This is a genomic window from Pseudomonas sp. AC172 (assembly GCF_979258595.1).
On sequence record NZ_OZ409868.1, the window covers coordinates 3,252,894 to 3,310,564 of the forward strand.

Below are 57,671 nucleotides of genomic sequence, written 5' to 3' on the forward strand. Positions count from 1 at the left end.
GTTCGTCCACTCCGGTCCTCTCGTACTAGGAGCAGCCCCTCTCAAATCTCAAACGTCCACGGCAGATAGGGACCGAACTGTCTCACGACGTTCTAAACCCAGCTCGCGTACCACTTTAAATGGCGAACAGCCATACCCTTGGGACCGGCTTCAGCCCCAGGATGTGATGAGCCGACATCGAGGTGCCAAACACCGCCGTCGATATGAACTCTTGGGCGGTATCAGCCTGTTATCCCCGGAGTACCTTTTATCCGTTGAGCGATGGCCCTTCCATACAGAACCACCGGATCACTAAGACCTACTTTCGTACCTGCTCGACGTGTCTGTCTCGCAGTCAAGCGCGCTTTTGCCTTTATACTCTACGACCGATTTCCGACCGGTCTGAGCGCACCTTCGTACTCCTCCGTTACTCTTTAGGAGGAGACCGCCCCAGTCAAACTACCCACCATACACTGTCCTCGATCCGGATAACGGACCTGAGTTAGAACCTCAAAGTTGCCAGGGTGGTATTTCAAGGATGGCTCCACGCGAACTGGCGTCCACGCTTCAAAGCCTCCCACCTATCCTACACAAGCAAATTCAAAGTCCAGTGCAAAGCTATAGTAAAGGTTCACGGGGTCTTTCCGTCTAGCCGCGGATACACTGCATCTTCACAGCGATTTCAATTTCACTGAGTCTCGGGTGGAGACAGCGCCGCCATCGTTACGCCATTCGTGCAGGTCGGAACTTACCCGACAAGGAATTTCGCTACCTTAGGACCGTTATAGTTACGGCCGCCGTTTACCGGGGCTTCGATCAAGAGCTTCGCGTTAGCTAACCCCATCAATTAACCTTCCGGCACCGGGCAGGCGTCACACCCTATACGTCCACTTTCGTGTTTGCAGAGTGCTGTGTTTTTAATAAACAGTCGCAGCGGCCTGGTATCTTCGACCGGCATGAGCTTACGGAGCAAGTCCTTCACCCTCACCGGCGCACCTTCTCCCGAAGTTACGGTGCCATTTTGCCTAGTTCCTTCACCCGAGTTCTCTCAAGCGCCTTGGTATTCTCTACCCAACCACCTGTGTCGGTTTGGGGTACGGTTCCTGGTTACCTGAAGCTTAGAAGCTTTTCTTGGAAGCATGGCATCAACCACTTCGTGTTCTAAAAGAACACTCGTCATCAGCTCTCGGCCTTAAGATCCCGGATTTACCTAAGATCTCAGCCTACCACCTTAAACTTGGACAACCAACGCCAAGCTGGCCTAGCCTTCTCCGTCCCTCCATCGCAATAACCAGAAGTACAGGAATATTAACCTGTTTTCCATCGACTACGCTTTTCAGCCTCGCCTTAGGGACCGACTAACCCTGCGTCGATTAACGTTGCGCAGGAAACCTTGGTCTTTCGGCGTGGGTGTTTTTCACACCCATTGTCGTTACTCATGTCAGCATTCGCACTTCTGATACCTCCAGCAAGCTTCTCAACTCACCTTCACAGGCTTACAGAACGCTCCTCTACCGCATCATCCGAAGATGATACCCGTAGCTTCGGTGTATGGTTTGAGCCCCGTTACATCTTCCGCGCAGGCCGACTCGACTAGTGAGCTATTACGCTTTCTTTAAAGGGTGGCTGCTTCTAAGCCAACCTCCTAGCTGTCTAAGCCTTCCCACATCGTTTCCCACTTAACCATAACTTTGGGACCTTAGCTGACGGTCTGGGTTGTTTCCCTTTTCACGACGGACGTTAGCACCCGCCGTGTGTCTCCCATGCTCGGCACTTGTAGGTATTCGGAGTTTGCATCGGTTTGGTAAGTCGGGATGACCCCCTAGCCGAAACAGTGCTCTACCCCCTACAGTGATACATGAGGCGCTACCTAAATAGCTTTCGAGGAGAACCAGCTATCTCCGAGCTTGATTAGCCTTTCACTCCGATCCACAGGTCATCCGCTAACTTTTCAACGGTAGTCGGTTCGGTCCTCCAGTTAGTGTTACCCAACCTTCAACCTGCCCATGGATAGATCGCCCGGTTTCGGGTCTATTCCCAGCGACTAGACGCCCTATTAAGACTCGCTTTCGCTACGCCTCCCCTATTCGGTTAAGCTCGCCACTGAAAATAAGTCGCTGACCCATTATACAAAAGGTACGCAGTCACAGAACAAAGTCTGCTCCCACTGCTTGTACGCATACGGTTTCAGGATCTATTTCACTCCCCTCTCCGGGGTTCTTTTCGCCTTTCCCTCACGGTACTAGTTCACTATCGGTCAGTCAGTAGTATTTAGCCTTGGAGGATGGTCCCCCCATATTCAGACAAAGTTTCTCGTGCTCCGTCCTACTCGATTTCATGACTAAGAGATTTTCGCGTACAGGGCTATCACCCACTATGGCCGCACTTTCCAGAGCGTTCCGCTAATCTCAAAGCCACTTAAGGGCTAGTCCCCGTTCGCTCGCCACTACTAAGGGAATCTCGGTTGATTTCTTTTCCTCAGGGTACTTAGATGTTTCAGTTCCCCTGGTTCGCCTCTTGCACCTATGTATTCAGTACAAGATAACCATCTTATGATGGCTGGGTTCCCCCATTCAGACATCTCCGGATCAAAGTCTGTTTGCCGACTCCCCGAAGCTTTTCGCAGGCTACCACGTCTTTCATCGCCTCTGACTGCCAAGGCATCCACCGTATGCGCTTCTTCACTTGACCATATAACCCCAAGCAATCTGGTTATACTGTGAAGACGACATTCGCCGAAAATTCGAATTTCTCAACTAAGAGAACTCACAAATTTTACCTTAGCCTGATCCGTTACCAGTGAAAGTAACGTTCAGTCTATCTTTCTATCACATACCCAAATTTTTAAAGAACGAACTAGTCAAAGACTAGAAATCAACATTCACCATCACCACGATGGAATGCTCATTTCTAAGCTTTATACAAGAGAAGCAGTAGTGGTGGAGCCAAACGGGATCGAACCGTTGACCTCCTGCGTGCAAGGCAGGCGCTCTCCCAGCTGAGCTATGGCCCCGTATTTCTACAGGCGTTTCCCACACAAAATTGGTGGGTCTGGGCAGATTCGAACTGCCGACCTCACCCTTATCAGGGGTGCGCTCTAACCAACTGAGCTACAGACCCAATTTCGGGCTGCTTCTTTCGTCTTCTTCAATGAATCAAGCAATTCGTGTGGGAACTTATGGAGCAGCTGATGTCGTCGATTAAGGAGGTGATCCAGCCGCAGGTTCCCCTACGGCTACCTTGTTACGACTTCACCCCAGTCATGAATCACACCGTGGTAACCGTCCTCCCGAAGGTTAGACTAGCTACTTCTGGTGCAACCCACTCCCATGGTGTGACGGGCGGTGTGTACAAGGCCCGGGAACGTATTCACCGTGACATTCTGATTCACGATTACTAGCGATTCCGACTTCACGCAGTCGAGTTGCAGACTGCGATCCGGACTACGATCGGTTTTATGGGATTAGCTCCACCTCGCGGCTTGGCAACCCTTTGTACCGACCATTGTAGCACGTGTGTAGCCCAGGCCGTAAGGGCCATGATGACTTGACGTCATCCCCACCTTCCTCCGGTTTGTCACCGGCAGTCTCCTTAGAGTGCCCACCATAACGTGCTGGTAACTAAGGACAAGGGTTGCGCTCGTTACGGGACTTAACCCAACATCTCACGACACGAGCTGACGACAGCCATGCAGCACCTGTCTCAATGTTCCCGAAGGCACCAATCCATCTCTGGAAAGTTCATTGGATGTCAAGGCCTGGTAAGGTTCTTCGCGTTGCTTCGAATTAAACCACATGCTCCACCGCTTGTGCGGGCCCCCGTCAATTCATTTGAGTTTTAACCTTGCGGCCGTACTCCCCAGGCGGTCAACTTAATGCGTTAGCTGCGCCACTAAGAGCTCAAGGCTCCCAACGGCTAGTTGACATCGTTTACGGCGTGGACTACCAGGGTATCTAATCCTGTTTGCTCCCCACGCTTTCGCACCTCAGTGTCAGTATCAGTCCAGGTGGTCGCCTTCGCCACTGGTGTTCCTTCCTATATCTACGCATTTCACCGCTACACAGGAAATTCCACCACCCTCTACCATACTCTAGCTCGACAGTTTTGAATGCAGTTCCCAGGTTGAGCCCGGGGATTTCACATCCAACTTAACGAACCACCTACGCGCGCTTTACGCCCAGTAATTCCGATTAACGCTTGCACCCTCTGTATTACCGCGGCTGCTGGCACAGAGTTAGCCGGTGCTTATTCTGTCGGTAACGTCAAAACAGCAACGTATTAAGTTACTGCCCTTCCTCCCAACTTAAAGTGCTTTACAATCCGAAGACCTTCTTCACACACGCGGCATGGCTGGATCAGGCTTTCGCCCATTGTCCAATATTCCCCACTGCTGCCTCCCGTAGGAGTCTGGACCGTGTCTCAGTTCCAGTGTGACTGATCATCCTCTCAGACCAGTTACGGATCGTCGCCTTGGTGAGCCATTACCTCACCAACTAGCTAATCCGACCTAGGCTCATCTGATAGCGCAAGGCCCGAAGGTCCCCTGCTTTCTCCCGTAGGACGTATGCGGTATTAGCGTTCCTTTCGAAACGTTGCCCCCCACTACCAGGCAGATTCCTAGGCATTACTCACCCGTCCGCCGCTGAATCCAGGAGCAAGCTCCTCTCATCCGCTCGACTTGCATGTGTTAGGCCTGCCGCCAGCGTTCAATCTGAGCCATGATCAAACTCTTCAGTTCAAACATCTTTGGGTTTTTAAGAAACCCTAAACTTGGCTCAGCAATCGTTGGTTACATCTTTGATTTCTCGCGGAGTAACTTGTGATGCTGATAATCTTGTTGACTATCAGTCTGACTCCACAAGCACCCACACGAATTGCTTGATTCAGTTGTTAAAGAGCGGTTGGTTAAGATCTTTCGTCTCAACCGAGGCGCGCATTCTACAGCAGCCTCATTTGCTGTCAAGTGATTATTTTCAGAAGTTTTCGAAGAATTCTTCAACAACTTCAACCACTTGCGCTTCCGATCTCTCGTCAGCGGGAGGCGAATTCTACAGCGTTACACGCTGCTGTCAACACCTCTTTTTCAACTTCCTTTTGGCCTCGATGAACTGAAGCAACCTGCTGCCGAAACCTACATAACTCTTTGAATCTCAAGGAGTTTTCCGTTTCGACTGCGCCGGAAGTGGGGCGAATTATAGACACCTGAAATCTGCCGTCAACCGTTAATTTAGCTTTTCTATCGATCAGTTGAAAAAGACCTCTTCTATATAGACGTAACCCGATCGAGTGCGCAGTATATTGCCCAACACCAACAATAAAGCCTTGCTCTCACCTTGGACGATGCCACGTGATGAATGACCAGCCACGCTCGCTTGCCTCAATGCTGTTCCCGGTTGGCCTGCTATTAATAGCCATGGCGTCGATCCAGTCCGGCGCCTCTCTGGCCAAAAGCATGTTCCCTATCGTTGGCGCTCAGGGAACCACCACGCTGCGCCTGATCTTCGCCAGCGTTATCATGCTGTTGATACTGCGTCCATGGCGCGCCAGGTTAACCGCCAAGTCACTGCGCACGGTTATCGTCTATGGGATGGCACTGGGCGGTATGAATTTCCTCTTCTATATGTCGTTGCGCACCGTACCGCTGGGGATTGCCGTTGCCCTCGAATTCACCGGGCCACTGGCCGTGGCCATCTATGCCTCACGCCGTGCCATCGATTTTCTCTGGATCGCATTGGCCGCCGCAGGCTTGATGTTGCTGATTCCAACAGGCGCAACCAGTGCTGGAATCGATCTGGCAGGCGCCGGGTATGCACTGGGAGCGGGTGTCTGCTGGGCGCTGTACATTCTGTTCGGCCAGAAGGCTGGTGCCGATAATGGTGTAACGACCGCAGCATTAGGGGTAATGATCGCAGCACTGTTCGTCGCCCCTATCGGCATCGTGCATGCAGGTGCAGCCCTTTTGACTCCTTCGCTGATCCCGATTGCCATTGGCGTCGCCATCCTGTCCACCGCCCTGCCCTACACACTGGAGATGGTCGCCCTCACCCGTCTGCCGGCACGCACATTCGGCACATTGATGAGCATCGAACCAGCCTTCGGAGCGTTATCGGGCCTTCTGTTTCTGCATGAATTCCTCACGCTGTCACAATGGATGGCGATCCTGTGCATTATTCTGGCGTCTGTCGGCGCCACCATGACCATGGGTAGTGCTGCGAAACCCGCCATCGCGGCTGATTGAAAGAGGTTTTTACGAAGGTCTGGCAATTGGCGCGCATTTAGGCCATGTTTAGACCCGTAACCCAATGCCAGACATGGATTTTTTCGGACAGGGATTTCAAAACGCTTAAAGCGCAAGCGAACACAGGCAAACCCGAGCGTCAGACTCGTGGCCGCTATAAGGACGGTAATGAAACGAATTTTGATACTGATCGCCATACTGGCTGTTGCGGGTTGTGCGGCGACTTCGGAAACTCAGGTAAAACGCGGGAAAAAAGGGCTGCACATCAACTGCTCCGGGCTATCGTCCTCCTGGGACAAGTGCTACGCCAGTGCCGCCAGTGCCTGCTTGCCGAAAGGCTATAAGGTCATCGCCAAATCCGGTGACGCCGTGGAAGAACCCGGCGATTACCCGTTCGGTCTCAACCCTGCGGGCTACACCAGTCGCAGCATGATCGTTATCTGTAAATAGATCAGCGCTGCCCGGCAATCTGCCGGTCGATCTCTTCATGGCTGGACTTCAGCACCGCTTGCTGAACGTCCGGCGTAGCCAACATGCGCGCCACCACCAATGCGCCGACGCATTGCGACAACACTGACCACGCTAGGCTGTCGCTCTCAAGTATCTGTGCCCAACGCTCCTGAAGCCGGCAGATCCACACCTCGGCCTGCTCGCGCACCTGAATATCTGATCGGGCGATCTCTGCGCCCAGTGCGGGTATTGCACAACCGGCCTCAGGTTGTTCTACATGAGCCATGCTCAGATAGTGTTTGAGACAGCGCTCCAGTCGCTCACGATCCTGAGCACCCTCGCCCCCCAATCGCTCAAGGCTTTGACCCAACTCTCGTTCGACGATGGCGGTGAACAACGCATCCTTTGACGAAAAGTGACTGTAGAACGCCGCACCACTCAATCCGATAGCCTTCATCAAACCATCGACGCCCACCGTGGAAAACCCGGAGCGCTTCGCTGACAGCGCGCTGCTCTGCAGTAACTTTTCCCGTGTTTCCAGCTTGTGACTGGCGGAGTAACGCATGTGTTTGCCCTCGAATCGACTGCCTTGACGTTGACTGGATCCTAGCATAACGTTCGTTCACTTAACGATCGTTTAATAAAGGGATTCACCCATGAATAACAAGAAGGTCGTATTGGTTGTCGGCGCCGGCGATGCCACGGGCGGAGCGATTGCCAAGCGTTTTGCCAGAGAAGGATTCGTCGCCTGCGTTACCCGACGCAGCGCCGACAAACTGCAACCGCTGGTGGACGCGATCATGGCTGAAGGCGGCGAAGCCCATGGCTTTGCTTGCGATGCGCGCAAGGAGGAAGACGTCATCGCCCTGATTGAAGACATCGAGACCCGCCTCGGGACGATCGAAGCCTTTGTGTTCAATATCGGCGCCAACGTGCCGTGCAGCATTCTTGAAGAAACTGCGCGCAAGTATTTCAAGATCTGGGAAATGGCCTGCTTCTCAGGCTTCCTCAATGCTCGTGAAGTGGCCAAACGCATGGTCACACGTCAACGCGGCACGATTCTCTTCACTGGTGCCACCGCCGGACTTCGTGGTGCTTCCGGATTCGCCGCTTTCGCCGGTGCCAAACACGGCATCCGCGCACTGGCGCAAAGCATGGCGCGGGAACTGGGGCCGATGAACATCCACGTCGCCCATGTGGTGGTCGATGGTGCGATCGATACCGATTTCATTCGCAACAGTTTCCCCGAGAAGTACGCCACCAAAGATCAGGATGGCATCCTCAATCCCGAGCACATCGCCGAGAACTACTGGTATCTGCACAGTCAGCCACGGGATGCCTGGACATTCGAGCTGGATCTGCGCCCCTGGAACGAACGCTGGTAAGCCCCCCCCGCCATAACAATAACGACAGAGACGTGAAAATGACGAAAACCGTGGAGTTCTATTTCGACCTCGGCAGCCCTGCCACCTATCTGGCCTACACCCAACTGCCGAAGATTTGCGCCGAGACGCACAGCGAGCTGATCTACATCCCGATGCTGCTGGGTGGCGTCTTCAAGGCAACCGGTAACGCATCACCGGCAATGATCCCGGCGAAGGGTCGGTATATGTTTCAGGATCTGGACCGCTACGCGAAACGCTATGGGGTGCCGCTGAAATTCAATCCGCATTTCCCGATCAACACCCTGATGTTGATGCGTGCGGTTACCGGCATCCAGTTGCGTCAGCCAGAACGCTTTCAGGCGTTTATCGATTGCCTGTTCACAGCGCTATGGATTGACGGACGCAGCCTCGACGAACCCGCCACGGTCGCCGCCGTGCTGAGCGAACACGGCTTCGATCCGCAGGAAGTGTTAGCGCTGACCAATGACGAATCCGTCAAAGCAAAGCTCAAGGACAACACCGAAACCGCAGTTAAACGCGGCGTGTTCGGGGCCCCCAGCATGTTCATCGGCAATCAACTGTTCTTCGGCCAGGATCGGCTCGAATTCGTTGAGGAAACCTTGCGCCAAGGCTAAGCGATTATTCAGGCGCTGATAACAGCGCCTGAATTACAACGGATCAGATGGCGGCAGTGCGGGTGTTCAGCCAGTCCAGTGCAGCACCTTCAAGCAACGGACTCAAGCGCTCACGCACTTGCGCGTGGTAGTCGTTGAACCATTGTTTCTCTTCCTCCGAGAGCAGCGCCGGCAGCAGGCAACGCGTGTCAATCGGGCACAGCGTCAAGGTTTCAAACTTGAGGAAGTCACCGAACTCGCTGCTGCCCGCCTCGCGGTTCATCGCCAGGTTTTCGATCCGCACGCCCCAATGACCCGGACGGTAGGTGCCTGGCTCGATCGAAGTAATCATCCCCGGCTGCATGGCCGTCTGCGGTGCAGGCGCGGCCTGATAGGCAATCACTTGCGGGCCTTCATGGACGTTGAGGAAATAGCCAACGCCATGACCAGTGCCGTGACCGTAATCCACGCTGTCGGCCCAGATCGGCGCGCGGGCAATGGCGTCGAGCAGCGGCGAGAGAATGCCTTTCGGGAACTGTGCACGTGACAGCGCAATCACGCCTTTCAACACGCGCGTGCAATCGCGCTTCTGCTCTTCGATCGGTGTGCCCACCGGCACCATCCGCGTAATGTCCGTGGTGCCGCCCAGGTATTGGCCACCCGAGTCGATCAGCAGCAAGCCGTCACCCTCGATCACCGCGTGTTCTTCTTCGGTCGCGTGGTAATGCGGCATCGCGCCATTGGCGTTGAACGCGGCAATGGTGTTGAAACTCAGTGAGACATAATCCGGACGACGCTCACGGGCAGCGGTGAGCTTTTCGTCGATGGTCAATTCGGTAATGCGTTCGCGCCCCCAAGCCGATTCCAGCCAAGCAAAGAATTCGCACAGCGCCGCACCGTCCTGCTCCATGGCTTGGCGAATGTGCCGAGCATCGGCTTCACTTTTCTGCGACTTGGCCAACGTGGTCGGGTTCAAGCCTTCGACCAGCTTCACGCCGCTGTCGAGGTTATCCAGCAAACCGCTGGTCACTCGCGCCGGGTCCACCAGCAGACTCGCACCACTCGGCACCGCGCGCAGGGCATCGGCGACTTCGCTGTAATCACGCAGCGTCACGCCATCCTGCTCCAGTACCGCGCGTAAATCCGCGTCGAGCTTGCTCAGCGCCACGAACAATGTGGCGTGCTGTTGATCGATCAACGCAAACGAAACAAACACCGGGTTGAACGACACATCGCCACCGCGCAGGTTGAACAGCCAGGCAATGTCGTCGAGGGTGGCAATGAAATGCCAGTCAGCCCCACGCTCTTGCAAGGTTTCGCGCAGTTTGGCGAGTTTCTCGTCACGGCTGACGGTCGCTTGCGGCGGCAGATGCTGATAAATCGGTGCGTTCGGCAGGCTCGGGCGATCGCTCCAGACTTCTTGCAGCAGATCGATGTCGGTACGCAGTCGTGCACCACGTGCTTCCAGTTTGCTGCTCAGCGTACGCGCCGATGCCACGGCCATCACCGCACCGTCAACCGCGACCACACCACCTTCCGGTGTCTGCTCGGCGAGCCAGTCCAGCGGGCTCGGCTGACCCGGTTGCAGTTTCACCAGTTCAATGCCGCTGCCCTTGAGCTCCTTCGTCGCTTGCTCCCAATAACGGCTGTCGGCCCAGACGCCGGCGAAATCTGCAGTGACAATCAATGTCCCGACGGAACCATGGAAGCCCGAAAGCCACTGCCGGCCCTGCCAGTAACCCGGAAGATACTCCGACAAATGCGGGTCGGCGGACGGCACCAGCAATGCGTGAATGCCTTCGCGGCGCATCAATTCACGGGTTTGCGCCAGGCGCTGGGGCACCGATCCTTCGGTCGAGGTCTGGGTACTCATCATGTCTCCTGCTAATCACTTCATCGTTATTGTTCGTAGCCGTGAGGTCGGCTCGTTTAAAGCCCTGTCGCCCAGAATGCCGGAGCACTGGCGCAGGCAGTCTTGATCAGTTGAACGGCCTTGTCGATATCTTCGGCGGTAGTGAAACGGCCGAGGCTCAAGCGAATGGTGCGACCGGCCAGGTACGCGTCATGCCCCAGCGCTAATAGCACGTGGGACGGCGCATTGCTCGCCGAATTGCAGGCCGAGGTCGCGGAAAAGGCGATCGAATGGCTCAACGCCGCGCTGTTGAATTCGCCTTCGCTGAAGGTCAGGCTCAAGGTGTGCGGTATGCGCTGAGTCGCGCAGCCATTGAGGCGCACGCCCGGCAGGCCGAGCAGTTGTTCGAGCAGTTGTTCACGCAATGCGACGATGGTTTTTTTCTCGGCATCGAACGCTTCGGCGGCCAAGGCAAACGCGGCGCCCATTCCGGCAATCTGGTGCGTCGCCAACGTTCCGGAGCGCAAACCGCCCTCGTGACCACCGCCATGAATCTGCGCGTGTAAACGCTGCTGCGCTCGTGGGCCGACGTACAACGCGCCGATGCCTTTGGGGCCGTAAAGTTTGTGCGCGGAAAACGACATCAGATCCACCGGCCATTGCCCCAGATCGATGGCCACTTTGCCGGCACCCTGCGCCGCATCAACATGGAACAACGCCTCACGACTGCGCACCACTTCGCCAATCGCTTGAACATCGTTGACCGTGCCCAACTCGTTGTTGACCAGCATCAGCGACACCAGAAAGGTGTCTTCACGCATGGCTTCACTGACCGCTTGCGGCGTGATCAGGCCTTCGGCGTCCGGCACCAGATAGGTCACGGCGATGCCGTCGTCCTGCAATTGGCGGGCGGTATCGAGGATGGCTTTGTGTTCGATCTGGCTGGTGATGATGTGGCCGCCGGACACGCCGCGCGCCTGGGCCACACCTTTAAGGGCAAGGTTGTTGGACTCGGTGGCACCGGAGGTCCAGACGATCTGTTCGGCCTGAGCGCCGACCAGACCGGCGACCTGTCGGCGGGCCTGCTCGACCGTGTGCCGGGCCTGCTGGCCGAACGCATGGGAGCTGGACGCCGGATTACCAAAGTTACCGTGAAACCCCAGACACTCGATCATCACCTGGATGACCCGCTCGTCGACCGGGGTGGTGGCGGCGTAATCGAAATACAACGGACGTGTGTTCATAAAAGACTCGCAGAGCGTGTTCCGGGATCAGGAGGCTCGTGTCTGCAAACGGTACGGCGCAGCCTTGTGAGCTGCGCGTCGGTTCGAGAGCGTCATCAATACCTGATCGGATGCCGTTAAAGAAGAACAACTTCATTCAAAGTGCGTAGGAACGCTCCTGAAGTCGAGCTTAACAGGCATCCGGCCTGCGGTTGAAGCGATGCGTCAGCTAAAGCTTTCGAGAAGTAACGGGTACAGCGAAATCACCAACAGTGCCGCCATGCCCCAGTTGAACACGCGCAACCAGCGCGGATCCTTCAGCACATTGCGCAACAACGTACCGCAGGCCGCCCAGACGCCTACACTCGGCAGGTTGATGATGGCGAACACCGCCGCAATCACCACGACATTGGTGAAATAACCCTGCATCGGCGTGTAGGTGCTGATGGCACCGATGGCCATGATCCACGCCTTGGGATTGACCCACTGAAACGCGGCCGCGCCGAGGTAGCTGATCGGCTTCGCCTCGCCTTCGGCACTGTCGCCGACAGGTCCCGAGTGAGCGATTTTCCATGCCAGATACAACAGATACGCCGCGCCGACATAGCGCAGAACCGTATAAAGAATCGGATAGGTCTGAAACACCGCGCCGAGGCCAAAGCCCACGGCTACGACCAGAACAAAGAAGCCGCAAGTAATCCCGAGCATATGAGGGATGGTGCGGTTAAATCCGAAATTGACCCCCGATGCCAGCAACATGGTGTTGTTCGGCCCCGGCGTAATCGAGGTGACGAGGGCAAACAGGGCAAAGCCCAACAGCAGGTCAAGCGAGAGGTTCATGGCAGGCAATCCATCAGGGTCGTTCAGGTGTTGACCCTATCCCACGCCGCCCGGCAAGCCCACGGACAGTTGGGTAAAACTTCCAGCAGTACAGTTTGTTTTCAGCTAGGACGACCGTGCAGCTGTACGGCACGTTCTGCACTCATTTCCGCTTTTTTGTCGAACCGGGTCTGACCGAGCAATTGCGCTTTTTTCGCGTGGTATTCGTCGAAGGACAGGCCGCTGCGATTGAGCGCTTCCATCGCCAATTCGCGGGATTCCTCATCAGTGTAAGGGCGCAGTTCCGGTGAAACGTGTCCGGCACAACCGGCGAGTACGGAAACAGCGAGCATCAAGGAAACAGTCAGTAAACGATTCATGGGAGCGTCCTGGCGAGCAATGGGAGTCGATGGACAAAGGCTACGCCCGGGCACGCTCGCGCAGAAATCAACGCTCTCAATAGTGGCTATCAGGAATTCGACACAAGCCGCCTCATATTTCCTAACGATCTATAAATATCGATTAACGTTCTTTTACGGAATAACAAACAGCCTTTATAACTTCATTCATGCGCTGAGCTCTGTTGCTCCAGCAACTGTTGATCAGCCAACACCGATTCAACAAAGCGCCCTCCCACTCACAGGGGCGACCGCCACGCTAACGCTCAACGCTTTGTAAACCGGGGCTTGCAGGAATTGGTACAGCGCTTGCTCAGACCCGGTGACTCATTCACTGCTCGCTGAGCAACTGTTGAAAAAAGGAACTGATCATGTCGCGTCCCCTGAAAGTCGTCGCCCTCTCCGGCGGTACCTGGCGTCCGTCCCGTACTTTGGTGCTGACCCAAGCCTTGCTCGCCGAACTGGCCGGGCACTTGACCATCGAAAGCCATTTGATCGAACTCGGTGATATCGCCCGCCCCCTCGGTGGCGCGCTGTCGCGTCAGGAACTCAGTGCAGAGGTTGAAGCCGAGTTGCGGGCCATTGAACAGGCCGATCTGTTGATTGTTGCTGCGCCGGTTTATCGCGGTTCCTACCCGGGTCTGCTCAAGCATCTGTTCGACCTGATCGACCTCAACGCACTGATCGACACCCCGGTGCTGCTGGCCGCAACCGGCGGCAGCGAACGCCATGCTTTGGTGCTCGATCACCAGTTGCGCCCGCTGTTCAGCTTCTTCCAGGCCATGACCTTGCCGATCGGCGTATACGCCACCGAAGCCGACTTCGCCGATTACCAGATCACCAGCGAACTGTTGAAGGCGCGTATCCGCCTGGCCGCCGAACGCGCCGCGCCGCTGTTCGCCACGCAAATCAAACCCTTGCTGAAAATCGCCTGAGGAGCCGTTCATGGATGTTTTCTGGTTCCTGCCGACCCACGGTGATGGCCACTACTTGGGCACCACCCAAGGCGCGCGCCCGGTCACTCTCAATTATCTGAAACAAGTGGCGCAGGCCGCAGACAGCCTTGGTTACCACGGCGTGCTGATTCCCACCGGGCGCTCCTGCGAAGACTCGTGGGTGATCGCCTCGGCACTGGTGCCGTTGACTGAACGCCTGCGTTATCTGGTGGCGATTCGTCCAGGGATCGTCTCGCCGACGGTTTCGGCGCGCATGGCTGCGACCCTCGATCGCCTGTCCAACGGGCGCTTGCTGATCAACGTGGTGACCGGCGGTGATCCGGATGAAAACCGTGGCGACGGCAGTTTCCTCAGCCACGCCGAGCGCTATGAAGTCACCGATGAGTTCCTGAAGATCTGGCGTCGCGTGTTGCAAGGCGAGGCGGTGGATTTCGACGGCAAACACCTGAAGGTTCAGAACGCCAAAGCGCTGTATCCGCCGGTGCAGAAACCCTATCCGCCACTGTACTTCGGCGGTTCCTCCGATGCCGCGCATGATCTGGCCGCCGAACAGGTCGATGTCTATCTGACCTGGGGCGAACCACCGGCCGCTGTCGCGGAAAAACTCGCCGATGTACGCGAACGCGCCGCGCGGCACGGACGCAAGGTGAAGTTCGGCATCCGCTTGCATGTGATCGTGCGCGAGACCGCAGAAGAGGCCTGGAAAGCGGCGGACAAACTGATCGAACACATCAGCGACGAGACCATTGAAGCCGCACAGAAATCCTTCTCGCGTTTCGACTCCGAAGGTCAACGGCGCATGGCGGCTTTGCACGATGGTCGTCGAGATAACCTCGAGATCGCTCCGAATCTGTGGGCCGGCGTCGGTCTGGTGCGCGGTGGTGCCGGTACGGCATTGGTCGGCGATCCGCAGCAAGTGGCGGCGCGGATCAAGGAATACGCGGACCTGGGCATCGAGAGTTTCATCTTCTCCGGTTATCCGCATCTGGAAGAGGCTTACCGCTTTGCCGAGTTGGTGTTCCCGTTGCTGCCTGAGCCTTACGCGAGTCTGGCCGGACGTGGCGTGACCAATCTGACCGGGCCGTTTGGCGAAATGATTGCCAATGATGTGTTGCCCACAAAAACCTCGGCATAAACCGGATCTCTTGTGTAGGAGCGGCCCGAGCCTGCGGCAGCGCCTACACCGGCTGAGTGAATTCAGGAGTGTTGGTGTGACCGCCAAACCGCAAAGTACTTTGTTATCCCCGTTGCAAACCGCCCGCCAACTGGCCGCCGAGTTTGCCCTGACTGCCGTCGAGCGTGACGAACGTGGTGGCACGCCGAAGGCCGAGCGTGATGCCCTGCGCGACAGTGGCCTGCTGGCCCTGAGCATTCCCACCCGCTACGGCGGCCTCGGCGCGAGCTGGAGCGAAACCCTGCAAATCGTTCGCGAGTTCGCCAAGGTCGACAGCTCGATTGCCCACGTGTTTGGTTTTCATCATTTGATGCTCGCCACCGTGCGTCTGTTTTCCCGGCCGGAACAATGGCAGCCGTGGTTTGAACAGACCGCGCGGCAGAACTGGTTCTGGGGCAACGCGCTGAACCCGCTCGACACCCGCACCGTGGTCAAGGATCTCGGTGGCTGGCGCGAGTTTTCCGGGAAGAAAAGCTTCTGTTCCGGCGCCAGCGACTCACAAATGTTGATCGCTTCGGCGGTCGATGAAAGCGCGGGCGGCAAGTTGCTGATCGCGGCGATTCCCAGCGGACGCAGTGGCATCACCCTGCACAACGACTGGAACAACATCGGCCAGCGTCAGACCGACAGCGGCAGCGCCACGTTTGAACGGGTGCGCGTCGAAGAATCGGAATTGCTGCTCGATCCCGGTCCGCTGAGCACGCCCTTCGCCTGCTTGCGGCCATTGATTGCGCAACTGACCTTCACGCATATGTTTCTCGGAATTGCCGAAGGCGCTTTCGAAGAGGCGCGGCAATACACCCTCAGCGAAACCCGGCTCTGGCACAAATCCACGGCGCGCGATGTGCGTGAAGACCCGTACGTGCTCGCGCATTACGGCGAATTCTGGGTGGCGCTGGAAGGCATTCGTCTACTGGTCGACCGCGCAGCGGCGTTGCTCGATGAGGCCTGGGCCAAAGACGCCAATCTCAGTGCCGAAGAGCGTGGTCGTGTCGCCACCGCGATTGCCACCGCCAAAGTCGCCGCCAGCCGTCAGGGCCTGGAGATTTGCAGCCGTTTGTTCGAAGTGACCGGCGCGCGCTCCACTCATGCCTCCCTGCGTCTCGACCGCCACTGGCGCAACCTGCGCACGCAAACCCTGCACGACCCGCTGGATTACAAACTCCATGAGCTGGGCGACTGGGCGCTGAATCAGTCGCTGCCAGTGCCGACCTTCTATTCCTGACCTGCCTGCATTTGAACTAAAAAAGAAGGACGAGCCCATGCAACTGCTGACCCTACCGCCCTCCCCCGCGCTCGCCACGTCGATCCGCGCCACCGCGCAGGTCTTCGAAGATCCGAAATCCCAGGCCCTGCTCGAGCATTTGCAACAGGTCGCGCCGAGTGAAGCGAGCGTGCTGATCATCGGCGAGACCGGTACTGGCAAAGAGCTGGTGGCGCGGCATATTCATAACCTCAGCAACCGTCGTCACCGGCCGTTTATCGCAGTCAATTGCGGGGCGTTTTCCGAATCGCTGGTGGAAGCAGAATTGTTCGGTCATGAAAAAGGCGCGTTCACCGGTGCGCTGAGCGCCAAGGCCGGATGGTTCGAGGAAGCGGACGGCGGCACCTTGTTTCTCGATGAGATCGGCGATCTGCCGATGGCGATTCAGGTGAAGTTGTTGCGGGTTTTGCAGGAGCGCGAAGTGGTGCGACTTGGCTCGCGCAAAAGCATTCCCATCGATGTACGAGTGCTCGCGGCGACCAATGTGCAGCTGGAAAAAGCCATCAATGCCGGCCATTTCCGCGAGGATCTGTACTACCGCCTCAACGTGGTCAATCTGGAACTGAGCCCGTTGCGCGATCGTCCCGGCGACATACTGCCGCTGACCCGCCATTTCATCGAAGCCTATAGCCAACGCCTCGGTTACGGGCGGGTCAGCATCAGCCCCGGCGCCGAGCACAAGCTGCGTGCTTACAGTTGGCCGGGCAATATTCGTGAACTGGAAAACGTCATCCACCACACCTTGTTGATCTGCCGCAACGGCGTCATCGAACGTGATGATTTGCGCCTGTCCAACCTGCGCATCGAACGCCCGGACGATCATCACAGCAGTGCCGGTGATTCACCGGAGGCGTTGCTGGAACAGGCCTTTCAAAAACTGTTCGCGCAACAGGCCGGTGCCTTGCACGAGAAAGTCGAAGACGCCTTGCTGCGCGCGGCGTATCGCTTTTGCCATTACAACCAGGTGCACACCGCCGCATTGCTCGGTCTGAGTCGCAACGTCACCCGCACGCGCTTGATCAAGATTGGCGAACTGGCGGTGAACAAGCGGCGAGTTACCGATAATTTGCAGGGCGAGCGCTTGATCCAGCTGTCGATCTAGCCCACCAGGTGGCAGTGCAGCGCATCGTCGTGACTGCGGGCGATGCTGCTCAGCACCTGGAACGAATTGAAGGTGATGGTTTTCGCCTGATGGGTGTGGATCAGTTGCCAGAAGTCCTGCTCGCCGCTCTCGAAGCTGCGAAAGGCCGCCTCCCCCGCCTCGCGGGACTGCCACTGCAGAAAACTCAGCACACGCCGGCCGTCATCACTGGCCTGCACACTGGCGCTGACGAAACCGTCGTAACGCTGAGCCAGACGCTCGGTTTGCCTCGATAGTGCGGTCACCAGCGCAGGTTGTTGGCGTGGTTCGATTTCAAATTCGATCAATTGGGTAAAACTGCGGTTGTTCATGGAATGCCCCCACTCAGCGTAAGACGAGCCTTGCGACTCGAAGACCTGCAGGGTAAAACCTCTAGTTAAGTCAAGGTCAAGAGCTGTCTTCAGATGATCAGCAAAGAAAATGTGCACAAACAGTTAACGGTTGGCGAAGTCGCCGCGCGCAGTGGCGTCGCCGTCACCGCTCTGCACTTTTATGAATCCAAGGGCCTGATCAAGAGCCAGCGCAATGCCGGCAATCAGCGGCGCTATCCGCGCGAAGTGCTGCGTCGGGTTGCGTTGATCAAAGTCGCGCAGCGGCTGGGGATTCCGCTGGCGGAGATTGGCGAAGCATTGAAAATCCTCCCAAATGATCGGGCGCCCAGCGCAGCCGACTGGAAAATCCTCTCGCAGCAATGGCGGCGCGAGCTGGATGAACGGATCGAGCAACTGACGCTGCTGCGCGACCGACTCAATGGCTGCATCGGTTGTGGCTGTTTGTCGATGGAAGCCTGTCCGCTGCGCAATCAGGGCGATGTACTTGGCGAACAAGGCCCGGGGCCGCACTTTCCAAAAAATTGACTGCTCGTCGGGCAAAAATCTGCACGCCGAGGACGGTTCTATAGTGAATCTTCCACAAACCCGGTGGAGTCTTTGTCCCATAGAACAACAAATCAGGGAGAACGTCATGAGCGTCAAACCCATTCCCGAGGGGTATCACAGCATTACCCCGTATCTCGGCATCCACAAAGCGGCCGAGGCCATCGATTTCTATAAAAAAGCCTTCGGCGCCACCGAGGTCATGCGCCTGGCCATGCCCGACGGCGGCATCGGCCACGCCGAACTGCGCATTGGCGACAGCGCGATCATGCTCGGTTCGCCGTGCGATCAGGGGCCGTTGAGCAGTCCTGATAAAGCCGTGTCAGTCGGTTTGCATCTGTATGTGACCGATGTCGACAAATCATTCCAACGGGCGCTGGAGGCCGGCGCGACGGCGGTGTCCGAGGTCAAGGATCAGTTTTACGGGGATCGCAGCGGGACGTTGAAGGATCCGTATGGGCATCTGTGGTTTCTGGCCTCGCGCAAGGAGGATCTGACTGAAGAGCAGATCAAGCAGCGGGCGATGGAGATGTTTAGCCAAGGCTAGCTTCTTGGTTGTCTGGGCTGGCCCTTTCGCGAGCAAGCTCGCTCCCACAGGGTTTCGTTGGGTGGCATGGATAGTGGTCACACCGAAGACTCCTGTGGGAGCGAGCTTGCTCGCGAAGGGGCCGCTAAAGACAACGAAGACCTCATCAACACACTTCATGAACCGGCCCACCACGCTTTGCCCCTTGCCGCGAACACCGGACGATTTCAGGATGCATCCAACCAGACCTGAAAAAGGATCAGCCCGATGTTTGCCGGATTCCGCAAAGACCAGCGTCACGTCAACGGCGTCGACATCGCCTACCGCCTCGGCGGCAGCGGCCCGGGCCTGTTGCTGTTGCACGGCCACCCGCAGACCCACGTGATCTGGCACAAGATTGCCGAACAGCTGGCCGAACACTTCACCGTGGTCGCCGCCGACCTGCGTGGTTACGGTGACAGCAGCCGCCCGGCCGCCGATGAGCTGCACGTTAATTACTCGAAACGCGAAATGACCCGCGACAATGTCGAGCTGATGCAGTCGTTGGGCTTCGAGCAGTTTTCGGTCCTCGCTCACGACCGCGGCGCGCGGGTCGCCCATCGCCTGGCGCTCGACCACCCCGCCGCCGTGCAGCGCATGATGCTGCTCGACATCGCGCCGACCCTGTCGATGTACGCACAAACCAACGAAGCCTTCGCCCGCGCGTATTGGCACTGGTTCTTCCTGATCCGCCCGGCGCCACTGCCGGAAACCTTGCTCGAAGCCGATCCCGAAGCGTATTTGCGCAGCGTCATGGGCAGCCGCAGCGCCGGGCTCAAGCCGTTTACCGATGCAGCCTTCGGCGAATACCTGCGCTGCCTGCAACAACCGGGCAGCGCTCGCGGCATCTGCGAAGACTATCGCGCCAGCGCCGGCATTGATCTTGAACACGACCGCGCCGACATCGCTGCCGGGCGCCACCTGAGTCTGCCACTGCGCGTGTTGTGGGGCGCCGAAGGCACAGTCGGACGCTGCTTCGATCCGCTCAAGGAGTGGCAGCAAGTGGCGACCAACGTCAGCGGCCAGGCCTTGCCCGCCGGCCATTACCTTGCCGAAGAAGTCCCGGAACTGTTGCTCGCCGAAGTACTGGCCTTTTTACGCTGAGCCGAGCCGCCGGATCTCGGTGCTATGCTGGCGGCTTCTGCCGCCAGTGTTCGTTTTGACATGTCACAGAAGAAAGACACCGTGCCTCTGCCCGAAGACCTGCGTGTGCTGCTCACCGTGATCCGCAAGAACGGCTTTGCCGCCGCCGCGGATGAACTGGGCCTGTCACCGGCCTATGTCAGCAAGCGCATCCAGATTCTTGAAACCACCCTTGGCACTCGTCTGCTGCACCGCACCAGCCGTCGCGTCTCGCTGACCGAGGACGGTGAACGGGTGCAGCGCTGGGCGTTGCGCATTCTCGATAATTTCCAGCAATTGCACGACGAATTGTCCGACGCCCACGACAGCCCGCGTGGGCGTTTGCACATTTGCAGCAGTTTCGGTTTCGGTCGCAATCACGTGGCCCCGGCGGTGTCGTTGCTGGCCGAACGTTATCCGGAACTGGAGATTCGCCTCGACCTGTTTGACCGGGTGGTGGACATCATCAATGAAGGCTTCGATCTGGAGATCCGCGTTGGTGACGACATTCCCGGCCAGCATATGGGCCGACGTCTGGTCAGTAATCGGCGCGTGCTCTGCGCCGCCCCGGGTTATCTGCAACGCCGCGGTACGCCGCAAACGCTGGACGAACTGCAACAGCACGATTGCCTGGTGATCAAGGAGCGCGACAACGCCTTTGGTATCTGGAATCTGGACCGTGATAGCGGACAAGAGAGCGTGCGCGTCAGCGGGCCGTTGTCGTCCAACAACGGCGAGATTGTTTTGCAGTGGGCACTGGACGGGCGCGGGGTGTTGTTGCGCTCGTTGTGGGATGTCAAGCCGCTGTTGGAGCAAGGACGCTTGGTGCAGGTGCTGGAGGATTACAGCCAGAGTGCCAATGTCTGGGCGGTGTACCCGACGCGCCTGGCGCATTCGGGGAAGTTGCGCGCGTGTGTGGAGTTTTTGCAGGCGCATTTCAAAGGATTGTCGCTGTAACCCAGACACCCAGGCCCCACAAAGTCCTGTGGGAGCTGGCTTGCCAGCGATAGGGCCAGCATATCCAACACCTGTGCCGGCTGAACTGACGCCATCGCTGGCAAGCCAGCTCCCACAGGGTATGCGTTCAGCCTAACCAAGGGTTGTTGGCCAGGTGCTCGCGTTCGAAATCTTTGATCTGTTCGCGGCGTTGCAGGGTGCTGCCGATGGCGTCCAGCCCCAAGAGCAATGCGGTTTTACGCAAAGTATCGATCTGGAACTCGAGCACGCTGCCATCCGCCAGGCCAATCTGCTGCGTCTCTAAATCAATACTGATCCGCGCCGTTTCAGCCTGACCGACAAGCTGTCCGATCCGCTGTACCTGCGCCTCTTCCAGCGTAATCAACAACACGCCATTACGCTGGCAATTGTCGTAGAAGATCCCGGCGAAACTGCTGCCGATCAAGGCGCGAATACCCATTTGCTGCAAGCCCCAGACCGCGTGTTCGCGGCTCGATCCGCAGCCGAAATTGGGCCCGACCAGCAGAAAACTCGCGCCCTGCCACGCTGGTTCGTTCAAAACGAAATCGGGGTTGGGGCTGCCATCGCGCAGAAACCTCAGATCGAAAAACACGCCGCGATCGAGTCCCTGACGATCAATGCCTTTGAGGAACTGCTTGGGCATGATCACGTCCGTGTCGACATTGGCCGCCAATAACGGTGCAGCCTGACCGCTGACCTGGGTGAAGGGTTGCAGGCTCATGCGCGTTCTCCAAAGTGGCGGATATCAGTGAGTCGACCGCTGATTGCCGCCGCGGCGACCATCGCCGGGCTCATCAAGTGAGTGCGCGCGCCGGCGCCCTGACGACCTTCAAAGTTGCGGTTGGTGCTGGAAGCGCAGCGGTCACCGGGTGCGAGGACGTCGTCGTTCATCGCCAGACACATCGAGCAGCCGGACTGACGCCATTCGAACCCGGCGTCGATAAAGATCTGCGCCAGTCCTTCGGCCTCGGCCTGCGCGCGAACTTCGCTGGAGCCAGGGACAATCATCGCGCGTACATGCCCGGCCACTTGCTGACCGCGCACGACGCTGGCGGCATCGCGCAGGTCTTCGATCCGCGCGTTGGTGCACGAACCGATAAAGGCGTGGCTGATGACGATATCGCTGAGCGCCATGCCCGCTTTGAGACCCATGTAGTTGAGGGCGCGGCGCATGCCCTGGCGCAAGATCGGATCGCTGATCGCTTGCGGATCCGGCACCCGCGCACCGATCGCGGCGGCCTGATCGGGGCTGGTGCCCCAGGTGACCATCGGCTCAAGCACGCTGGCATCAAGGTGAACCTCGCGGTCAAACAGCGCACCGGGATCACTGCGCAGTTCGCGCCACTTCTTCACGCCCCGTTCCCACCGCTCACCTTGCGGCGCTCGCGGCTTGCCCTTGAGATAGGCGAAGACCTTGTCATCCGGCGCCATGAATGCGCCGCGCGCACCCGCCTCGACGGCCATGTTGCAGATGGTCATGCGCGCTTCGACGCTGAGGGCATCGATGGTCGAGCCGCAGAACTCGATCGCATAACCGCTGGCCCCGGACGCGCCGATGCGGCCGATCAGGGCCATGATCACGTCTTTGGACGTCAAGCCCGGTGCCAGGTCGCCGTCGACGGTCACACGCAGGCTTTTCAGACGTTTGTAGACCAGCGTCTGCGAGGCCAGCAGGTGTTCGATCTCGGAGGTGCCGATGCCGAAACCGAAGGCGCCGAGTGCACCATAGGTGGTGGTATGGCTATCACCGGCGGCGATGACCATGCCGGGCAGAATGAAACCCTGCTCGGGCGCGATCACGTGTTCAATGCCCTGACGCTTGTCGAGGATGTCCAGCAACTCGATGCCGAAGTCCCGGCAGTTCTCCGCCAGATACGACACTTGCCGGGCGCCGCCGGCATCAGGCATTGCCGCGACGCGCACAGGCGTGGTCGGGTTGACGTGATCGACCACCGCCAGCGCCGTGCCCGGCCGCCAGACCTCGCGCCCGGCGGCACGTAAACCGCTGAAGGCCTGCGGGCTGGTGTATTCGTTGATCACCTGACGATCGATATACAACAGAACATGGCCCTGATCGTCGAGGCGGCACACCGTGTGCGAATCGATGTGTTTGTCGTAGAGGGTTCTGGCGGTCATCAAGTCGCTCACTCAGGGAAATCAGGTGATTCCCATCATAGGCAGCGCGGGTCGGCCATCAATTGGCAGAGAGTGATGGCGTGGATCATGAATCGTGTTTGATCTGCCGATCAGCGCTCCCACAGGTAAATCCGTGGTGCCCAGCGAATTGGGAAACATTTGCTTTCATATCGCCTTTCGGGATTTTCCGCGCTCATCCGTCCTATATAGATGCAGGCCGTTCGCGTAGGCAAAAGCCACGTCCGGTCTTTCGGGGTCCCGTGCTGCGAAGCCCGTAGCCACGCGCCCTTTCACCGCTATCAAGACGCGCAATCATGTCGAAGAAATCCCGCTCCAAACTGTGGTTCCTCGTTCATAGCTGGCTGGCGTTACCGATCTGGTTCTTTGTCCTGATCGTCTGTGTCACCGGCACACTGGCGGTGGTCAGTCAGGAAATCGTCTGGCTGGCCAACCCGCAGATGCGCGCCAGCCAGCCTGCGGACGATGCGCCGCTGCTCAGCTATGACCAGATCATGGCGGCGATCAAAAAAGCCGAACCGCAGACCCTCGTTGAAAGCATCAGTCGCCCCGACGAATCACACTTCGCGCTCGACGTTGCGGTCAGCTATCCGGACGGCCGCTCACAGACGGTCTACGTCAATCCTTACACCGGGGTGATCCAGGGCCCCGCGCCAACCTTCGACTTCAAAGCCTTCACCCGCGCCCTGCACGGCTGGTGGCTGGTGCCGTTCACCAACGGTTTCAGCTGGGGCTGGTATCTGGTGTCGTTCCTCGGCGTGCCGATGCTGGTCTCGCTGATCACCGGGCTGGTGGTCTACAAGCGCTTCTGGAAAGGTTTTCTGCGTCCGACCCTGCGCGTGCGTCATGGCGCGCGAATCTTCTGGGGTGACTTCCATCGCTTGTGCGGTATCTGGTCGATCTGGTTCATTGCGGTGATTTCCATCACCGGGATCTGGTTTCTGATTCGGGCGATTCTGTTCGACAACCAGATCGCCATCTCCAGCGAGCCGATCATTCCTGCCATGTCCCGCGAAAGCGTGCCGATCTCTGCCGCCGGCACGCCACCGCCACGGATCAGCCTGGACCGTGCCGTCGAGCTCGCGCAAGAGAAGATTCCGGGGCTGGAGGCCAGTTTCGTCAGCCTGCCGGGCAATGCCTACAGCCACATGAGCGTCGGCGGTCGCGGCTGGTATCCGCTGATGTTCCAGACCGCCACGCTCAATCCGTACAACGGCGATATCGCCGCTTCGCGCCTGCTGTCCGATCGCTCGTCGCTGGAGTTCGTCACCGAGTCCATGCGGCCGCTGCACACCGGCGACTTCGGTGGCATCTGGATCAAGCTGATCTGGTTCTTCTTCGGTTTGATCCTGAGCCTGATGATTCTCAGTGGTTTGTTGATCTGGACCAAACGCACCGCCCTGGCCACCGCCAATGCGCTGAAGCGCGAAGACAAGAAAAACCGCATCAAGGCACAACCGGCCATGAGCCGTGAAACCTCGGAGGCCAGCCTGTGAGCAAGTCCACCACCAAGGCACAGCCTTCTCGACTCGCACGCTTCTGGCACAAATGGCGCTTCCACATCAATGTCCTGCTGCTGTTGATCCCGCTGGGCTTCATGCCCAAGTACTTCGCCGACGCCTCGCTGTTTCGCGGTGACAGCGGCCTGGGCCAACATGAAATCGGCAATATCCAGGTCGGCCCCTGGAGCCTGCGCCTGGCCGAACTGCGCAACGAAGCGCCGGTGCTCACCGGCCCGGCCGGTTACATGAAAGATTTCAGCGCCGCCCTGTGCGATGCCTGTGTCGAGCAGGTCAAGGCCACCTACCTGCGCATCGGCAAGCCACGCAGCCTGCGCGCCGCCGGTACGATTTTCTTCGGCACGCCTTACCGCATGGGCACGCAAATGCCGATCCCGGAGAAGACCAGAGCCGACGCCGAACTGTGGATCACCATGGAAGGCTGGGACGGCAGCATGCATCAGGCTTCGATTCCCCTGAGTCAGGCCTCCCCCGCCACCTTCGCCTGGCTGAACAAACAAGGAGTCAAACCATGACTTGCTCGCAACGCCCTTTCCGTCTGCGGCTGAGCGCCGTGCTGCTGGTGCTCGGCGCCGGATTCAGTGCTAGCGCTCTGGCGCATAACCCGATGTGCGAATGCACAGCCATCGACGCCGAGCAGATCAAATGCACCGGTGGTTTCTCTGACGGCAGCGGTGCGCCGGGCGTGACCCTTGATGTGATCGGTTATGACGAAACCATTCTGGTGCCGGGCAAGCTCGGCGCAGATTCCACGCTGACCTTCAAGAAGCCTGGCGCCGAGTTCTACGTGCTGTTCGACGCAGGTCCAGGCCACGTTGTGGAAATCGACCAAGCGGATATCGAAGCACCATGAGTACGCCCACAACACAAATCGTGCGTCCGGCCGGCGCCGGTCATGAAACCCTCAATGTACTGCTTTTGTGCCTGTTGATCCTTGCGGTCGCAGGTTCTGTGGTCGCGTGGCGCGGCGTTTCCCATGAGCCTGAGCCGGTTGCGTCCCATCAACTCGACGCGCGTCGCGACCTCAGTGCCTCGGAACAAGGCATCTACGCCGACCTGCGGGTGACCCTCGATGAAATCCGCTTGCTGCGCGAAGAACAGCAAGCCCTGCCGACACCGCAAAATCTGGCCGACGAAGGATTTGCGCCGTTTGCCCAGGATGCGAGTTCGGTCAGCCGTGGCGGTCATGCCTGGCAGTTGCTGGCGAACAGCGCTTATTTCGGCCACAGCCAGAACCCGGCCGTCGCCGGTTCATTCGTCATGCTGGTGAGCAGCGATGACAAGGCTGCTCCGGACATCTGGCTCAACCGTGATGCCCGTCTGCCAGTGCCAACCGAATTGACCGACGCGGCGCTGTCCGCTGCCGGCTGGAAACAGATCGTCGCGCAATACGATGCCGGGGTTACCCGCGAACATCGCCATTGATTCCTCGTCCTCCTCCGAGAGAAGACCGCTTGCCCATGTCTATTTCATCGCCTCGCCGTCCGTTGTTACATTTGTTTCTGGCAGGTCTTTGTGCCTGTCTGCTGAGCCCGCTGGTCAGCGCCGATCCGGCCAAACGCCTGCGCATCGGCATTACCCTGCACCCTTATTACAGCTATGTGGCGAACATCGTCGGCGACAAGGCCGAGGTGGTGCCGCTGATCCCGGCCGGCTTCAACCCGCACGCCTACGAACCACGGGCCGAAGACATCAAGCGCATCAGCGGGCTGGATGTGATCGTGCTCAACGGCGTTGGCCATGACGACTTCGCCGACCGCATGATCGCCGCCAGCGAAACGCCGAACATCAAAACCATCGAAGCCAACGAAAACGTGCCGCTGCTGGCGGCCACCGGGGTTGCCGCACGCGGTGCCGGTAAAGTGGTGAATCCACACACGTTCCTGTCGATCAGCGCCTCCATCGCCCAGGTCAACAACATCGCTCGCGAACTGGGCAAACTCGATCCGGACAACGCCAAGGCCTACACCCAGAACGCCCGCGCCTACGGCAAACGCCTGCGGCAAATGCGCGCCGACGCGCTGGCCAAACTGACTCAAGCGCCGAACGCAGAACTGCGCGTGGCCACCGTGCACGCCGCTTACGACTATTTGCTGCGTGAGTTCGGCCTGGAAGTGACCGCCGTGGTCGAACCGGCCCACGGCATCGAGCCGAGCCCAAGCCAGTTGAAAAAGACCATCGACCAGTTGCGTGAACTGGACGTGAAAGTGATCTTCTCGGAGATGGATTTCCCCTCCACTTACGTCGAGACGATCCAGCGTGAGTCCGGGGTGAAGCTGTATCCGCTGTCGCACATTTCCTACGGCGAATACACCGCCGACAAATACGAAAAGGAAATGACCGGCAACCTTGACACCGTGGTGCGGGCGATTCAGGAGTCCGGTGCATGACTTCGAAAGAAAACCTGATCGCCGACAACACCGAAAACCCTGTGGGAGCGAGCTTGCTCGCGAAGGCGCCGGATCTGCCGACATCATTGTTGAATGACACACCGCATTCGCGAGCAGGCTCGCTCCCACAGGTTTCGGGGCCGACGCTGGATTTTGCGGAGGTTTGCCTGACACTGGGGCGCACGACGATTCTCGACAACGTCTCCTTCCAGGTACAGCCCGGCAGCGTGCATGCGTTGGTCGGCCCCAACGGTGGCGGCAAGAGTTCGCTGATCAAGACCCTGCTCGGACAAATGCCCCATCAGGGCCAGCTCAGCCTGCAATGGCCCGGTGAACCCGGAACCATCGGTTATGTGCCGCAAGCGTTGGAGTTCGATCGCGGTTTGCCTTTGACCGTTGACGATTTCATGGCCGCGATGTGTCAGCGACGCCCGGCGTTTCTCGGTTTGAGCAAGCGTTACGCCGGCGCCATTGGCGATGCGCTGGAACGCGTCGGCATGCAGGACAAACGCAAGCGGCGCATGGGTGCGCTGTCCGGCGGGGAACGGCAGCGGGTGCTGCTCGCACAAGGTTTGATTCCGGCGCCGCAATTGCTGGTGCTGGATGAACCGATGTCGGCACTCGATGAAGCCGGGATTCAGGTGTTCGAGCGTCTGCTCAATGACTGGCGCGCGGCGGGCATCACCGTGCTGTGGATCGAGCACGATCTGGAAGCGGTCGGGCGCCTGGCCGATAGGGTCACTGGCCTGAACCGTCGTGTGCTGTTCGACGCCACGCCACAACAGGCGCTGACCCCGGAACGACTGCTGACGCTGTTCTCGACCCATCCACGGAGCGTTGCCTGATGAGTTACGAAGCCTTTCGTTTGATGGTGCAAGGCTGGGCCTCGTCCGGTTATCTGCCGGAAGCACTGGCCTACGGTTTTGTGGTCAATGCATTGCTTGCCGGCCTGTTGATCGGCCCGGTGCTCGGCGGCCTCGGCACGCTGGTGGTGGTCAAGCGTTTCGCGTTTTTCTCCGAAGCGGTGGGCCACGCGGCGCTGACCGGTGTGGCCATCGGTATCCTGCTCGGCGAGCCCTACACCGGTCCCTACGGCAGCCTGTTCGGTTACTGCCTGCTGTTCGGCATCCTGCTCAATTACCTGCGCAACCGCACCGGTCTGGCGCCCGATACCTTGATCGGCGTGTTTCTGTCGGTGTCGCTGGCACTCGGCGCGAGCCTGCTGTTGATTCTGGCGGGGAAGATCAACGTGCACATTCTCGAAAACGTACTGTTCGGCTCAGTGCTGACGGTCAACGGTAACGATCTGGCGGTGCTGGCCATTGTCGGCTCGCTGGTCATGGCGTTGGCCCTGCCGCTGTACAACCGCATCATGCTCGCCAGCTTCAATCCGCAACTGGCAGCGGTGCGTGGAGTGGCGGTGAAGACCCTGGATTATCTGTTCGTGATTCTGGTGACGCTGATCACCGTGGCGGCAGTGAAAGTCATCGGCGCGATTCTGGTCGGCGCACTGCTGGTGATCCCGGCCGCGGCGGCGCGGTTGCTCAGCCAGTCACTCAAAGGGTTCTTCTGGTGCTCGGTGCTGATCGCCACGGTCAGTACGTTGTGCGGGATTCTTGCACCCATCGTGTTCGATCTGCCGATTCCATCCGGCGCCGCGATCATTCTGGTCGCCGGCATTGCCTTCGCCCTCGCCGCCATTGCGCGCGGGGTTGTCCCGAGTCTGAAAGGGAATCTTGGATAAATGACTTTTTCACTGCGAAAACTGACCTTGGCCATGACCCTGTGCGGTGTGGTCTGCTCGCCGTTGATGGCCGCCGAAAACACCAGACCGTTGCGGGTGCTGGCCTCCTTGCCCATCACCTTTGGCTTGGCAGAAGCGCTGCTCAAGGGCACTGATGTCAATCTCGAACGGGCGGCACCAGCAAACCTGCCGGGCAGTCGTCAGAGTGCCTACTTCACCGGGCGCGGCGCTCCGGCCCTGAGCAAACTGGCCACCGCTGCCGATGCCGTGATTGGCGTGCGCTCGCTGTGGCCGGATGATCAGCTATACCCGATTGCCCGCCGCAGCAATATCCGCATCGTCGAAGTCGATGCGGCGCGCCCGGTGGACGGCGCCCTGCCCGGCATTGCCGTGCAAACGGGTCTGAAGGTCGATGGTTTGAACAGCCAACCATGGCTGGCCAGCAACAACATGGGACGCATGGCGGACGTGATGGCAGCGGATCTGGTGCGTCTGGCACCGAGTGCCAAGCCTGCGATCGAGGCGAATCTGGCGACGTTGAAGCAACGTTTGCTGAAGCTCAGCGCCGACAGCGAGGCGCGACTGGCCAGCGCTGACAATCTGAGTGTGATGAGTCTGAGTGATCACTTCGGGTATCTGATCGGCAGCCTCAATCTGGAGCTGATCGGCGAGGATCCACGACCTGATACCGAGTGGACGGCTGAGGATCTGAAAAAACTCACGGCGACGTTGAAGGACAATGAGGTGGCTGTGGTACTGCATCATCGGCAGCCGTCGGAGGCGGTGAAAGCGGCAATTGTCGAGTCGGGCAGTCTTCTGGTGGTGTTGAGCACGGATGCGGCGGATCCGGTGGCGGAGCTGGAAGGCAACGTGGATTTGCTGCTCAAGGGCTTGAGCGGGGCTTAGTTTCAGCCGGAACCGCGTTATCGTTCTTCGCGAGCAAGCTCGCTCCCACATTGGATCGGTGTCGTTCACCCTTGCTCGCGAAGAGGCCTGACCTGACAACACAAACTCCAGCCATGAAAAAACCCGCTGACTGTTTCCAGTCCAGCGGGTTTGTTTTTGCCCGGCCGTTTATTGCGCGGCGGCCTGCCCTTCCATCTTCTGGCGCAGGCTCAGCGGACGCATGTCAGTCCAGACTTCTTCGATGTAGGCCAGGCACTCTTTTTTCAGGCCGCTCTTGCCCACGGTGCGCCAGCCTTCCGGCACGGCTTTGTAGTCCGGCCAGATCGAGTATTGCTCTTCGTGGTTGACCACGACCTGAAAGAGGATGTCCTCGCGGTCGAATACTGACGTCATGCTGGTTCTCCATCGTTGTAAGGGTGGGCTGCACGAGGGGTGCAGCCGGGTATGTAGAAAGAACGTTCGGCGCGGCGAAAAATTTACAGCGACGCGGTGGCGGCGGCCAAAGCGCGACCAAAGATTTCCGCAACGCGGTCGATTTCGGCGGCAGTGATCACCAGCGGCGGCAGAAAACGCACCACCGCGCCATGCCGACCGCCCAGTTCCAGAATCAGGCCCCGCTTGAGGCATTCGCGTTGTACCAGCGGCGCCAGTCGCGCAAACGCCGGCGGATGACCGAGCGCATCGGGTGTGCCGTTCGGCTCGACCAGCTCGACCCCGAGCATCAGGCCACGACCCCGAATATCACCCAGTTGCGGGAAGTCGCGTTGCAGGAGTTGCAGGTGTTCGCTAAGGCGCTCGCCCATGGCAGCAGCGTGTTCGCAGACCTTGTGCTCAACCAGATAACGCATCACCGCGGAGCCTGCCGCCATGGCCATCTGATTGCCACGGAACGTGCCGGCGTGCGCGCCCGGCTGCCAGGTGTCGAGCCAGTCGCGATAAACCACGACAGCCAACGGCAGGCTGCCGCCGATGGCTTTGGACAACACCACCACATCCGGGGTGATGCCAGCGTGCTCGAAAGCAAACATCTTGCCGGTGCGGGCGAAACCGCTCTGGATCTCGTCGACGATCAGCGCCACACCGGCCTTCTCGGTGATTCGGCGCAAGCCGCGCAGCCACTCGATGTCCGCCGGAATTACGCCGCCCTCGCCCTGCACCGCTTCGACGATAACCGCCGCAGGCAATTGCACACCGGCCTCGGGATCGTTGAGCAGGTTTTCCAGGTAACTCAGGTTGGCCTTTACGCCCGCCGCGCCGCCGAGGCCGAACGGGCAACGGTAGTCATACGGGAACGGCATGAACTGCACGCCACTGCTGAGCAGCGCGCCAAGCGGCTTTTTCGGCCCCAGGCTGCCCATCAGGCTCAACGCACCCTGGCTCATGCCGTGATAACCACCGGAAAACGACAGCACGGTGCTGCGCCCGGTCGCCGTGCGTACCAGCTTCAGCGCCGCTTCCACGGCATCGGTGCCGGTCGGGCCGCAGAACTGGATTTTCGCTTCAGCCGCAAGGGCCGAAGGCAGCAGACCGAACAGATCCTGGACAAACTGATCCTTGACCGGCGTGGTCAGGTCGAGGGTGTGCAGCGGCAACTCATCGGCCAGCACCTGCTGGATCGCTTCGATCACCACCGGGTGGTTATGCCCCAGCGCCAGCGTGCCGGCGCCAGCGAGGCAGTCGATGAAAGTGCGCCCTTCAACGTCTTCGACATACAGACCTTTGGCGCGCTTCAGTGCCAAAGGAATACGTCGTGGATAGCTGCGGGCGTTGGATTCCTGCCGGGCCTGACGGGCCAGCAATGGCGATTCATTGAACTGGTACAGCGTTTCGGTCGGCGCCGAAGTAACCCGGGCCGACGACTCTTCGATAAGGCTGGTGGCGACTGACATCTCTCGACCCCTCAATTGGCTATGGATAGTGACCAAAACAGCACACCGGACAGGTGCGCATTCCGATCGCGGGGCGCACTTGCAGGTTTTCCTGTTCTGGAAACGCTTAAGGGGCCTGAGGATTTAGCCCGTGATCGAGTTGTCAGCCCGACACTGCCAGCGACTTGTGCATGGGCAGGGTCTCCAAGCCGCGGTATTCGAGGGACGGCGCTGACTCGTGATAGCCCAGACGCCGATAAAAAGCACAGCCGGTGCGCGTGCTGTTGAGATCAGCGTGAAAAACACCGCGAACCCGTAACCAGCCTTCCAGATCCCGCATCACCGCCCGCCCGACGCCGCGACGAAATGACTCTGGCTGGACGTAACACAGCAAAATGTCGCCGCTGGCCCGAGCCATGCCGACACCGACCGGTTTGTCCGCCAACAACGCAATGCAGAGATAGAAGTGCGGATCGGCCAGTCGAGCACTGATGAAATCGGCGGATTGCAGGCCGATCCATTGGCGGACGAGTGATGGATCGTTACGGTGATCGAGCGCGCATCCGATGCGGATCGAACGTTCGATGATGCGGCTGATGATACCGGCGTCGGCCAGTGTGGCCGGTCGAATACAGATGGGTGCTTCCATGGCGCAGTTCCCTCAATCCATTGAGTCAAAGCTGCGTTGACCTTACGCCCAGCCCAAGCGGATAGCGAACGCCGAGAGGTTACATTTGATGTGCCACAACACCTTCCCCTGTGGGAGCGAGCCTGCTCGCGAAAGCGGTTTGGCAGCCACACTGATGCTGAGTGTGCCGCCGTCTTCGCGAGCAGGCTCGCTCCCACAGTAGATTTGCGGTGGGGTCAGACAGGTTGCAACGGCATGGTCAGTTCGACGCGCAGGCCATCCGGGCGGCTGTCGAAATGCAGTGCGCAGTCACAACGCTGGACAATCGCCTGGACAATCGCCAGGCCGAGGCCGCAACCGGTGCTCTGGCCGTTGCGCCAGAAGCGCTGGGTCAGATGTTGCAGGTCATCCGGCGCGATCCCCGGGCCATGGTCGCGCACGACAAAACGTACGCGGTTGCCAATGGTTTCCAGACTCAGCTCAACCGCACAGTCCTCGGGCGTATGGCGCAGGGCGTTGTCGAGCAGATTGCGCAGCGCGGCAATCGACAACACGGCCGGCATCTGTAGCGGTGCAGCAGAAAGCTCAGCCGGTAGTTGCAGTTTGATGCGCAGGCGCTCGCCCCCCGTGGCGTCCTGAATCGCCAGGCGTGCCACTTGTTCGGCACTGCATTGCGAGCCGTCATCGAACGACAGACTGCCCTCGACCCGCGCCAGCAACAGCAGTTGCTCAAGGGTACGATGCAAGCGATCGGCACCCTCCTCGGCCCGCGCCAGCGACTGATCGCGGGCGCTGCCATCGGTCATGCGCGCAACTTGCAGGTGAGTCTTGATCGCCGTCAGCGGACTGCGCAGTTCATGCGCCGCGTCACCGGTCAAACGGCGCTCACGCTCAATGGTCTTGCCGATGCGTTGAAACAACTGATTTTGCGTTTCAAGCAGCGGCTTCAATTCGCTGGGGAAGGTCTGGATCTGCAACGGCTCAAGCGAATCGGCATTGCGCCGCATCAACGCTTCACGCAGACGGTTGAGCGGCGCCAGCCCTTGGCCGATGCCCAGCCACAACAGACACAGGCAGCCCAGCAACGCCACGCCCACCGGCACCGACGCCGCCAGCAGGATTGACATGTTCAGGGCTTCGCGCTCGATCTGCCGATCGGCGGTGGTAATGCGCACATCGCCCCGGGCGAGGGTGAAACTGCGCCACGGCGCACCGTCGATCATCTGGTCATGGAAGCCCATCTTCTCGGCTTCCAGCGCCTGCTCGGGATTGTTGTGGCTGCGCGCAAGAATTTCCCCGCGCAAGGAACTGACCTGACAGGCCATGCCACCGGGGATATTCAGTTGTTCGGCACTGAAATGCGTGCCCTCGCCTTTGCTCGGCAGTGTCGGCAACTGTTCCAGCAGCCCGGCAACCATGCGCGCCGACGCCACCAGACGCTGGTCGAGGGAAAACATCATCTGATTGCGCAGGTCACTGAGCATCCAGGCCGCCGCCAGCGCCCAGATCAGCGCAAACGCAGCGCCGAGGGTCAGGCTCAGGCGCAGTCGCAGACTCATCACTTGCCTTGCTCTCCACCGTCGGCCGGGCCGAGGCGATAGCCCAGACCACGCACGGTTTCGACGATGCCCTTGCCCAGTTTGCTGCGCAGGTGATGGATGTGCACGTTCAGCGCGTTGCTTTCCAGCTCATCGTTGAAACCGTAGACACTGTCCTTCAACTGTTCGGTAGACAGCACCCGACCACGATTGTGCAGCAGCGCCTGCAACAGCGATTGCTCCCGGCGCGACAGGTCCACCGGTTGCCCGGCCAGGGTGGTTTCGCGGCTGCTCGGATCGTACGTCAGCGCGCCGTGCTCGATCAGGTTGACACTGCGCCCGGCGACCCGGCGCAACAAGGTTTGCAGGCGGGCGAACAGTTCTCGCAGATCAAACGGTTTGAGCAGGTAATCGTCAGCCCCGGCCTGCAAACCGTCAACGCGGTCGGTGACCGAGTCGCGCGCGGTCAGAATCAGTACCGGAATTTCCAGGCCGCTCTGACGCAGTTGTTGCAGCAATTTGAGGCCATCTTCGTCGGGCAGGCCGAGATCGAGCACCATCACGTCGAATTCGGCCACCTTGAGCATCGCCCGCGCCTTTGACGCAGTGTTGACGTGCTCAACGGTCAAACCTTGAGCCGTAAGACCGGCAACGATGCCGCTGGCGATCAGCTCATCGTCTTCGCAAACCAGTACGTGCATGGTGAGTCCCGTAGAAAAAAGCCGATTAGGCAGTTGGCCGATTAAGCTGACATTATGCCCCGAACGTCACAGCGACAAGGGCGTGGCGGTTAATCATCGGTTAATCGCCGCCGCCCATTGTGCACCTCACTTGCACAGGGACAAGGCTCCTCCATGCGTCATTTTTTTCTTTTGTTTGCTCTGCTGATTTCCAGCCTGGCCCAGGCCGGGAACAATCCATTTGATACAAAGCCGGAGTTTCTGCCGGTCGACAAGGCGTTCGTGCTCACCTCCGAACGTCTGGAATCCGGTGAAACCCAGCTGTTCTGGCAAATCACCGACGGCTATTACCTGTATCAGAAGCGTCTGAAATTCGATGGCCTGAGCGCCGAACAGCAGCCCGCGCTGCCTGAAGGCGAATCCCACAGCGACGAGTTTTTCGGTGAACAACCGGTCTATCGCCAAGGGCTGGAAGTGAAAATCCCGGCCTCGGCCAGCGGTCAGATCAAGGTCAGTTATCAGGGCTGTGCCGACGCCGGTCTGTGTTATCCGCCGCAAACCCGGGTCATTGATCTGGGCGGTAAAGCCGCCGTGGCTGCAAGCGCCGAAGCGCCGGATCAGGCCTTGGCCAGCAGCCTGCAACAACGGGCGCTGGGCTGGAGCTTGCTGGTGTTTTTCGGCCTCGGACTGTTGCTTGCCTTCACCCCGTGCACATTGCCAATGCTGCCGATTCTGGCCGGCATGGTGGTCGGCAGTGGTGCCACCCCGCGTCGCGGTTTCGCACTGGCCGGCAGTTATGTGATCTGCATGGCGCTGGTGTATGCGGCGATGGGCGTGATCGCTGCGCTGCTTGGCGCGAACCTGCAGGCGTGGTTGCAGAATCCGTGGCTGCTCGGCACGTTCGCCGCGATCTTTGTGGTGCTGGCCTTGCCGATGTTCGGTTTCTTTGAACTGCAATTGCCGGTAGCCCTGCGCGATCGTCTTGAACACGCCTCGCGCAGTCGCAGCGGCGGCAGTCTGATCGGCGCCGGGGTGCTCGGTGCCTTGTCCGGTCTGCTGGTCGGCCCGTGCATGACCGCGCCGCTGGCAGGTGCGTTGCTCTACATCGCGCAGAGCGGCAATGCATTGCACGGTGGTCTGATTCTGTTCTCGCTGGGCATCGGCATCGGTGTGCCGTTGTTGTTGCTGGTGACCGTGGGCAATCGCTTCCTGCCCAAACCCGGCGCCTGGATGAACCTGCTCAAAGGTGTGTTCGGTTTCCTCTTCCTCGCCACCGCGCTGTTGATGCTGCGCCCGGTGCTGGACGCTTCGTTGTGGCTGGGCCTGTGCGGTGCATTGCTGTTGATCGCCGCGTTCTGCGCCTGGAAACAGTCCGAAGGTTTTGGCCGAGTGGCCCAGTTGTTCGGCGCCAGCTCGCTGTTGCTCGGATTGTGGGGCAGTTTGCTGGTGATTGGTGCGGCGGGCGGCAGCGATGATCCGTATCAGCCGTTGCAGGTCTACAGTGCCGGGCGCACCGGCGCTGCGGCGCCATCGGCGCATGACGCGTTCACCACGATCAAGGAGCCGGCGGCGCTGCAACGCGAACTCGACACTGCCAAGGCTCAAGGCCAGTGGGTATTGCTCGATTACTACGCCGACTGGTGCGTGTCGTGCAAAGTCATGGAGAAGCAGGTGTTCGGCAAGGACAAGGTCATGCAGGCGTTGAATGACGTACGCCTGCTACGCCTCGATGTGACTGCCGACAACGCCGCCAGCCGTGAACTGCTCAGCCGCTACAAAGTGCCGGGGCCTCCGAGCTTTGTCTGGATTGGTAGTGATGGCGAAGAACGCCGCAGCCAGCGCATCACCGGCGAAGTCGATGCCGAGACGTTCCTGCAACGCTGGGCCACCACCCGGGACGCCAATTAATGCTGACTTTAACCCTCGGCACCTTTGCCATCGCACTTAACCACCTGCTGCTGATCAGTGCCCTGGCGCTGGCGACCTTTGTCGGCTGGCGGGTGGCCAAGCGTGGCGGCGATAACCCCGAGTCGGCATTGTTCAGCCTGTTTCTGTTGGGCATGCTCGCGGCGCGGGTGGCCTTTGTGCTGCTGTACTGGTCGCACTATCGCAACGACCCATGGCAAATCATCGATTTGCGTGACGGTGGTTTCCTCGCCTGGCCGGGTGTGATTGTGTTGCTGCTGGCGGCGCTGTATCGCGGCTGGCGTCGTCCCGGGCTGCGTCGTCCACTGGGCTTTGGCGTGGCCAGCGGTGTGGCGTTCTGGCTGTTGGCGACGTTGTCGTTAAACATCTATGAACAAGGCACGCGACTCCCGGACATCTCCCTGCGCAACGCAGCCGGGGAAACCATCCAGCTCAGCGATTATCAGGGCGGCCCGCTGGTGATCAATCTGTGGGCGACCTGGTGCCCGCCGTGCAGGCGCGAGATGCCGGTGCTGGAAAGCGCTCAGCAACAACGCCCGGACCTGACTTTCCTGTTCGTCAATCAGGCAGAAAGCATGCAGAGCGTGGCGACGTTTCTTGAGACCCAGGGCCTGAGCCTCAACAACGTGCTGTTCGACCGTAGTGGGCGGCTGGGTCAGGCCGTCGGTTCGATGGCATTGCCGACTACGCTGTTCTATAGCCCCGACGGTCGGCTGCTGAGCAGTCACCTGGGCGAGTTATCCAACGCCAGCCTGGCGCGCGCCCTGGAAAATTTTGCCACCCCGACCCCGAATTCGAACCCGGTCACTGCACCGGCCACCTCTGCAAGGAAACTGCCATGCCCCGCCTCCGCCACCTGCTGACGCTGACTCTGGGCACCGCCCTGCTGCACTTGCCGTCGGTGCAGGCCGCTGAAGAGTTGCCTGCGGCGATCAAACAGATCGAAGCCAAAGGCGCGAAAATCGTCGGCCAGTTCGATGCGCCCGATGGCTTGCGCGGTTATGCGGCGCAATATCAGAACCGTGGCATGGCGCTGTACCTGACTCCGGATGGCAAACACGTTTTGCTGGGTAATCTGTACGACGCCGACGGCAAGGATCTGAGCAGCGAACCGTTACAAAAACTGGTCTATGCCCCGATGGCCAAGGAAGTCTGGGCCAAGTTCGAGGCGAGCAACTGGATTCAGGACGGCAACAAGGATGCACCGCGCACTGTGTACCTGTTCAGCGATCCGAACTGTCCTTACTGCAACATGTTCTGGGAACAGGCGCGGCCGTGGGTCAAGGCTGGCAAGGTGCAGTTGCGGCACATCATGGTCGGCATCATTCGCGAGGACAGCCCGGGTAAATCGGCGGCGCTGCTGGCGGCGAAAGATCCGGCCAAGGCCCTGGAAGATCATGAAAAGGCTGGCAAGGGCAGTTCGCTAAAAGCGCTGAAGGATATTCCAGCGGCCGTGCAGACCAAATTGGCGGCGAACATGCAGTTGATGGAAGACCTCGATTTGCAGGCTACGCCGGCGATTTTCTATATGGATGACAAGGGCGAGCTACAACAGCAGCAAGGTGCGCCTTCGCCGGACAAGCTGGCGAAGATTCTCGGGCCTAAGTAGCTTCGAATTCTTTATTGCCTGGTCTGGCCTCTTCGCGAGCAAGCTCGCTCCCACAGGGATCGAATGTGTTCACAGACTCTGTGTTCACTGCGGTCACTGTGGGAGCGGGCTTGCCCGCGAAGAACGATGACTCGGTCTAACGGTTGCGCTCGCTCAGAAAGGCAAACAGCACCTCCGTCACAAACTCGGGATTCTCCAGACTGGAGATATGCCCCGCGTCCGGCACCAGCACCCACGGGCAACCGATCAGCTCTGCCATTTCCTGCGCTTCCGACGGTGGTCGCGGCTTGTCCTGATCGCCACACATTACGAGCGTGGTTGCCGCATTCAACTCGCCCAGACGTAACAACAAATCATCGCGACCAAAGGTAATACGCCCCATCGGCACGATACTTTCGCGTAGCCGATCCGAGGAGTACGCCGCCAGTTTCGCGCGGAAATCCTGATACAGCGCCGACTGTGGATCGATGCCCGGGCGGAAGAAGATCGGCACGACGATATCGAGCAGTTGTTCGGAAATCTCGCCGGTGTCTTCTATCTGCTTGAACAGTGAGAAATAGTACTGACGAGTAGGCTCCGGTTCGACGCCAACATACGTGTCCATCAGCACCAGACCGTTGATCCGCTGCGGTGCCGACAGTGCGAGACGCACGCCCCACATGCCTCCGACCGACAGCCCGACGAGAGTGACCTGATCGATGTCAAGATGGTCGAGCAAAGCCTGCGCCTGACGAGCGATGTCGTCCAGCGACGCCGTGCCTTCAGGCAACCGCCCCGACTCGCCATGGCCCCACAGATCCAGCGCAATCACCCGATAGTGCGGCGACAAAGCGGCAATCTGCGGCGCCCACATGGCTTGATCCCACAGATAACTGCCGGCCAGCAATACCGCCGGGCCTGTGCCTTGATCAATGTAATGCAGCGCTTGTCCGTCAACCGTGAAAAAAGGCATCGACCATCCCCGCGACAAAAAAGAGAACCGGCAGACTGAGCTGCCGGTTGCTGATCGTCAACATTGGAAATGATGCCTTTTGTGTTGGTGTTGATGCCGCCTTCGCGAGCAAGCTCGCTCCCACATCGGTTCTGCGTACACAGGACCCAATGTGGGAGCGAGCTTGCTCGCGAAGAGGCCAGTACAGACACTCGAGAACTAAAGGCCCTCCAGCTCCGCCATCAGATCATTCAACCGATCGACCTTCTCCTCGGTGATATCACTCGCCGCCAGCCCATCGATGTACTCAGCCAGCTCCTCCACCGTGCTGCACTCGAACATCGCTCGCAGCGGCACGTCACGTTGCAGGGTTTTCTGCACGCGCGAGGCTATCTGCGTGGCCAGCAACGAGTGCCCGCCCAGCTCGAAGAAGTTGTCGCGTACACCGACCTTTTCGACCTTAAGCACCTCGGCCCAAATATCAGCCAGCGTCTGTTCAAGATCATTGCGCGGGGCCAGATAGTCCTGGCCCTGCAACTGGCCGATCTCCAGCGCCGGCAGGGATTTGCGATCGAGTTTGCCGTTGGCATTGAGCGGCATCTGGTCGAGCCACAACCAGTGCAGCGGCACCATGTATTCCGGCAGTTCGGCGCGCAGGCGCTGTTTGATCCGCTCCAGGCGTTCACTTGGATTCAGCGCGCTATCAGCAGCGACCAGATACCCGACCAGGTGCTTGCCGTTGACGCCTTCCTGTACACCGACCGCGCCATCGCGTACTTCCGGTTGTTCGTGCAGGCGCGCTTCGATCTCACCCAGTTCGATGCGGTAACCGCGAATCTTCACCTGATGGTCGACCCGGCCGACGTACTCCAGCACACCGTTGCTGCGGCGCCGCGCGAGGTCACCGGTGCGATACAAACGCTCGCCCGGCGCACCGAACGGGTTCGGCACAAACACTGGCGCGGTGCGCAGCGGATCGCTGACATAACCACGACCGACGCCCGTGCCCGCCACGCACAACTCACCCACCGCGCCCAGCGGCACCAGTTCCAGCGCGCCGTCGACCAGGTACAGCAAGTTGTTGTCGGTCGGCGTGCCGATCGGCAAGTAACTGCCGCGCGTCGAGGCCATGTCGACACGGAAGAACGCCACGTCATCCGAGCATTCCGCCGGGCCGTAAGCATTGACCAGACCGATGTCCGGGTAACGCAGCAGCCATTGGTGCGCCAGCTCCGGCGGCATCGCCTCGCCGGTTGGCAGCATCCAGCGCAAGCCATCCAGACTCAAGCGATCCGAGGCAAGCATGCCCTGAATCAGCGACGGTACGCTTTCAAGAACAGTGATGCCCTGCGCCTGCACATGCACCAGCAACCCTTGCGGATCGTGGGCGATGGTGTTCGGCACGATGTCCACTCGCGCGCCGAACAGCGGCGCGGCGAGGAACTGCCAGACCGAAATGTCGAAGCTTTGCGAAGCGGTCTGGGCGATCACGTCGGCGTCGCTCAGGTGCAGATATGGCACCTTGCTCAATTGGTTGTTGAGCATGCCGCGCTGCTCGACCATCACGCCTTTCGGCAAGCCTGTCGAACCCGAGGTATAGATCACGTAAGCGAGGTTGTCCGGGCCGCTGTAAATGCCCAGGTCCTGCGCCGATGTCGCTGCCGCTTGAATCTCTTCCCATACCAGCAACCTTGGACGATTGGCGCAGCTGAATTCATCCAGCAAGGTCTGCGCCTGTGCACGGCACGCTTCGCTGCAGACCAGCACCGGCGTGCAGCTCAGCTCGATGATGCGTTGCAGACGCTGACTCGGCAGGCCCGGATCCAGCGGCAGATAACCCGCGCCAGCCTTGAAGCTGCCGATGATCATGCCGAGCAGATCGAGATTACGTTCACCGAGCAACGCCACCGGTTGATCCATCTGCACCCCGGCCGCGACCAGTGCATGGCCGAGACGGTTGGCATTCTGGTTCAGCGCGGCGTAGCTCTGTTGCTGATCAAGACACGTCGCGGCGATGCGCTGCGGATGCGCGGCAACTTGCGCTTCGAACAGCGCAACATAGCTCTGCTCCAGCGGATAATCGTGGGCACTCTGGTTGCAACCGTGCAGCAGGAAATCCTGTTCCTCGGTACCCAGCAGCGGCAGATCGGCCATGTCGCCATGGAAACCATCAACCAGCGCCAGCAGCAGACGCTTGAACTCGCCGAGCATGCGTTCGATGGTTGACTCATTGAAATAACGCTGGTCATACGACAGGTGCAAACCGAGGTCGTCGCCCGGGTAGCACACCGCCGTAAGCGGGAAGTTGGTGTGGGTACGCCCGGAGTCAGAGGTCGCATTCAGGCTCTGCGCCCGATCGAGTACCGAGACTTCGACCGGGGCGTTTTCGAAGACGAACAGGCTGTCGAACAGCGGCTGGCCTTTCGGTAATTCGCTTTGTTCCTGAATGTTCACCAGCGGCAGGTATTCGTACTCGCGCAGCTGCATGTTGCTATCGAGCAGACCGCTCAACCACTGACGCACGCTGCTGCGTTCATCATCAGCCGGCATCTGCACCCGCAGCGCGATGCTGTTGATGAACAGGCCGACAGTGCGCTGCATCTCCGGCATTTCCACCGGACGCCCGGCCACGGTGACGCCGAACAGCACGTCACGATCACCGCTCAGACGGCGCAGCACCAGCGCCCACGCCGCTTGGGCGAAGGTGTTGATGGTCAGCTGATGGGCCTGCGCCAGTTCCCGCAGACGCGCGCCGTCCTCGACATTGAGGCGGGTGTAGCGGTCGCCGACGATCATGCCGCCGCTTTCACCGGCGTGTTCACGCAGGAACGGCCGGTCGCTCGGGATCGGCGTGGTGCGTTCGAACCCTTGCAGGTTCTGCTGCCACCAGTTCTGCGCTTCGGCGAGGCTCTGGCGTTGCAGCCAACCGATGTAATCGCGATAACGCGGCGGCACGGCGAGTTGTGCTTCGCGACCTTCACCGAGGGCGGTGTAGATTTCGAAGAAGTCGTTCATCAGCAGCGAACGGCACCAGGCATCGATGAGGATGTGGTGGTTACTCATCATGAACCAGTAACGCGCCGCACCGACCTTGATCAGGCGCAGGTGGAACGGCGCCTGATTGAGCAGATCGAAACCGGCCTCGCGCTCGTTTTTCAGCAGCGTTTGCAGCTTCGGTTCCTGCTTGGCTTCGGCGATGACGCTCCAGTCCAGATACTCGATCGGCGTACGGCCCGGCGTGTGGATTACTTGCAGCATGTCTTCGCCGACGTTCCAGCAGAACGACGCGCGCAACGCTTCATGACGGGCGATCACCGCTTGCCAGGCATGGGCGAAACGCTCGGCGTCGAGTTCGCTGTTGATGCGGTAGCGATCCTGCATGTAGTACAGACCGGTGCCCGGCTCGAGCAAGGTGTGCAGGAGCATGCCTTCCTGCATCGGCGTCAGCGGATAGACGTCTTCGATGTGCGCGGCCGGCACCGGCAAGGCATCGAGTTGCGCTTGAGTCAGCTTGGCCAGTGGGAAGTCCGACGGCGTCAGGCCACCGGCCTCGTCTTGCAGGCAATGGGCGATCAGGCTTTGCAGCTCGCCGAGGTAGGCATCGGCCAGATCGTTGATGGTCTGTGCGTCGTAACGCTCGGCGCTGAAGGTCCAGCGCAGCAGCAACTCACCGCCGTAAACCTGGCTGTCGACGCTCAGTTCGTTCGGTAGTGGCGCCTGCGGATCATGGGCGGCACCGACCGTTTCATCGAGCGGGCGGAACAGCGCATCGCTGCCGAAACTTTGATCGAACTGGCCGAGGTAGTTGAAGGTGACCGGCGCCTGCGGCAGCGCGGCCATGCTGCGCTGGCTGAGGTCATCGGCGAGGTATCGCAGCACGCCATAGCCGAGGCCTTTGTGCGGTACCGCGCGCAGTTGCTCCTTGATCGCCTTGATCGAAGCGCCCTGCCCCGCAGCCTCTTCGATGTTGTGCGGAGTCAGGCGCAGTGGGTATGCGCTGGTGAACCAGCCGACGGTGCGAGTCAGATCGATCTCGTCGAACAGGGTTTCGCGACCGTGGCCTTCCAGTTGAATCAGCGCCGACGGTTGACCGCTCCAGCGGCAGAGTACGCGGGCCAATGCGGTCAGCAACAGGTCGTTGACCTGAGTGCGGTAGGCACTTGGCGCCTGTTGCAGCAGTTGTTTGGTGTACTCGGCATTGAGACGCACGCTGACGGTTTGTGCGTGACGATTCTGCTGACCGCCCTGCGGGTTTTCACAAGGCAGATCAGCGCTCGGGCCGGCCAGTTGGGTCTGCCACCAGTCGAGTTCTTCGCGCAGGGATTCGCTGCCGGCGTAGGCCTGCAAGCGTGCCGTCCAGTCCTTGAAGGCACTGGTTTTCGCCGGCAGTTTGACCGCTTGTTCGGCGTCGAGTTGGCGATACACGGTTTGCAGATCGTCGAGCAATACACGCCACGAAACGCCGTCGACCACCAAGTGATGAATCGCGATAAACAGGCGTTGTTGACCTTGCGGGCCATCGACCAGTACGGCTCGCACCAACGGCCCTTGTTCAAGGTCGAGGCTGCGCTGGGCATCGGCGAACAGCGCTTCGCACTGGGCCATCGAGGTCACGCGCACTTGCCACAGTACGGCGGCGTCGGACACCGGTTGGTGCGTCGCTTGCCACTGGCCGTCGACCTCGGTGAAACGCAGACGCAAGGCATCGTGCTGCTCGATCACGGCCAGCAGCGCCTGCTCCAGACGGTGCGGTTCCAGCGGCACGGTCGGTTCCAGCAACAACGCCTGGTTCCAGTGCTGTCGCTCAGGAATTTCAGTGTCGAAGAACCAGTGCTGAATTGGCGTCAAGCGCGACTCACCGGCCACCAGCCCTTGCTCGGCCGTCACCTGCTCGGTGCGGCTGGCCACAGCGGCCAGCGTCTGCACAGTCTGATGCTGGAACAGATCACGCGGACTGAAATGAATCCCCTGCTGACGTGCACGGCTGACCACTTGAATCGACAGAATCGAGTCGCCACCGAGTTCGAAGAAGTTGTCGTTGAGACCGACCTGTTCGACGTTGAGCACTTCGCACCAGATCTGCGCCAGGGTCTGCTCAAGTTCGTTGCTCGGCGCAACGTAGTCCTGACGATTGAGCTCCGGATCCGGCGCCGGCAAGGCGCGGCGGTCGAGTTTGCCGTTGGCGGTCAGCGGCATGCTCGCCAGCAAAATCAGGTGCGTCGGCACCATGTAATCCGGCAGCTGTGCCTTGAGGTGCGATTTCAGCGCTTCGCGCAGCTTGGCTTGCTTGGCTTCGTTTTGCTCAGCGACATCGGTGACGAGGTAACCGACCAGTTGCTTGCCGCTCGGCGCATCGAGTGCAAGCACCACGGCTTCGCGGATCGAGTCGTGATCGAGCAGGCGCGTTTCGATTTCGCCCAGCTCAATACGGAAACCACGAATCTTTACCTGGTGGTCGATCCGCCCCAGGTATTCCACCAAACCATCGGCACGCTGGCGCACCAGGTCGCCGGTGCGGTACATGCGCCCGCCATCAGTGGCGAACGGGTCAGCGACAAAACGTTCGGCGGTAATGCCCGGACGGTCGTGATACGCCTGAGCCAGACCGGCACCGCCGACGAACAATTCACCGGTCGCACCTTGCGGCACCAGCGCCAGATCGGCGTCGAGAATGTACGCGACACGCGCGCCAATCACGCTGCCGATCGGCACACTGCCGGCGCCCTCCTCCAGCACTTCCGGCGCCAGACTGGCCAGTGGCATGACTACGGTTTCGGTCGGGCCATAGGCATTGAAGAACATCGCTGGTTTGAATGCCGCGCGAATCCGTTGCAGGTGTTCACCGGTCAATGCTTCACCGCCGGTGATGATCATCCGCACCGGCAGAATTTCATCTTGCGTCGACAGGAACTGCGCCAACTGGCTGCCGTAGCTCGGGGTGAAACCGAGCACGTTGATTTTATGCGTGCGGATCAGACCGCAGATTTCTTCCGCGTCCCACTGACCTTGTGCACGCAACACGACCTGCGCACCGCTGAGCAGCGGCACCAGCAGACGCTCGGTCGCCGCGTCGAAGTTGATTGAGTAGAAGTGCAGCTCGCAGTCGTCCGGGCGCATGCCGAACCGCTCGATCACGGCTTGGCAGTGCATGGCGATTTCGCCGTGGGAGACCACTACTCCTTTCGGTTTACCGGTCGAACCTGAGGTGTAAATCAGATAAGCCTGATGCTGCGGCAGGCTGATAAATGGCAGCTCAGTGGCCGGATAAGCGGCGAGAGCTGCGCTGTCATCTTCCAGGCACCAGCGCGCCACATTTGGCGGCAGATCGCCGAGGGCTTTGAACATCGCGCGATCACTGAGCAGCAGGCCGATATGGCTGTCTTCGATCATGTAGTGCAGACGGTCTAGCGGGTATTCCGGGTCCAGCGGCACGTAAGCACCGCCAGCCTTGAGAATCGCCAGCAGGCCAATGACCATCTCCAGCGAACGCTCCAGCGCCAGACCCACGCGCACTTGCGGGCCGACGCCACGCTCACGCAAGGCCCAGGCCAAGCGATTGGCGCGGGCGTCGAGCTCGGCGTAGCTCAGGGTCTGCCCGGCGAAGGTCAACGCAGGTGCGTCTTTGCGCGCCAGCGCTTGTTCGGCGAACAGGTGATGAATGCACTGATCGAGGCGATGTTCGCCCGGCTCGACGCCGAGGCTGTCGAGCAGGTGCTGTTGCTCGGAGTGATCGAGCAGCGGCAATTCGCTGAGGCGCTGTTGCGGATCGGCAATCAGCGCTTCCAGCAAGTTGCGCCAATGTCTGGCCATGCGCGCGATGGTCGGCTCGTCGAACAAATCGGTGCTGTAAGTCAGGCAGCAACCGAGGCGATGGTCGAGGTCGGTGACTTCCAGATTGAGGTCGAACTTGGTCGCCCGCGCATCGTTGGCCAAGTACTCGACGGTCATGCCAGCGAGCATGCGGCTCTGCTGGAATTCCCAGCGCTGCACATTGCACATCACCTGGAACAGGGGGTTGTACGCGGCGCTGCGCGGCGGTTGCAAGGCTTCAACCAGATGATCGAACGGCAGGTCCTGATGCGACTGGCCTTCGATCACGGTGTGACGCACCTGCTCGAACAATTCGCCGACCGACATCATGCCGTCGAGCTGGCAGCGCAGCACTTGGGTATTGAGGAACGCACCGATCAGCCCTTCACTTTCCGGACGGATGCGGTTGGCCACCGGCGCGCCGATTCGCAGATCGGTCTGGCCGCTGTAGCGGTACAGCAGCGTGGCGAGCGCGGCGGTCATGGTCATGAACAAGGTCAGACCGTTTTGCGCATTGAACGCACGAACCCGCGCGGCGAGGTCGTCACTGAGGTCAAAACGGAACAGCTCGCCTTGGTGGCTTTGCACCGGCGGACGCGGACGGTCGCCGGGCAATTCCAGCAGCGGATGTTCACGGCCCAGTTGCGCGGTCCAGTAGTCGAGTTGGCGTTGACGCTCGCCGGACTCCAGCCAGTTGCGCTGCCAGACGCTGTAGTCGAGGTACTGCACCGGCAGAGGCTCGAGCGGCGAATCACGATCATCGACAAACGCTTCGTACAGTGCACTGAGTTCGCGGGCGAAGATGTCCATCGCCCAGCCTTCGGTGACGATGTGGTGCAGGGTCAGAACAAAGTAATGCTCGTGATCGGCAGTCTTGACCAGACAGGCGCGCAGCAGTGGGCCGGTTTCCAGGTCGAACGGCAAATGCGCTTCTTCGTCAGCCAGTTGCTGAACCTTTTGTTCACGTGCATCGGCGGCAAGTTTTGAAAAATCCTTCCAACCCATGCGCAGACCGGTTTCGGCATGCACCTGCTGACGAGCGACGCCGTCGACACTCGGGAACGTGGTGCGCAGGGTTTCGTGACGCAGGATCAGCGCTTGCAAAGCGGCCTCGAAACGCTCGACGTGCAACACGCCACGCAGGCGCGCCATGCCGCCGACGTTGTACGCCGGGCTGTCCGGCTCCATCTGCCAGAGGAACCACATGCGCTGTTGCGAGTAGGACAGCGGCACCGGTTTGCTGCGATCAACCTTGTCGATCGGCGGCTGTTTGTTGGTGCGGCCGCTGGCCTGGATCAGGCGGATCTGCTCGGCGAAATCACCGAGTTCGCTGTGCTCGAACAAGGCCCGCAACGGTAGTTCGACGTCACAGGCCTGACGGCTGCGCGAGATGATTTGCGTGGCCAGCAGCGAGTGGCCGCCGAGGGCGAAGAAGTCGTCGCGCAGGCCGACCTGCGCCAGGCCGAGCACTTCACGCCAGATCGCGGCGATCTGTTGTTCCAGTTCGGTGACCGGTTCGACGTGTTCACGCACTTGCCATTGCGGCTCGGGCAAGGCACGGCGGTCGAGTTTGCCGCTGGGGCTCAGGGGCATTTCTTCCAGACGCATCAGTTGCGCCGGGACCATGTATTCGGGCAGCTCGGCGGCCAGAGCAGTTTTCAGGCGAGTGATTTGCCCGTCGTGATCTTCGTTGATATCGGTCGCGGTGAAGTAGCCGATCAGTTGCGCACCGCCAGCAGTTTCGCGTACCAGCACCACGGCTTGGGCGACGCCGTCCTGGGCGAGCAGGCGCGCTTCGATTTCTTCCGGTTCGACGCGGAAACCACGCAGCTTGACCTGTTGATCGAGACGGCCGAGGTATTCGATCACGCCATCGGAGGTCCAGCGCGCACGGTCGCCGGTGCGGTACAAACGTGCGCCTTGCTCGCCCAGCGGATCGACGACAAAACGCTCGGCGGTCAACGATGGCCGACCGAGGTAACCGCGAGCCAGACCGATGCCGCCGATGCACAGTTCACCCGGCACACCGGGCGGCACTGGATTGAGATCGGCGTCGAGTACGCGGCAAATCACGTTGCCCAGCGGACGACCGATCGGCGAGCGCTCGCCATCGGCAGTGGTGCAGTGCCAATGGGTGACGTTGATTGCGGTTTCAGTCGGGCCGTAACGGTTGTGCAGTTGCACCGCTGGCAGTTGCGCGAGGACTCGGTTGCGCAGTTCGGCGGGCAGCGCTTCACCGCCGGAGAATACCCGGCGCAGGCTGGTGCATTCGGCGCTCAGTGGCTCATCGATGAACAGCGAAAGCAGCGGCGGTACGAAGTGCAGCGTGGTCACGCCATATTCCTGAACCAGTTGAACAATGCGATGCGGATCGCGGTGTTCACCGGGGCCGGCGATCAACAGACGCGCACCCGTGATCAGCGGCCAGAAGCATTCCCACACCGACACGTCGAAACTGATCGGGGCCTTTTGCATCAGCACATCGGTTTCATTGAGCGCGTAGGCGTTCTGCATCCATTGCAGACGTTCGGCCAGTGCCGCGTGGGAGTTGCCGACACCTTTCGGCTGGCCGGTGGAACCCGAGGTGTAAATCACGTAAGCGAGGTTGTCGCCGTGCAGGTGCAAGCCCGGTGCCTGGCTCGGCCAGTTTTCCAGGTGCAACGCATCCATGGCGATCACGCTGACGCCGTCGCTGGCCGGCAAACGCTCGAGCAATTCGGTCTGAGTCAGGAGCAATTCGACGCCGCTGTCGCTGAGCATGTAGGCCAGGCGATCGGCCGGGTAATCCGGGTCCAGCGGCACATAGGTGCCGCCGGCCTTGATGATCGCCAGCAAGCCGATCAACAGTTGCGGCGAGCGCTCGGCAGCGATGGCCACGCAGACATCCGGGCCGACGCCTTTGTCGCGCAAATAGTGCGCGAGACGGTTAGCCTGAGCGTGCAGTTCAGCGAAGTCGAGGCTGCCACCGTCCCACACCAGCGCGGTGCGTTCCGGGGTTTGTCGGGCCTGTTCGTTGAGCAGTTCCGGTAGCCATTGTTGCGCCGGGGCGCATGGCGCGACGCCCCAGCCTTGTTGCTGATCGTGCTCGGTGGTGGTCAGCAGTTGCAGATCGCCGATGGCTTGCTCCGGGTGTTCGCAGACTTCGCGCAGCAGGTTGCTGAAGTGCTCGGCCAGACGCTCGATAGTCGTAGCGTCAAACAGTTCGCTGGCGTAGTCGAACGACAGCGTCAGACGACCGTTACGGTCTTCTTCGCTATGCAGCTGCAGGTCGAACTTGGCTTCGCGGCTGTGCCACGGTAGTTCTTCGGCGAGCAGGCCCGGCAGGCGCTTGAGCGCACTCAGATCGCGCTGCTGGTGGTTGAACATGACCTGGAACAGACCTTGTTCGCGGGCCTGCGGGAAGGCTTCGAGCAATTGTTCGAACGGCAGATCCTGATTCGCCTGCGCACCGAGTGCGGCTTGGCGGGTCTGGGCCAGCAGCTCGGCAAACGACAGGCGCGAATCGATTTGCGCACGCAGCACTTGGGTGTTGATGAAGAAGCCGATCAGGCCTTGGGTTTCCAGGCGCGGACGGTTGGCGTTAGGCACGCCGATGCGGATGTCGCGCTGACCGCTGTAACGGTGCAGCAGGCTTTGTAATGCCGAGAGCAGCAACATGAACGGCGTCGATTGGTGCGCCTGCGCCGTGTTGCGGATCGCATCGCTGAGGCTGACGGCCAGACGCACGGTATGGCGTGCTGCGCGGTGATTTGTTTGCGCAGAGCGCGGATGGTCAGTGGCCAGTTCCAGCGCTGGATGCTCCTCACCCAGTTGCGCTTTCCAGTACGTCAGTTGTCGCTCGCCCTCGCCTTGCGCCAGCCATTGGCGCTGCCAGCTGCCGTAGTCGGCGTACTGGGTTGGCAGCGGCGCGAGGCTGGCCGTTGCGCCTTGCGACGCGGCGGCGTACAGGCGCGAGAATTCGTCGATCAACACGTTCAGCGACCAGCCGTCGGCAATGATGTGGTGCATCGTCACCAGCAATTGATGATCTTCGTCGTCGAGACGCACCAGCGTCACCCATAGCAGCGGGCCTTTTTCCAGGTCGAACTGAGTACGCGCTTCGTCTTCGCGGATCTGCTGGGCGCGGGCCTCGCGTTCAGGTGCAGGCAAGTCGCTGATGTCGATCAGTTGCAGGTTGAATTCGGCGGCGGCAGCGACTTGTTGCAGCGCCACACCGTCGCGTTCGAAGAAGCGTGTGCGCAGCGACTCGTGGCGCTCGATCAATTGCTGGAAACTGGCGCGCAACGCGTCTTCGTCCAGTTCGCCGCTCAAACGCAGGGCACCGGGAATGTTGTAGGCGCTGCTCTGAGGGTCGAGTTGCCAGGTGATCCACAAACGGTTTTGCGCCAGCGATTGCGGCATCGGCTCGCTGCGCGACAGTGCGGTGATTGCACCTTGCGCGCTACCGCCGTCCTGTTGCTGTTGCGCGACACCAGCGGCGAACGCGGCCAGCGTCGGCGCTTCGAAAAGCAGGCGCAGGTTCAGCTCAAGCGCGAGTTCTTCGCGGACGCGGGCGATAACTTGGGTGGCGGCGATCGAGTTGCCGCCAAGCAGGAAGAAGTGATCGTCGGCGTTGACCTGTTCGACGTTGAGTTGCTCGGCCCAGATTTTGCCGATCAGTGCTTCGAGTTCGGACGCGCTGGTGGTCGACTCTGGGCTTTCGGACGCCGTCGAAGGGAATACCGCGTAGCTGTCGAGGCTGCCATCAGCCAGACGATTACGGCATGCCGAGCGCTGCAATTTGCCGCTGGAGGTTTTCGGCAAGGCGCCTGGATTGAGTAGCACCACGACGCTCGGGGCTTCCTGATAAGCCTCGGCCACCGCCTGGCGAATGGCTTTGATCAAAGCTTCCGGCGGCAGGATTTTCTGCACGCTGCGGCTGATTTCCGCGGCGATGCCGATGCCCTCTTCGCCATTCTGATTGATCGCGAATGCAGCGACGCGGCTCTTGCGCACCACCTCCACTTCGTTCTCGACGGTCTTCTCGATGTCCTGCGGATAGAGGTTGTGGCCGCGCACGATGAGCATGTCTTTCAGGCGGCCAGTGATGAACAGCTCACCGTCGCGGATAAAGCCCAGATCACCGGTGCGCAACCAGGTACGACCGGCGTGCTGGACGAAGGTCTTGGCACTGGCTTCGGGGTTGCGCCAGTAGCCGTGGGCGATGCTCGGGCCGGCGGCCCAGACTTCGCCAACCGCGTTGTCGGCCAGTTCTACGAGCGCGTTCGGCTCGACGATCACTACGGCGTGTTCCGGCTGGCTGATGCCGCAACTCATGATCGGACTGCCCTCACCTGGCTCGGCGCGGTTTTGCGCCAGCGCCTGATCGTCCACGCGCAGTGCCGGGATGCCAGTGCCGCGCGGAGTGCCGGCAACGAATAGCGTCGCTTCGGCCAGACCGTACGAGGCCATGAAACTGTCCTCACTGAAACCACACGCGGTGAACTTCTCGGCGAAGCGTTCAAGGGTGTCGAGACGGATCGGCTCGGAACCGGAATACGCCACGCGCCAACGGCTCAGATCGAGCCGTTCGAGTGCCGACTCACTCACTCGCTCGCTGCACAATCGGTAAGCAAAGTCCGGCCCGCCGCTGATGGTGCCGCCGTATTCGCTGATCGCTTCCAGCCAGCGCAATGGCCGGCCGAGGAAGTACGCTGGCGACATCAGGATGCACGGCACACCACTGAAGATCGGTTGCAGCAGACCGCCGATCAAACCCATGTCGTGGTACAGCGGCAACCAGCTGACGATCACGTCGTCAGGGTTCACATCGATGCCGAAACCATGACGGATCAGCAATTCGTTGGCGACCAGATTGCTGTGGCTGACCTGCACGCCTTTAGGCAACGCGGTGGAGCCGGAGGTGTATTGCAAGAAGGCGATGTGGTCTGGTGGCAGATTCGGCTCAACCCAGTTTTGCGCCAGTGCGCTGTCGAGGCTGTCAACACACAGCAGCGGCGGCGCGCCTTCGATCTGCTGCAAGGCGTCGCGCAGGTCGGCGCTGGTTAGCAGCAGACGCGGTTCGGCGTCGGCAATGATCGACAGCAAACGCTCCTGATGGTGACGACGCGCGGATTCCGGCGGATAGGCCGGCACCGCGATCACGCCGGCGTACAGACAACCAAAAAACGCCGCGACGTAATCCGGGCCACTGGGAAACAGCAGCACCGCGCGATCACCGAATTCAGTGTCAGCCTGCAACGCGGCGGCAATCATGCGTGCGCGTTGATCCAGCTCGCGATAACTGAGCACCACAGCCTGCTCCGGGTTTTCAGCGAGAAAACGCAAGGCCAGTCGATCCGGCGTCAGGGCCGCGCGGCGCTGGAGGGCTTGGACCAGGGTGCTGGGGAGTTCGAACGCGTCGGTCATGAGGTTTCCTGCCTGAATTCGGCTTGCTAATGGAATCGGGTTGCTGCGTCACGCCCCTCAAAGGGCATGCAGGGCGCGGTCTGTGCCGACCGCGCAAGGCATCGGAATGCTGTCTGGCCGGGACTGTGCGCCCGGATCCATTCACCAATGAGAACGGATGACGTCTTGAAATAATTAGTCGGCAGGCTGGATCGCCAATGGGGCCGGGGTGTGGCGGCGTGTCGCAGTTCTCAGAACGCACCTTTGTGGCGCATTACTTCTCTTTCTCAATTGACAATCATTATCATTCAACATAATTTGTCGCTCGATGTGTAGGGCGGCCCCGTCCCCAAGGCGTCCCACTAACCTATTTGGCAGCAAGGTGATTTCCATGACGGAACAAGTATCCACAAGCAAGTGCGATTCACCGCTACTTCAGGCCTTCGTCGACAATCGACTGATTCTGGTCAAGATTGCAGCCCGTATTACCGGCTGCCGGTCGCGCGCCGAAGACGTGGTGCAGGATGCGTTTTTCCGACTGCAATCGGCGCCACCGATCACGTCGTCGATCAAGGCGCAACTGAGCTATCTGTTCCAGATCGTGCGCAACCTCGCCATCGATCACTACCGCAAGCAGGCGCTTGAGCAGAAGTACTCCGGCCCTGAAGAGGAAGGGCTGAACGTGGTTATTCAAGGTGCTTCGCCGGAAACCTCGCACATCAACTTCTCAACCCTGGAGAACATCGCCGACGCGCTGACCGAACTGCCCAGCCGCACTCGCTACGCATTCGAGATGTACCGCCTGCACGGCGTGCCGCAAAAGGACATCGCCAAGGAACTCGGCGTTTCGCCAACCCTGGTCAACTTCATGATTCGTGATGCGCTGGTGCACTGCCGCAAGGTCTCGGGCAGCCGCCGGGATGCGGTGGCTGTGGGTCGTCGCTAAAATTCAGATTTTGCGTCAAGCCATTCGCGAGCAGGCTCGCTCCCACATGGAATTTGTGAGTGCCACAAAACCCATGTGGGAGCGAGCCTGCTCGCGAAGGCGGCCTCAAGATCACAGAAATCCTGAAGCCAGATCATCACGCCAGTTTGCACCGATCAAAAAACCGCTCACGCCCCAGAATCATCAGCGCCGCGCGCTTGTGCGGAAAGTCGAATTCCTTCTCGCAGTGGAAACACTGATTCTGCATATGGCCGATCATCTTCGCGTTGTCGGCCCGAGGTTCAGCGACCACACGTTGAGTGCGCGGATCATCCAGAAACAGGTAATGCACCAGCGCCGATAACCAACTCGCTACTTTGTGCGGGCCACGGTGATCCTCCTCGCCGACCAGCATGTGGATGCCACGGTCGTAATCGTCGGCATCATAGAACGGCGCGATGCGATCTTCCTTGGCCCAGTAGGCTTCGAAATAGGCAAACGGCTGATCATCGAAGCAGCCGATCAAGGTCAGCGTGTGCGGGTCGGCGTCGAGCTTGCTCAAATACTCGCGGTGCTTCTCGATGCTGCCCTCTTCCTGCCAGAAACTGGCGACGCGCGGGCTGTTCTGCCAGCGATTGAAACGCAGCAAGTCTTCTTCGATCTCCACAGTGCGCAGGGAAATCCAGGCGCCAAGACGCGAATCGAAACGCCGATACACTTCACCGCGCGGCTTCACCGGCCGCAGCGGATGCCGCTTGCCTTGGGTGATGACCATTTGCTGCGGATAACTGCCGGTCAGGGATGTGCCGAGCCAAGGTTGCGGCAGCTGCCAGAACAGCGTGCGTTCACAGCGATATTCGCCGGCCACTTCAGTGCTCACCAACAAACCACTGAGCAAGGCTTCGGTCGGTGGCTGATCCAATTGCCAAGTCAATTGTTGGCACGCCGGATCCCGCGCGAACAGCCAGTAACAGGCTGCCCACAGCGCCTGCCCGGGCGGCAGCGCAAAGCGCTCATCGAGCTGAATTGCCCCCTTGGCCTCCCGATCGAGGCGCAAGCGAATCAGCGGTTGTCCGTCAAGGCTCAGGCTCAGACGGCTTTCGCTGGCATCAGCGATCAGTTGACTGCCCGTAGGCAAGGCCAAGGCAGTCAGGTCATTCAGATTGGACATGGGTCGGGCTCACGATAATCGTCGACAGTTCAACGATGTGACGTGAGCCGAGAAGGAAAATTTAGGCCCTGAAGGGAAATGCATGGATCAACGATGGGGGATTGGGACCACGGCGATCTTGTAAGGCTCGAAAATTTTCAGCATTTCGCCGTTATCGCGCAGGCCCTGAAGCAACTTGCCAAACGCCGCACCGGTAATCGGCGCCGTCGGGCGAAGAATCGCGTAGTGGTGGTAGACCTGATCGATGCGCTGCGAGACCAGCAACTCATCGCGCACCTTTTCGTTACGCAGCAGGTAATCGAACAGATACGAACGCGTCACCAGGGCGATATCCGCCCGCGAACGCAGGACCATCAGCAGATTGCTGTCGTGGGAATAGGTCAGCGTGGCGTTGTAATTCTGAGCCAGATACTTGGGGTCGGCGTTGAAGTTGGCGAACTCGTAGTGATAACCGCTGAACAACGCCAGGCGCTTGCCAGTGAGGTCGGCAAAGTAGTTCTGCTGACGACCGTCTTCGCGTTGTGCGACGAAAATCTCGGCGTCCTCAAGGCCCATGTCGACATCCGTGTGCGGAATATCTTTCCAGCCCCAATCGGGATTCTCGAAAATCGCCATGTCGATCCGCCCCTGCTTGAAATCACCGAAACGCCGCGGAATCGAGGTCGGCACCAGGACGAACTGATAGTCGCTTTGCAGACGATTGAGGGCCTCGACCAACTGCGGCAGGAGACCTGTGTCGGCGCCGTTTTCCGGGCGAATGGTGTAAGGCGGAAAATGCGCCGCGCCGACCCGAACCAGTTGTGCTGCCTGAGAGGGCAAAACCCAAAATGCAGCCAGCGCTGCGAGCATCAACCCCGCGGCCGTCCGAATTGGCGAAGACTTCAAAACACCCCACTCCCCGAAAAAATACCGATCAATGCATTCAAGCTAGGCGGTTTCGCCCAGTTAGCCAGTTTCCCGGCCGGATAGAAAGTGCTTCAACGCGCTTCGAGGACCAGAATCAACGCCTCATCGGCCAACTGATCGAGGCTCAAACTGCCGCCGGCACGGAACCAGGTGGTCGTCCACGACAGTGCACCGGTAAGGAAACGTCGGGTAATAAATACATCGCCACGAATAAATCTGGCGTCCTTGGCTTCACCCAGCACTTGCAACCAGATGTCCTCGTAGACATCGCGCAGCGCCAGCACTTTGGCCTGACCGTCTTCGGACAGCGAGCGCCACTCGTAGACCAGCACCGCCATGGCTTCACCGCTGCCGCCCATGATCGACTGCAATTCGCAGCGGATCAGCGCCAGCACGCGCTCGCGCACATCTGCCGCGTCGGCCAGCGCCGCTCGCATCAACGCGGTGTTGTAACGGATGGTTTCTTCCATTACTGCGCGGAGGATTTCATCCTTGCTTTTGAAGTGATGAAAAATGCTTCCCGACTGGATGCCGACGGCGCCGGCCAGGTCACGCACCGTGGTGCGTTCATAGCCTTTGTTACGGAACAGGTGAGCGGCCACTTGCAGCAATTTGCCGCGGGCGCTGTCGGGGTCGGTCAATTGGCCTTCATCAACCAAATCGCGCATGACCCTCAGGGCTTTTTGCTCGTCCACCCGTTCTCTCCTACAGTCGATCAGTCTGTTGCCCCCTGAAACCGCAGGGTTGCGCGCAATTTAAGCCGCCAGCGGCAACCAAGCAAGCGCTTGGGCAGAAGATAGTTTCAACTGTTTACAAACCAAGCGCTTGCTTGGTAGCCTCCAGACACTTCTGTCGCAGGTTGCTGAGTCGGAGATAAAAATGCCCACCACCGTTCGCATCGGATGCGCCAGCGCATTCTGGGGAGATACGTCCACCGCCGCCGCGCAGCTGGTGGAGGGCGGCAAGCTGGACTATCTGGTGTTCGACTACCTCGCCGAGATCACCATGTCGATCATGGCCGGCGCACGCATGAAGGATCCGCGGGCGGGGTTTGCCGGCGACTTCATCGAAGTTCTCACGCCCCTGTTGCCGCAATTGGCCGAGCAGAACATCCGCGTGATCAGCAATGCCGGCGGAGTCAATCCGCAGGCTTGTGCGAACGCCTTGCTAGCGGCCTGTGACAAGGCCGGCATCGACCTGAAAATCGCCGTACTGCTCGGCGATGATCTGCAACCCCAGCTAAAACACCTTAGCGGCATCAGCGAAATGTTCAGTGGCGCCCCGCTGCCAGCGATGTGCGTATCCACCAACGCCTACCTCGGCGCGCCGGGCATTGTCGAAGCGCTACGCCTGGGTGCCGATATCGTCATCACCGGCCGGGTGGTCGACAGCGCCGTGGTCAGCGCCGCGCTGGTGCACGAATTCGACTGGTCGTGGCACGACTACGACAAACTCGCCCAGGCCGCGCTGGCCGGGCACATCATCGAATGCGGCGCGCAATGCACTGGCGGCAACTTCACCGATTGGCGCGACGTGCCGGATTACGAACACATCGGTTTCCCCATCGTTGAAGTGAGTGCCGACAGCCAATTCATCGTCAGCAAACCCGAGGGCTCCGGTGGACTGGTCACACCGCTGACCGTCGGCGAGCAGATGCTGTATGAAATCGGCGATCCACAGGCCTATCTGTTGCCCGACGTGGTCTGCGACTTCACTCAGGTCAAACTTCAGCAACAAGGCAAAAACACGGTGCACGTGCACGGCGCCAAAGGTCTGCCACCCAGCGACAAATACAAGGTCAGCGCCACGTATCCGGACGGTTTTCGCTGCACTGCCAGTTGCCTGATCGCCGGTATTGATGCGGTGGACAAGGCGCGACGAGTCAGTCAGGCAATTATCGCCAAAACGGCGGAAATGTTCAGCCAGCGCGGTTGGGCGCCCTACAGCGAAACCGACATCGAACTGCTTGGCAGCGAAGCCACCTACGGCCCCCATGGCCAGCGACACGACAGCCGTGAAGTGGTGATTAAACTCGCCGTGCGCCACCCGAATAAACAGGCACTGGTGCTGTTCTCCCGGGAAATCGCCCAGGCCGCCACTGGCATGGCGCCGGGGCTGACCGGTATTGTCGGTGGGCGGCCAACGGTGTATCCGCTGATTCGTCTGTTCTCTTTTCTGATCGATAAAAGCGCTTGCTCGCTGCACATCGACATGGCCGGTGAACACTATCCATGCACCCTGCCCTCACTGAGCGCCCTCGACAGCGAAAATTTGCCCCTGCCCCATCAGCCACCCAAACCACAGGGTCGCGCCGATGCCAGCGTGGCGCTGGTGAAACTGGCCGTCGCGCGCTCCGGAGACAAGGGTAATCACAGCAACATCGGCGTCATGCCGCGCAAACCCGAATACCTGCCATGGATTGCCGAAGCGCTGACCCCCGCCGTCATTGTCGACTGGATGAGCCACGTGCTCGACCCGATCCACGGCCGGGTCGAACGCTGGTATCTGCCCGGCACCCACAGCCTGAATTTTCTCCTGGAAAACG

Annotated in this window: 43 protein-coding genes, 2 tRNA genes and 2 rRNA genes (2 of these 47 cut by a window edge); 25 read left to right on the forward strand and 22 right to left on the reverse strand. The window is 59.9% G+C overall.

Features of this window, described 5'->3' with window-relative positions; all coding sequences use genetic code 11:
* The 4 genes from ACZ0A4_RS14580 to ACZ0A4_RS14595 form a co-directional block, all read right to left on the reverse strand.
* Nucleotides 1-2,670 (reverse strand): 23S ribosomal RNA (locus ACZ0A4_RS14580) (it extends 224 nt beyond the left edge of the window).
* A gap of 246 nt (nt 2,671-2,916) precedes the next feature.
* Nucleotides 2,917-2,992 (reverse strand) — tRNA-Ala (locus ACZ0A4_RS14585).
* Nucleotides 2,993-3,022: 30 nt separating this feature from the next.
* A tRNA-Ile gene (locus ACZ0A4_RS14590) sits at nt 3,023-3,099 on the reverse strand.
* An 81-nt stretch (nt 3,100-3,180) separates the two neighbouring features.
* Nucleotides 3,181-4,717, reverse strand: a 16S ribosomal RNA gene (locus ACZ0A4_RS14595).
* Together the 16S and 23S rRNA genes with 2 tRNA genes alongside form the textbook arrangement of a ribosomal RNA operon.
* Before the next feature lie 612 nt (nt 4,718-5,329).
* Between ACZ0A4_RS14595 and rhtA the strand changes: the two genes are divergently transcribed.
* Complete coding sequence (gene rhtA, locus ACZ0A4_RS14600) at nt 5,330-6,217, forward strand: threonine/homoserine exporter RhtA (RefSeq protein WP_463575325.1); 888 nt, start codon at nt 5,330-5,332, stop codon at nt 6,215-6,217.
* Between the two features lie 168 nt (nt 6,218-6,385).
* Entirely contained in the window at nt 6,386-6,667 is a 282-nt protein-coding gene (locus ACZ0A4_RS14605; RefSeq protein ID WP_095120409.1) for a hypothetical protein, read from the forward strand.
* Nucleotide 6,668: 1 nt separating this feature from the next.
* Here ACZ0A4_RS14605 and ACZ0A4_RS14610 read toward each other — a convergent pair whose 3' ends face one another.
* Nucleotides 6,669-7,232 carry a TetR/AcrR family transcriptional regulator gene (locus tag ACZ0A4_RS14610; protein ID WP_463575326.1) on the reverse strand — a complete coding sequence of 188 codons (564 nt, stop codon included), beginning with the start codon at nt 7,230-7,232 and terminating at the stop codon, nt 6,669-6,671.
* Nucleotides 7,233-7,323: 91 nt separating this feature from the next.
* Between ACZ0A4_RS14610 and ACZ0A4_RS14615 the strand changes: the two genes are divergently transcribed.
* Entirely contained in the window at nt 7,324-8,052 is a 729-nt protein-coding gene (locus ACZ0A4_RS14615; RefSeq protein WP_463575327.1) for an SDR family oxidoreductase, read from the forward strand.
* A gap of 38 nt (nt 8,053-8,090) precedes the next feature.
* A complete protein-coding gene (locus ACZ0A4_RS14620) occupies nt 8,091-8,687 on the forward strand; it encodes a 2-hydroxychromene-2-carboxylate isomerase (RefSeq protein ID WP_463575328.1) in 597 nt (198 codons plus the stop codon).
* Nucleotides 8,688-8,730: 43 nt separating this feature from the next.
* Here the strand turns inward: ACZ0A4_RS14620 and ACZ0A4_RS14625 are convergent, their stop codons facing one another.
* The 4 genes from ACZ0A4_RS14625 to ACZ0A4_RS14640 form a co-directional block, all read right to left on the reverse strand.
* Nucleotides 8,731-10,539: an aminopeptidase P family protein gene (locus tag ACZ0A4_RS14625; RefSeq protein ID WP_463575329.1), complete on the reverse strand. Its 1,809-nt coding sequence runs from the start codon at nt 10,537-10,539 to the stop codon at nt 8,731-8,733.
* Nucleotides 10,540-10,595: 56 nt separating this feature from the next.
* Nucleotides 10,596-11,762 (reverse strand): aminotransferase class V-fold PLP-dependent enzyme, encoded by a 1,167-nt coding sequence (locus ACZ0A4_RS14630; protein ID WP_463575330.1) that lies wholly within the window; start codon nt 11,760-11,762, stop codon nt 10,596-10,598.
* Nucleotides 11,763-11,966: 204 nt separating this feature from the next.
* Nucleotides 11,967-12,581 (reverse strand): LysE family translocator, encoded by a 615-nt coding sequence (locus ACZ0A4_RS14635; protein WP_034155169.1) that lies wholly within the window; start codon nt 12,579-12,581, stop codon nt 11,967-11,969.
* Between the two features lie 101 nt (nt 12,582-12,682).
* Nucleotides 12,683-12,940, reverse strand: a complete 258-nt coding sequence (locus ACZ0A4_RS14640) for a hypothetical protein (protein WP_137217720.1) — start codon at nt 12,938-12,940, stop codon at nt 12,683-12,685.
* 389 nt (nt 12,941-13,329) lie between these two features.
* Here ACZ0A4_RS14640 and msuE point away from each other — a divergent pair, with 389 nt between their 5' ends.
* From msuE to ACZ0A4_RS14660, 4 genes are all read left to right on the forward strand, one after another.
* Complete coding sequence (gene msuE, locus ACZ0A4_RS14645) at nt 13,330-13,893, forward strand: FMN reductase (RefSeq protein ID WP_141127429.1); 564 nt, start codon at nt 13,330-13,332, stop codon at nt 13,891-13,893.
* Between the two features lie 10 nt (nt 13,894-13,903).
* The gene (gene ssuD / locus ACZ0A4_RS14650; RefSeq protein ID WP_463575331.1) at nt 13,904-15,049 is read left to right on the forward strand and encodes an FMNH2-dependent alkanesulfonate monooxygenase; all 1,146 of its coding nucleotides are present in this window, start codon (nt 13,904-13,906) and stop codon (nt 15,047-15,049) included.
* Between the two features lie 76 nt (nt 15,050-15,125).
* Nucleotides 15,126-16,313: an acyl-CoA dehydrogenase family protein gene (locus ACZ0A4_RS14655; protein ID WP_463575332.1), complete on the forward strand. Its 1,188-nt coding sequence runs from the start codon at nt 15,126-15,128 to the stop codon at nt 16,311-16,313.
* Between the two features lie 37 nt (nt 16,314-16,350).
* The gene (locus tag ACZ0A4_RS14660; RefSeq protein WP_463575333.1) at nt 16,351-17,454 is read left to right on the forward strand and encodes a sigma-54 interaction domain-containing protein; all 1,104 of its coding nucleotides are present in this window, start codon (nt 16,351-16,353) and stop codon (nt 17,452-17,454) included.
* On the opposite strand, the gene ACZ0A4_RS14665 is transcribed toward ACZ0A4_RS14660, so the two are convergent.
* Complete coding sequence (locus ACZ0A4_RS14665) at nt 17,451-17,804, reverse strand: antibiotic biosynthesis monooxygenase (protein WP_077573870.1); 354 nt, start codon at nt 17,802-17,804, stop codon at nt 17,451-17,453. The two genes, ACZ0A4_RS14660 and ACZ0A4_RS14665, sit on opposite strands and share 4 nt — an antisense overlap.
* 93 nt (nt 17,805-17,897) lie before the next feature.
* Here ACZ0A4_RS14665 and soxR point away from each other — a divergent pair, with 93 nt between their 5' ends.
* The 4 genes from soxR (at nt 17,898) to ttdR (ending at nt 21,012) form a co-directional block, all read left to right on the forward strand.
* Nucleotides 17,898-18,350: a redox-sensitive transcriptional activator SoxR gene (gene soxR / locus ACZ0A4_RS14670; protein WP_463575334.1), complete on the forward strand. Its 453-nt coding sequence runs from the start codon at nt 17,898-17,900 to the stop codon at nt 18,348-18,350.
* Nucleotides 18,351-18,456: 106 nt separating this feature from the next.
* Entirely contained in the window at nt 18,457-18,915 is a 459-nt protein-coding gene (locus tag ACZ0A4_RS14675; RefSeq protein ID WP_463575335.1) for a VOC family protein, read from the forward strand.
* A gap of 246 nt (nt 18,916-19,161) precedes the next feature.
* Nucleotides 19,162-20,037 carry an alpha/beta fold hydrolase gene (locus tag ACZ0A4_RS14680; protein WP_463575336.1) on the forward strand — a complete coding sequence of 292 codons (876 nt, stop codon included), beginning with the start codon at nt 19,162-19,164 and terminating at the stop codon, nt 20,035-20,037.
* A 24-nt stretch (nt 20,038-20,061) separates the two neighbouring features.
* Nucleotides 20,062-21,012, forward strand: a complete 951-nt coding sequence (gene ttdR, locus ACZ0A4_RS14685; RefSeq protein ID WP_463575337.1) for an L-tartrate utilization transcriptional activator TtdR — start codon at nt 20,062-20,064, stop codon at nt 21,010-21,012.
* A 127-nt stretch (nt 21,013-21,139) separates the two neighbouring features.
* Here ttdR and leuD read toward each other — a convergent pair whose 3' ends face one another.
* Nucleotides 21,140-21,754 (reverse strand): 3-isopropylmalate dehydratase small subunit, encoded by a 615-nt coding sequence (gene leuD / locus ACZ0A4_RS14690; protein ID WP_463575338.1) that lies wholly within the window; start codon nt 21,752-21,754, stop codon nt 21,140-21,142.
* The gene (gene leuC / locus ACZ0A4_RS14695; RefSeq protein WP_463575339.1) at nt 21,751-23,169 is read right to left on the reverse strand and encodes a 3-isopropylmalate dehydratase large subunit; all 1,419 of its coding nucleotides are present in this window, start codon (nt 23,167-23,169) and stop codon (nt 21,751-21,753) included. Before leuC ends, leuD begins: the two co-directional genes overlap by 4 nt.
* Before the next feature lie 314 nt (nt 23,170-23,483).
* On the opposite strand from leuC, the gene ACZ0A4_RS14700 reads away from it, so the two are divergent.
* From ACZ0A4_RS14700 to ACZ0A4_RS14735, 8 genes are read left to right on the forward strand one after another with little or no spacing between them, the layout of a single operon-like run.
* Nucleotides 23,484-24,683: a PepSY-associated TM helix domain-containing protein gene (locus ACZ0A4_RS14700; protein WP_397481648.1), complete on the forward strand. Its 1,200-nt coding sequence runs from the start codon at nt 23,484-23,486 to the stop codon at nt 24,681-24,683.
* A complete protein-coding gene (locus ACZ0A4_RS14705) occupies nt 24,680-25,222 on the forward strand; it encodes a thiamine pyrophosphate-binding protein (protein ID WP_397481647.1) in 543 nt (180 codons plus the stop codon). Before ACZ0A4_RS14700 ends, ACZ0A4_RS14705 begins: the two co-directional genes overlap by 4 nt.
* Complete coding sequence (locus tag ACZ0A4_RS14710) at nt 25,219-25,560, forward strand: hypothetical protein (RefSeq protein ID WP_463575341.1); 342 nt, start codon at nt 25,219-25,221, stop codon at nt 25,558-25,560. The genes ACZ0A4_RS14705 and ACZ0A4_RS14710 overlap by 4 nt, the downstream gene beginning before the upstream one ends.
* Nucleotides 25,557-26,132, forward strand: coding sequence for a DUF6162 family protein (locus ACZ0A4_RS14715; protein WP_463575342.1), 576 nt, complete (start codon nt 25,557-25,559; stop codon nt 26,130-26,132). Before ACZ0A4_RS14710 ends, ACZ0A4_RS14715 begins: the two co-directional genes overlap by 4 nt.
* Nucleotides 26,133-26,167: 35 nt before the next feature.
* Nucleotides 26,168-27,097 carry a metal ABC transporter substrate-binding protein gene (locus ACZ0A4_RS14720; RefSeq protein WP_463575343.1) on the forward strand — a complete coding sequence of 310 codons (930 nt, stop codon included), beginning with the start codon at nt 26,168-26,170 and terminating at the stop codon, nt 27,095-27,097.
* Nucleotides 27,094-27,942, forward strand: coding sequence for a metal ABC transporter ATP-binding protein (locus ACZ0A4_RS14725; RefSeq protein ID WP_463575344.1), 849 nt, complete (start codon nt 27,094-27,096; stop codon nt 27,940-27,942). The genes ACZ0A4_RS14720 and ACZ0A4_RS14725 overlap by 4 nt, the downstream gene beginning before the upstream one ends.
* Nucleotides 27,942-28,841, forward strand: coding sequence for a metal ABC transporter permease (locus tag ACZ0A4_RS14730; protein ID WP_007917717.1), 900 nt, complete (start codon nt 27,942-27,944; stop codon nt 28,839-28,841). The genes ACZ0A4_RS14725 and ACZ0A4_RS14730 overlap by 1 nt, the downstream gene beginning before the upstream one ends.
* Entirely contained in the window at nt 28,842-29,747 is a 906-nt protein-coding gene (locus ACZ0A4_RS14735) for a metal ABC transporter substrate-binding protein (RefSeq protein ID WP_463575345.1), read from the forward strand.
* 168 nt (nt 29,748-29,915) lie between these two features.
* On the opposite strand, the gene ACZ0A4_RS14740 is transcribed toward ACZ0A4_RS14735, so the two are convergent.
* The 5 genes from ACZ0A4_RS14740 to ACZ0A4_RS14760 form a co-directional block, all read right to left on the reverse strand.
* The gene (locus ACZ0A4_RS14740) at nt 29,916-30,140 is read right to left on the reverse strand and encodes an MbtH family protein (protein WP_003226665.1); all 225 of its coding nucleotides are present in this window, start codon (nt 30,138-30,140) and stop codon (nt 29,916-29,918) included.
* 83 nt (nt 30,141-30,223) lie between these two features.
* Nucleotides 30,224-31,636, reverse strand: a complete 1,413-nt coding sequence (locus ACZ0A4_RS14745) for a diaminobutyrate--2-oxoglutarate transaminase (protein WP_463575347.1) — start codon at nt 31,634-31,636, stop codon at nt 30,224-30,226.
* A 142-nt stretch (nt 31,637-31,778) separates the two neighbouring features.
* On the reverse strand, nt 31,779-32,264 hold the full coding sequence (locus ACZ0A4_RS14750; RefSeq protein WP_463575349.1) for a GNAT family N-acetyltransferase: 486 nt from the start codon (nt 32,262-32,264) through the stop codon (nt 31,779-31,781).
* Between the two features lie 215 nt (nt 32,265-32,479).
* Complete coding sequence (locus tag ACZ0A4_RS14755; RefSeq protein ID WP_180698414.1) at nt 32,480-33,802, reverse strand: ATP-binding protein; 1,323 nt, start codon at nt 33,800-33,802, stop codon at nt 32,480-32,482.
* The gene (locus ACZ0A4_RS14760) at nt 33,802-34,482 is read right to left on the reverse strand and encodes a response regulator (protein WP_064120200.1); all 681 of its coding nucleotides are present in this window, start codon (nt 34,480-34,482) and stop codon (nt 33,802-33,804) included. The genes ACZ0A4_RS14755 and ACZ0A4_RS14760 overlap by 1 nt, the downstream gene beginning before the upstream one ends.
* Before the next feature lie 153 nt (nt 34,483-34,635).
* On the opposite strand from ACZ0A4_RS14760, the gene dsbD reads away from it, so the two are divergent.
* The 3 genes from dsbD to dsbG are packed head-to-tail and all read left to right on the forward strand — an operon-like array spanning nt 34,636 to nt 37,996.
* Entirely contained in the window at nt 34,636-36,369 is a 1,734-nt protein-coding gene (gene dsbD / locus ACZ0A4_RS14765) for a protein-disulfide reductase DsbD (protein ID WP_463575350.1), read from the forward strand.
* Nucleotides 36,369-37,250: a TlpA family protein disulfide reductase gene (locus ACZ0A4_RS14770; RefSeq protein WP_463575352.1), complete on the forward strand. Its 882-nt coding sequence runs from the start codon at nt 36,369-36,371 to the stop codon at nt 37,248-37,250. Before dsbD ends, ACZ0A4_RS14770 begins: the two co-directional genes overlap by 1 nt.
* Complete coding sequence (gene dsbG, locus ACZ0A4_RS14775) at nt 37,226-37,996, forward strand: thiol:disulfide interchange protein DsbG (RefSeq protein ID WP_034155195.1); 771 nt, start codon at nt 37,226-37,228, stop codon at nt 37,994-37,996. Before ACZ0A4_RS14770 ends, dsbG begins: the two co-directional genes overlap by 25 nt.
* 136 nt (nt 37,997-38,132) lie before the next feature.
* Here the strand turns inward: dsbG and ACZ0A4_RS14780 are convergent, their stop codons facing one another.
* On the reverse strand, nt 38,133-38,948 hold the full coding sequence (locus tag ACZ0A4_RS14780; protein ID WP_463575353.1) for an alpha/beta fold hydrolase: 816 nt from the start codon (nt 38,946-38,948) through the stop codon (nt 38,133-38,135).
* Between the two features lie 198 nt (nt 38,949-39,146).
* The gene (locus ACZ0A4_RS14785; RefSeq protein ID WP_463575354.1) at nt 39,147-52,145 is read right to left on the reverse strand and encodes a non-ribosomal peptide synthetase; all 12,999 of its coding nucleotides are present in this window, start codon (nt 52,143-52,145) and stop codon (nt 39,147-39,149) included.
* Nucleotides 52,146-52,515: 370 nt separating this feature from the next.
* Between ACZ0A4_RS14785 and ACZ0A4_RS14790 the strand changes: the two genes are divergently transcribed.
* The gene (locus ACZ0A4_RS14790; protein WP_463575355.1) at nt 52,516-53,070 is read left to right on the forward strand and encodes an RNA polymerase factor sigma-70; all 555 of its coding nucleotides are present in this window, start codon (nt 52,516-52,518) and stop codon (nt 53,068-53,070) included.
* A gap of 136 nt (nt 53,071-53,206) precedes the next feature.
* Here the strand turns inward: ACZ0A4_RS14790 and ACZ0A4_RS14795 are convergent, their stop codons facing one another.
* The 3 genes from ACZ0A4_RS14795 to ACZ0A4_RS14805 all read right to left on the reverse strand — a co-directional run bounded on the left by ACZ0A4_RS14795 (nt 53,207) and on the right by ACZ0A4_RS14805 (nt 55,821).
* Nucleotides 53,207-54,220, reverse strand: coding sequence for a GNAT family N-acetyltransferase (locus tag ACZ0A4_RS14795; protein WP_463575356.1), 1,014 nt, complete (start codon nt 54,218-54,220; stop codon nt 53,207-53,209).
* Nucleotides 54,221-54,307: 87 nt separating this feature from the next.
* On the reverse strand, nt 54,308-55,105 hold the full coding sequence (locus tag ACZ0A4_RS14800; protein ID WP_463575357.1) for a substrate-binding periplasmic protein: 798 nt from the start codon (nt 55,103-55,105) through the stop codon (nt 54,308-54,310).
* Between the two features lie 92 nt (nt 55,106-55,197).
* On the reverse strand, nt 55,198-55,821 hold the full coding sequence (locus tag ACZ0A4_RS14805) for a TetR/AcrR family transcriptional regulator (RefSeq protein ID WP_463575358.1): 624 nt from the start codon (nt 55,819-55,821) through the stop codon (nt 55,198-55,200).
* 184 nt (nt 55,822-56,005) lie between these two features.
* Between ACZ0A4_RS14805 and ACZ0A4_RS14810 the strand changes: the two genes are divergently transcribed.
* On the forward strand, nt 56,006-57,671 hold the 5' portion of the coding sequence (locus ACZ0A4_RS14810) for an acyclic terpene utilization AtuA family protein (protein WP_463575359.1). 119 nt of this gene lie beyond the right edge of the window; the window shows 1,666 of its 1,785 coding nt (coding positions 1-1,666); the start codon lies at nt 56,006-56,008; the stop codon falls past the right edge of the window.

What these genes read in the sequence shown, in the direction of transcription:
- dsbG (WP_034155195.1), top strand. Translation starts at nt 37,226, where the DNA reads ATGCCCCGCCTCCGCCACCTGCTGACGCTGACTCTGGGCACCGCCCTG.
- ACZ0A4_RS14755 (WP_180698414.1), bottom strand. Translation starts at nt 33,802, where the DNA reads ATGAGTCTGCGACTGCGCCTGAGCCTGACCCTCGGCGCTGCGTTTGCG.
- ACZ0A4_RS14740 (WP_003226665.1), bottom strand. Translation starts at nt 30,140, where the DNA reads ATGACGTCAGTATTCGACCGCGAGGACATCCTCTTTCAGGTCGTGGTC.
- ACZ0A4_RS14605 (WP_095120409.1), top strand. Translation starts at nt 6,386, where the DNA reads ATGAAACGAATTTTGATACTGATCGCCATACTGGCTGTTGCGGGTTGT.
- leuD (WP_463575338.1), bottom strand. Translation starts at nt 21,754, where the DNA reads ATGAGCCTGCAACCCTTCACCCAGGTCAGCGGTCAGGCTGCACCGTTA.
- ACZ0A4_RS14680 (WP_463575336.1), top strand. Translation starts at nt 19,162, where the DNA reads ATGTTTGCCGGATTCCGCAAAGACCAGCGTCACGTCAACGGCGTCGAC.
- ACZ0A4_RS14725 (WP_463575344.1), top strand. Translation starts at nt 27,094, where the DNA reads ATGACTTCGAAAGAAAACCTGATCGCCGACAACACCGAAAACCCTGTG.
- ACZ0A4_RS14795 (WP_463575356.1), bottom strand. Translation starts at nt 54,220, where the DNA reads ATGTCCAATCTGAATGACCTGACTGCCTTGGCCTTGCCTACGGGCAGT.
- ACZ0A4_RS14660 (WP_463575333.1), top strand. Translation starts at nt 16,351, where the DNA reads ATGCAACTGCTGACCCTACCGCCCTCCCCCGCGCTCGCCACGTCGATC.
- leuC (WP_463575339.1), bottom strand. Translation starts at nt 23,169, where the DNA reads ATGACCGCCAGAACCCTCTACGACAAACACATCGATTCGCACACGGTG.
- ACZ0A4_RS14620 (WP_463575328.1), top strand. Translation starts at nt 8,091, where the DNA reads ATGACGAAAACCGTGGAGTTCTATTTCGACCTCGGCAGCCCTGCCACC.
- ACZ0A4_RS14780 (WP_463575353.1), bottom strand. Translation starts at nt 38,948, where the DNA reads ATGCCTTTTTTCACGGTTGACGGACAAGCGCTGCATTACATTGATCAA.
- ACZ0A4_RS14750 (WP_463575349.1), bottom strand. Translation starts at nt 32,264, where the DNA reads ATGGAAGCACCCATCTGTATTCGACCGGCCACACTGGCCGACGCCGGT.
- ACZ0A4_RS14770 (WP_463575352.1), top strand. Translation starts at nt 36,369, where the DNA reads ATGCTGACTTTAACCCTCGGCACCTTTGCCATCGCACTTAACCACCTG.
- ACZ0A4_RS14665 (WP_077573870.1), bottom strand. Translation starts at nt 17,804, where the DNA reads ATGAACAACCGCAGTTTTACCCAATTGATCGAATTTGAAATCGAACCA.
- ACZ0A4_RS14745 (WP_463575347.1), bottom strand. Translation starts at nt 31,636, where the DNA reads ATGTCAGTCGCCACCAGCCTTATCGAAGAGTCGTCGGCCCGGGTTACT.
- ACZ0A4_RS14710 (WP_463575341.1), top strand. Translation starts at nt 25,219, where the DNA reads ATGACTTGCTCGCAACGCCCTTTCCGTCTGCGGCTGAGCGCCGTGCTG.
- ACZ0A4_RS14635 (WP_034155169.1), bottom strand. Translation starts at nt 12,581, where the DNA reads ATGAACCTCTCGCTTGACCTGCTGTTGGGCTTTGCCCTGTTTGCCCTC.
- soxR (WP_463575334.1), top strand. Translation starts at nt 17,898, where the DNA reads ATGATCAGCAAAGAAAATGTGCACAAACAGTTAACGGTTGGCGAAGTC.
- ACZ0A4_RS14700 (WP_397481648.1), top strand. Translation starts at nt 23,484, where the DNA reads ATGTCGAAGAAATCCCGCTCCAAACTGTGGTTCCTCGTTCATAGCTGG.
- ACZ0A4_RS14630 (WP_463575330.1), bottom strand. Translation starts at nt 11,762, where the DNA reads ATGAACACACGTCCGTTGTATTTCGATTACGCCGCCACCACCCCGGTC.
- ACZ0A4_RS14675 (WP_463575335.1), top strand. Translation starts at nt 18,457, where the DNA reads ATGAGCGTCAAACCCATTCCCGAGGGGTATCACAGCATTACCCCGTAT.
- msuE (WP_141127429.1), top strand. Translation starts at nt 13,330, where the DNA reads ATGTCGCGTCCCCTGAAAGTCGTCGCCCTCTCCGGCGGTACCTGGCGT.
- ACZ0A4_RS14715 (WP_463575342.1), top strand. Translation starts at nt 25,557, where the DNA reads ATGAGTACGCCCACAACACAAATCGTGCGTCCGGCCGGCGCCGGTCAT.
- ACZ0A4_RS14615 (WP_463575327.1), top strand. Translation starts at nt 7,324, where the DNA reads ATGAATAACAAGAAGGTCGTATTGGTTGTCGGCGCCGGCGATGCCACG.
- ACZ0A4_RS14760 (WP_064120200.1), bottom strand. Translation starts at nt 34,482, where the DNA reads ATGCACGTACTGGTTTGCGAAGACGATGAGCTGATCGCCAGCGGCATC.
- dsbD (WP_463575350.1), top strand. Translation starts at nt 34,636, where the DNA reads ATGCGTCATTTTTTTCTTTTGTTTGCTCTGCTGATTTCCAGCCTGGCC.
- ttdR (WP_463575337.1), top strand. Translation starts at nt 20,062, where the DNA reads ATGCTGGCGGCTTCTGCCGCCAGTGTTCGTTTTGACATGTCACAGAAG.
- ssuD (WP_463575331.1), top strand. Translation starts at nt 13,904, where the DNA reads ATGGATGTTTTCTGGTTCCTGCCGACCCACGGTGATGGCCACTACTTG.
- ACZ0A4_RS14735 (WP_463575345.1), top strand. Translation starts at nt 28,842, where the DNA reads ATGACTTTTTCACTGCGAAAACTGACCTTGGCCATGACCCTGTGCGGT.
- ACZ0A4_RS14640 (WP_137217720.1), bottom strand. Translation starts at nt 12,940, where the DNA reads ATGAATCGTTTACTGACTGTTTCCTTGATGCTCGCTGTTTCCGTACTC.
- ACZ0A4_RS14785 (WP_463575354.1), bottom strand. Translation starts at nt 52,145, where the DNA reads ATGACCGACGCGTTCGAACTCCCCAGCACCCTGGTCCAAGCCCTCCAG.
- ACZ0A4_RS14625 (WP_463575329.1), bottom strand. Translation starts at nt 10,539, where the DNA reads ATGAGTACCCAGACCTCGACCGAAGGATCGGTGCCCCAGCGCCTGGCG.
- ACZ0A4_RS14720 (WP_463575343.1), top strand. Translation starts at nt 26,168, where the DNA reads ATGTCTATTTCATCGCCTCGCCGTCCGTTGTTACATTTGTTTCTGGCA.
- ACZ0A4_RS14610 (WP_463575326.1), bottom strand. Translation starts at nt 7,232, where the DNA reads ATGCGTTACTCCGCCAGTCACAAGCTGGAAACACGGGAAAAGTTACTG.
- ACZ0A4_RS14790 (WP_463575355.1), top strand. Translation starts at nt 52,516, where the DNA reads ATGACGGAACAAGTATCCACAAGCAAGTGCGATTCACCGCTACTTCAG.
- rhtA (WP_463575325.1), top strand. Translation starts at nt 5,330, where the DNA reads ATGAATGACCAGCCACGCTCGCTTGCCTCAATGCTGTTCCCGGTTGGC.
- ACZ0A4_RS14730 (WP_007917717.1), top strand. Translation starts at nt 27,942, where the DNA reads ATGAGTTACGAAGCCTTTCGTTTGATGGTGCAAGGCTGGGCCTCGTCC.